This is a genomic window from Delftia sp. WSY_10 (assembly GCF_043104705.1).
GTDB classification, from domain to species: Bacteria; Pseudomonadota; Gammaproteobacteria; order Burkholderiales; family Burkholderiaceae_C; genus Comamonas; species Comamonas tsuruhatensis.
The window spans coordinates 169540-226128 of sequence record NZ_JBICKY010000015.1; the positions used below are offsets into that span (position 1 = coordinate 169540).

At 68.1% G+C, this 56589-nt stretch carries 51 protein-coding genes, 1 tRNA gene and 1 pseudogene (2 of these 53 cut by a window edge); 40 read left to right on the forward strand and 13 right to left on the reverse strand.

The genetic code is table 11. From position 1 onward, the window contains the following. The 9 genes from ACF8ML_RS07135 to ACF8ML_RS07175 all read left to right on the forward strand — a co-directional run. On the forward strand, positions 1-714 hold the 3' portion of the coding sequence (locus ACF8ML_RS07135) for a sugar ABC transporter substrate-binding protein (protein ID WP_016449897.1). 267 nt of this gene lie to the left of the window's left edge; only the last 714 of its 981 coding nucleotides appear in the window; its start codon lies beyond the left edge, outside the window; its stop codon occupies positions 712-714. A 79-nt stretch (positions 715-793) separates the two neighbouring features. After that, positions 794-2344, forward strand: coding sequence for a sugar ABC transporter ATP-binding protein (locus ACF8ML_RS07140; RefSeq protein ID WP_392406781.1), 1551 nt, complete (start codon positions 794-796; stop codon positions 2342-2344). Between the two features lie 29 nt (positions 2345-2373). Then, entirely contained in the window at positions 2374-3411 is a 1038-nt protein-coding gene (locus ACF8ML_RS07145) for an ABC transporter permease (RefSeq protein WP_016449899.1), read from the forward strand. 24 nt (positions 3412-3435) lie between these two features. Beyond that, on the forward strand, positions 3436-4383 hold the full coding sequence (locus ACF8ML_RS07150) for a sugar phosphate isomerase/epimerase family protein (RefSeq protein ID WP_016452425.1): 948 nt from the start codon (positions 3436-3438) through the stop codon (positions 4381-4383). Further along, positions 4380-5201, forward strand: coding sequence for a TIM barrel protein (locus tag ACF8ML_RS07155; protein ID WP_133073971.1), 822 nt, complete (start codon positions 4380-4382; stop codon positions 5199-5201). The genes ACF8ML_RS07150 and ACF8ML_RS07155 overlap by 4 nt, the downstream gene beginning before the upstream one ends. A 14-nt stretch (positions 5202-5215) precedes the next feature. Further along, positions 5216-6229: a Gfo/Idh/MocA family oxidoreductase gene (locus ACF8ML_RS07160; RefSeq protein ID WP_392406783.1), complete on the forward strand. Its 1014-nt coding sequence runs from the start codon at positions 5216-5218 to the stop codon at positions 6227-6229. A gap of 24 nt (positions 6230-6253) precedes the next feature. Beyond that, positions 6254-7186 (forward strand): TIM barrel protein, encoded by a 933-nt coding sequence (locus ACF8ML_RS07165; protein ID WP_392406785.1) that lies wholly within the window; start codon positions 6254-6256, stop codon positions 7184-7186. A 39-nt stretch (positions 7187-7225) separates the two neighbouring features. Next, positions 7226-8398 (forward strand): Gfo/Idh/MocA family protein, encoded by a 1173-nt coding sequence (locus ACF8ML_RS07170; protein ID WP_047327277.1) that lies wholly within the window; start codon positions 7226-7228, stop codon positions 8396-8398. Positions 8399-8518: 120 nt separating this feature from the next. After that, positions 8519-9400 (forward strand): MurR/RpiR family transcriptional regulator, encoded by an 882-nt coding sequence (locus ACF8ML_RS07175; RefSeq protein ID WP_392406787.1) that lies wholly within the window; start codon positions 8519-8521, stop codon positions 9398-9400. A gap of 83 nt (positions 9401-9483) precedes the next feature. Here ACF8ML_RS07175 and ACF8ML_RS07180 read toward each other — a convergent pair whose 3' ends face one another. Then, positions 9484-10812 carry a dicarboxylate/amino acid:cation symporter gene (locus ACF8ML_RS07180; RefSeq protein WP_043791482.1) on the reverse strand — a complete coding sequence of 443 codons (1329 nt, stop codon included), beginning with the start codon at positions 10810-10812 and terminating at the stop codon, positions 9484-9486. A gap of 223 nt (positions 10813-11035) precedes the next feature. On the opposite strand from ACF8ML_RS07180, the gene ACF8ML_RS07185 reads away from it, so the two are divergent. Continuing rightward, positions 11036-13687 carry a hybrid sensor histidine kinase/response regulator gene (locus tag ACF8ML_RS07185; RefSeq protein ID WP_209669611.1) on the forward strand — a complete coding sequence of 884 codons (2652 nt, stop codon included), beginning with the start codon at positions 11036-11038 and terminating at the stop codon, positions 13685-13687. A gap of 26 nt (positions 13688-13713) precedes the next feature. Here the strand turns inward: ACF8ML_RS07185 and ACF8ML_RS07190 are convergent, their stop codons facing one another. After that, a complete protein-coding gene (locus ACF8ML_RS07190) occupies positions 13714-14352 on the reverse strand; it encodes a response regulator transcription factor (RefSeq protein ID WP_016449908.1) in 639 nt (212 codons plus the stop codon). A gap of 528 nt (positions 14353-14880) precedes the next feature. Between ACF8ML_RS07190 and ACF8ML_RS07195 the strand changes: the two genes are divergently transcribed. Together ACF8ML_RS07195 and ACF8ML_RS07200 are read left to right on the forward strand one after the other, a co-directional pair. After that, positions 14881-15909, forward strand: coding sequence for a porin (locus ACF8ML_RS07195; protein WP_209669613.1), 1029 nt, complete (start codon positions 14881-14883; stop codon positions 15907-15909). A 236-nt stretch (positions 15910-16145) separates the two neighbouring features. After that, positions 16146-16310, forward strand: coding sequence for a hypothetical protein (locus tag ACF8ML_RS07200; protein WP_016449910.1), 165 nt, complete (start codon positions 16146-16148; stop codon positions 16308-16310). Between the two features lie 59 nt (positions 16311-16369). Here ACF8ML_RS07200 and ACF8ML_RS07205 read toward each other — a convergent pair whose 3' ends face one another. From ACF8ML_RS07205 to ACF8ML_RS07220, 4 genes are all read right to left on the reverse strand, one after another. Beyond that, positions 16370-17128, reverse strand: a complete 759-nt coding sequence (locus ACF8ML_RS07205; protein ID WP_209669615.1) for a hypothetical protein — start codon at positions 17126-17128, stop codon at positions 16370-16372. Next, positions 17125-18117 carry an MlaD family protein gene (locus tag ACF8ML_RS07210; RefSeq protein ID WP_013803088.1) on the reverse strand — a complete coding sequence of 331 codons (993 nt, stop codon included), beginning with the start codon at positions 18115-18117 and terminating at the stop codon, positions 17125-17127. The genes ACF8ML_RS07205 and ACF8ML_RS07210 overlap by 4 nt, the downstream gene beginning before the upstream one ends. 65 nt (positions 18118-18182) lie before the next feature. Then, on the reverse strand, positions 18183-18986 hold the full coding sequence (locus ACF8ML_RS07215; protein WP_012204765.1) for an ABC transporter permease: 804 nt from the start codon (positions 18984-18986) through the stop codon (positions 18183-18185). Positions 18987-19058: 72 nt separating this feature from the next. After that, positions 19059-19523: a Cd(II)/Pb(II)-responsive transcriptional regulator gene (locus ACF8ML_RS07220; protein ID WP_016449912.1), complete on the reverse strand. Its 465-nt coding sequence runs from the start codon at positions 19521-19523 to the stop codon at positions 19059-19061. A 39-nt stretch (positions 19524-19562) separates the two neighbouring features. On the opposite strand from ACF8ML_RS07220, the gene ACF8ML_RS07225 reads away from it, so the two are divergent. The 10 genes from ACF8ML_RS07225 (at position 19563) to ACF8ML_RS07270 (ending at position 28505) form a co-directional block, all read left to right on the forward strand. Beyond that, entirely contained in the window at positions 19563-21764 is a 2202-nt protein-coding gene (locus tag ACF8ML_RS07225) for a heavy metal translocating P-type ATPase (RefSeq protein ID WP_209669617.1), read from the forward strand. Beyond that, on the forward strand, positions 21761-22147 hold the full coding sequence (locus ACF8ML_RS07230; RefSeq protein ID WP_016449914.1) for a DUF3703 domain-containing protein: 387 nt from the start codon (positions 21761-21763) through the stop codon (positions 22145-22147). Before ACF8ML_RS07225 ends, ACF8ML_RS07230 begins: the two co-directional genes overlap by 4 nt. A 48-nt stretch (positions 22148-22195) precedes the next feature. After that, complete coding sequence (locus ACF8ML_RS07235; protein ID WP_313283331.1) at positions 22196-22654, forward strand: hypothetical protein; 459 nt, start codon at positions 22196-22198, stop codon at positions 22652-22654. A 121-nt stretch (positions 22655-22775) separates the two neighbouring features. Continuing rightward, entirely contained in the window at positions 22776-23135 is a 360-nt protein-coding gene (locus ACF8ML_RS07240) for a hypothetical protein (protein ID WP_013803092.1), read from the forward strand. Beyond that, positions 23132-24580: a TolC family protein gene (locus ACF8ML_RS07245; protein ID WP_016449916.1), complete on the forward strand. Its 1449-nt coding sequence runs from the start codon at positions 23132-23134 to the stop codon at positions 24578-24580. Before ACF8ML_RS07240 ends, ACF8ML_RS07245 begins: the two co-directional genes overlap by 4 nt. 1 nt (position 24581) lies before the next feature. After that, entirely contained in the window at positions 24582-25964 is a 1383-nt protein-coding gene (locus ACF8ML_RS07250) for a copper oxidase (protein ID WP_209669621.1), read from the forward strand. A gap of 20 nt (positions 25965-25984) precedes the next feature. Continuing rightward, entirely contained in the window at positions 25985-26476 is a 492-nt protein-coding gene (locus ACF8ML_RS07255; RefSeq protein ID WP_209669623.1) for a cupredoxin family protein, read from the forward strand. 34 nt (positions 26477-26510) lie between these two features. Further along, on the forward strand, positions 26511-27020 hold the full coding sequence (locus ACF8ML_RS07260) for a DUF411 domain-containing protein (protein WP_017404574.1): 510 nt from the start codon (positions 26511-26513) through the stop codon (positions 27018-27020). Positions 27021-27035: 15 nt separating this feature from the next. Then, the gene (locus tag ACF8ML_RS07265) at positions 27036-27428 is read left to right on the forward strand and encodes a copper-binding protein (protein ID WP_016449920.1); all 393 of its coding nucleotides are present in this window, start codon (positions 27036-27038) and stop codon (positions 27426-27428) included. Positions 27429-27494: 66 nt separating this feature from the next. Next, positions 27495-28505: a P1 family peptidase gene (locus ACF8ML_RS07270; RefSeq protein WP_209669625.1), complete on the forward strand. Its 1011-nt coding sequence runs from the start codon at positions 27495-27497 to the stop codon at positions 28503-28505. 6 nt (positions 28506-28511) lie between these two features. Here ACF8ML_RS07270 and ACF8ML_RS07275 read toward each other — a convergent pair whose 3' ends face one another. The 3 genes from ACF8ML_RS07275 to ettA all read right to left on the reverse strand — a co-directional run bounded on the left by ACF8ML_RS07275 (position 28512) and on the right by ettA (position 34144). Continuing rightward, on the reverse strand, positions 28512-29657 hold the full coding sequence (locus tag ACF8ML_RS07275; RefSeq protein ID WP_209669627.1) for an FAD-dependent monooxygenase: 1146 nt from the start codon (positions 29655-29657) through the stop codon (positions 28512-28514). A 167-nt stretch (positions 29658-29824) separates the two neighbouring features. Then, on the reverse strand, positions 29825-32422 hold the full coding sequence (locus tag ACF8ML_RS07280) for a DUF1631 family protein (protein WP_392406793.1): 2598 nt from the start codon (positions 32420-32422) through the stop codon (positions 29825-29827). A gap of 60 nt (positions 32423-32482) precedes the next feature. After that, positions 32483-34144, reverse strand: a complete 1662-nt coding sequence (gene ettA / locus ACF8ML_RS07285) for an energy-dependent translational throttle protein EttA (RefSeq protein ID WP_016449924.1) — start codon at positions 34142-34144, stop codon at positions 32483-32485. A gap of 267 nt (positions 34145-34411) precedes the next feature. On the opposite strand from ettA, the gene ACF8ML_RS07290 reads away from it, so the two are divergent. The 4 genes from ACF8ML_RS07290 (at position 34412) to ACF8ML_RS07305 (ending at position 39784) form a co-directional block, all read left to right on the forward strand. After that, positions 34412-36208: a DEAD/DEAH box helicase gene (locus tag ACF8ML_RS07290; protein ID WP_016452439.1), complete on the forward strand. Its 1797-nt coding sequence runs from the start codon at positions 34412-34414 to the stop codon at positions 36206-36208. A 238-nt stretch (positions 36209-36446) separates the two neighbouring features. Beyond that, positions 36447-38204, forward strand: a complete 1758-nt coding sequence (locus ACF8ML_RS07295; protein WP_016449926.1) for a M14 family metallocarboxypeptidase — start codon at positions 36447-36449, stop codon at positions 38202-38204. Between the two features lie 85 nt (positions 38205-38289). Continuing rightward, a tRNA-Arg gene (locus ACF8ML_RS07300) sits at positions 38290-38366 on the forward strand. Between the two features lie 974 nt (positions 38367-39340). Further along, positions 39341-39784, forward strand: coding sequence for a hypothetical protein (locus ACF8ML_RS07305; protein WP_128422724.1), 444 nt, complete (start codon positions 39341-39343; stop codon positions 39782-39784). 231 nt (positions 39785-40015) lie between these two features. Here ACF8ML_RS07305 and ACF8ML_RS07310 read toward each other — a convergent pair. Next, a pseudogene (locus tag ACF8ML_RS07310) lies at positions 40016-40339 on the reverse strand (DUF2946 domain-containing protein); the annotation flags it as partial. A 203-nt stretch (positions 40340-40542) separates the two neighbouring features. Between ACF8ML_RS07310 and ACF8ML_RS07315 the strand changes: the two are divergent. The 10 genes from ACF8ML_RS07315 (at position 40543) to ACF8ML_RS07360 (ending at position 50787) form a co-directional block, all read left to right on the forward strand. Beyond that, a complete protein-coding gene (locus ACF8ML_RS07315; RefSeq protein WP_088165237.1) occupies positions 40543-40902 on the forward strand; it encodes a DUF2946 domain-containing protein in 360 nt (119 codons plus the stop codon). A gap of 312 nt (positions 40903-41214) precedes the next feature. After that, on the forward strand, positions 41215-43053 hold the full coding sequence (locus tag ACF8ML_RS07320; RefSeq protein ID WP_392406796.1) for a TonB-dependent receptor: 1839 nt from the start codon (positions 41215-41217) through the stop codon (positions 43051-43053). A gap of 34 nt (positions 43054-43087) precedes the next feature. Beyond that, positions 43088-43579 carry a copper uptake system-associated protein gene (locus tag ACF8ML_RS07325; RefSeq protein ID WP_047327172.1) on the forward strand — a complete coding sequence of 164 codons (492 nt, stop codon included), beginning with the start codon at positions 43088-43090 and terminating at the stop codon, positions 43577-43579. Positions 43580-43621: 42 nt separating this feature from the next. After that, entirely contained in the window at positions 43622-45682 is a 2061-nt protein-coding gene (locus ACF8ML_RS07330) for a TonB-dependent receptor (RefSeq protein ID WP_392406800.1), read from the forward strand. A gap of 99 nt (positions 45683-45781) precedes the next feature. After that, positions 45782-46249 (forward strand): copper chaperone PCu(A)C, encoded by a 468-nt coding sequence (locus ACF8ML_RS07335; RefSeq protein ID WP_013803107.1) that lies wholly within the window; start codon positions 45782-45784, stop codon positions 46247-46249. Positions 46250-46259: 10 nt separating this feature from the next. Continuing rightward, positions 46260-46745: a DUF2946 family protein gene (locus ACF8ML_RS07340; RefSeq protein WP_343739972.1), complete on the forward strand. Its 486-nt coding sequence runs from the start codon at positions 46260-46262 to the stop codon at positions 46743-46745. Between the two features lie 149 nt (positions 46746-46894). Further along, positions 46895-47851, forward strand: coding sequence for an MbnP family copper-binding protein (locus ACF8ML_RS07345; protein WP_392406802.1), 957 nt, complete (start codon positions 46895-46897; stop codon positions 47849-47851). After that, on the forward strand, positions 47851-49050 hold the full coding sequence (locus ACF8ML_RS07350) for an MbnH family di-heme enzyme (RefSeq protein ID WP_392406805.1): 1200 nt from the start codon (positions 47851-47853) through the stop codon (positions 49048-49050). Before ACF8ML_RS07345 ends, ACF8ML_RS07350 begins: the two co-directional genes overlap by 1 nt. A 1-nt stretch (position 49051) precedes the next feature. Further along, complete coding sequence (locus tag ACF8ML_RS07355) at positions 49052-50290, forward strand: hypothetical protein (RefSeq protein ID WP_392406807.1); 1239 nt, start codon at positions 49052-49054, stop codon at positions 50288-50290. Beyond that, complete coding sequence (locus ACF8ML_RS07360) at positions 50287-50787, forward strand: copper chaperone PCu(A)C (RefSeq protein WP_013803112.1); 501 nt, start codon at positions 50287-50289, stop codon at positions 50785-50787. Before ACF8ML_RS07355 ends, ACF8ML_RS07360 begins: the two co-directional genes overlap by 4 nt. Before the next feature lie 85 nt (positions 50788-50872). Here ACF8ML_RS07360 and ACF8ML_RS07365 read toward each other — a convergent pair whose 3' ends face one another. Then, positions 50873-51775 (reverse strand): LysR family transcriptional regulator, encoded by a 903-nt coding sequence (locus ACF8ML_RS07365; protein WP_016445413.1) that lies wholly within the window; start codon positions 51773-51775, stop codon positions 50873-50875. 131 nt (positions 51776-51906) lie between these two features. Between ACF8ML_RS07365 and ACF8ML_RS07370 the strand changes: the two genes are divergently transcribed. The 4 genes from ACF8ML_RS07370 to ACF8ML_RS07385 all read left to right on the forward strand — a co-directional run bounded on the left by ACF8ML_RS07370 (position 51907) and on the right by ACF8ML_RS07385 (position 55061). Next, on the forward strand, positions 51907-52770 hold the full coding sequence (locus ACF8ML_RS07370) for a pirin family protein (protein WP_392406810.1): 864 nt from the start codon (positions 51907-51909) through the stop codon (positions 52768-52770). 139 nt (positions 52771-52909) lie between these two features. Further along, on the forward strand, positions 52910-53536 hold the full coding sequence (ycaC, locus tag ACF8ML_RS07375) for an isochorismate family cysteine hydrolase YcaC (RefSeq protein ID WP_034392043.1): 627 nt from the start codon (positions 52910-52912) through the stop codon (positions 53534-53536). A gap of 10 nt (positions 53537-53546) precedes the next feature. Then, a complete protein-coding gene (locus tag ACF8ML_RS07380; RefSeq protein ID WP_216293569.1) occupies positions 53547-54236 on the forward strand; it encodes a hydrolase in 690 nt (229 codons plus the stop codon). 486 nt (positions 54237-54722) lie between these two features. Then, positions 54723-55061: a hypothetical protein gene (locus ACF8ML_RS07385; RefSeq protein ID WP_392406814.1), complete on the forward strand. Its 339-nt coding sequence runs from the start codon at positions 54723-54725 to the stop codon at positions 55059-55061. A gap of 20 nt (positions 55062-55081) precedes the next feature. On the opposite strand, the gene ACF8ML_RS07390 is transcribed toward ACF8ML_RS07385, so the two are convergent. Then, positions 55082-55495: a type IV pilin protein gene (locus ACF8ML_RS07390; RefSeq protein WP_213757905.1), complete on the reverse strand. Its 414-nt coding sequence runs from the start codon at positions 55493-55495 to the stop codon at positions 55082-55084. A gap of 80 nt (positions 55496-55575) precedes the next feature. Beyond that, positions 55576-56589, reverse strand: partial view of a pilus assembly protein gene (locus ACF8ML_RS07395; protein ID WP_392406817.1) — the final stretch only. 3396 nt of this gene lie beyond the right edge of the window; 1014 of the gene's 4410 nt are visible here — the last part of the coding sequence; the start codon falls outside the window, past its right edge — the gene reads right to left on this strand; the stop codon is at positions 55576-55578.

Genomic DNA, 56589 nt, shown 5'->3' on the forward strand with positions numbered 1-56589 from the left:
AACATGATTGCCCAGCGGGCCGACGCCATCATCGTCAACCCGGTCGATACCGACGCCACGCCCAAGATCACCCGCATGGTGAGCGCCGCCCGGATTCCGCTGGTCTACGTGAACCGCCAGCCCGTGGATTTCGACAAGCTGCCCGCAGGCACTGCCGTGGTCGCGTCCGATGAAAAGCTGTCGGGCACGCTGCAGGCCCGCCAGGTCTGCAAGCTGCTGGGCGGCCGGGGCGACCTGCTGGTGCTGATGGGCGAGCTGTCCAACGATTCGGCGCGCGTGCGCACCCGCGACATCGAGGAAGTGCTGGCGACCCGCGAGTGCGCAGGCATGAAGATCCTGGACAAGCGCGAAGGCAAATGGAGCCGCACGCAGGGCCAGGACATCACCATGAACTGGCTGAGTTCGGGCATGAAGTTCGACGCCATCCTCGCCAACAACGACGAGATGGCGATAGGCGCCATCAACGCGCTGAAGTCGGCCAGGAAATGGACGCCCGACATGATCGTGGCCGGCATAGACGCCACGCCGGACGGGCTGGCGTCCATGAAGAACGGCGACCTCAAGGTCTCCGTCTTCCAGAATCTGGCGGGCCAGGGCGCCAATGCCGTCGATGCCGCCCTGCGCCTGGCCGGCAAGCAGGCCGTGGAGCGCTTCGTGAACGTGCCCTTCGAACTGGTCACGCCCGAGAACATGGACCAGTACGCCAGGCCTTGAGCCGGCCTCGCCTGGTCCGCGTCGCCCCGTCACCCCCGCCCACGCCACCTCTTCACAACCTGTCCTCCAAGGAGTGCCCATGCCCACCGTCTCGCCGGGCAGGCCGCAGGCCGCCCCCTGGCCTGCAGCTTCCCCATCCCCTGCTGGCGACTGGCTTCTGGAAGTGCGTGGCGTGGGCAAGTCGTTTCCCGGCGTCGTGGCACTGGCCGATGTGCAGCTGCGCGTGCGCAGCGCCAGCGTGCATGCGCTGATGGGCGAGAACGGCGCCGGCAAATCCACGCTGATGAAGATCATTGCCGGCATGCATGCGCCCGACCAGGGCGAGATCCGCCTCAGGGGCAGACCCGTCACGCTGCACGGCCCGCTGGATGCGCTGCAGCAGGGCATTGCCATGATCCACCAGGAGCTGAACCTCATGCCCGGCATGAGCGTGGCCGAGAACATCTGGATTGGCCGCGAGCCGCTCAACCGCCTCGGCCTGGTCGACCACCGCCAGCTGCGCCAGCGCACGCAGGCGCTGTTCGACCGGCTGGCCATCGGCATCGATCCCGGGGCCGAGGTGCGCACGCTGACCGTGGCCAGCCGCCAGATGGTGGAGATCGCCAAGGCCGTGTCCTTCGACTCCGAGGTGCTGATCATGGACGAGCCCACCTCCGCGCTCACCGACAGGGAGGTGGAGCACCTGTTTCGCATCATCGGCCACCTGCGCAGCCAGGGCAAAGGCATCGTCTACATCACGCACAAGATGAACGAGCTGTTCGAGATCGCCGACGAGTTCTCGGTGTTCCGTGATGGCCGCTACATAGGCACGCATGCGGCCGCCGACGTCACGCGCGACGACATCATCCGCATGATGGTGGGGCGCGAGATCACACAGATGTTCCCCAAGCAGGACGTGGCCCTGGGCGACGTGGTGCTGTCCGTGGACGGGCTGGGCGTGCAGGGCGTGTTCAGCGGTCTGTGCTTCGAGCTGCGCGCCGGGGAAATCCTGGGCGTGGCCGGCCTCGTGGGCTCCGGGCGCTCCAATCTGGCCGAGGCGCTGTTCGGTGTGGTGCCCGCCACCAGCGGCGAGATCCGCATCGACGGCCGGCCGGTGAAGATCGACTCGCCCGCGCAGGCCATGCGGCACGGCATGGCCTTTCTCACCGAGGACCGCAAGGACACCGGCTGCTTCACGGGCCTGGACCTGCAGGCCAACATGGAGATGGCGGTACTGAGCAGCCGCCATGTGAAGTGCGGCTTCGTCGAGCGGGCTGCGCTGCGCCGCGACTGCGAGCACATGGCGCGCACGCTGCGCATCAAGTCGCCCGGCCTGCATGAACAGATACAGAACCTGTCGGGCGGCAACCAGCAAAAGCTGCTGATCGGCCGCTGGCTGCTGACGCGGCCCCGCATCCTCATCCTCGACGAGCCCACGCGCGGCATCGATGTCGGCGCCAAGGCCGAGATCCACCGCCTTGTCGGCACGCTGGCCGCCGAGGGCGCGGCCGTGCTGATGATTTCCTCGGAGATGCCCGAAGTGCTGGGCGTGAGCGACCGCATCCTGGTCATGCATGAGGGACGCATGACGGGCATCGTCGAGCGCAGGGACGCCGACCAGGTACGGATCATGGAACTGGCTTCCCGCTGAGCCGGGGACCCCAAGCGGAGACAGGCAAGATGAGCAATACCCCATCGATCTCGCAGGCCCCCTCCCCGCCCGGCCCGGGCACCGGCCCGCTGCACCGGGCCAGGCGGCCGCCGGAACTGAGCATCTTTCTGGTGCTGCTGGGCATTGCACTGTTCTTCGAGGCAGCCGGCTGGCTCACCGTGGGCCAGAGCTTTTTGCTCAACGCCGAGCGGCTGCAGATCATCGTGCTGCAGATGGCGGTGATCGGCATCATCGCCGTGGGCGTCAACCTCGTCATCATCACCGGCGGCATCGACCTGTCGTCGGGCTCGGTGGTGGCCGCCACCGCCGTGGTGTCCGCCAGCCTGGCACAGGTGTCCGACTTTCCGCGTGCCGTGTTCCCGCAGCTGACCGACCTGCCCGTGGTCTGGCCGGTGGCGGCCGGCATGTGCGTGGGCCTGATGGTCGGCCTGCTCAACGGCTCGCTGATCGCCTTCACGGGCATTCCGCCCTTCATCGCCACGCTGGGCACCATGGTGGCCGCACGCGGCTTTGCCAAGTGGTTCACCAACGGCACGCCCGTCTCCATGCTGACCGACGACTTCGCAGCGATCGGCTCCGGCGCCCATCCGGTGATCATCTTTCTGGTGCTCGCCGCCGTCTTCCACGTGGTGCTGCGCCATACGCGCTTCGGCAAATTCACCTATGCCATCGGCTCCAACCGCCAGGCAGCCGTGGTTTCGGGCATCAACGTGCAGCGGCATCTGGTCTGGGTCTACATGATTGCCGGCCTGCTCGGCGGCATCGCCGGCACGGTGACGGCGGCGCGGGCCATCTCGGGCCAGTCGGGCATGGGTGTCATGTACGAGCTCGATGCGATTGCCGCCGTGGTGATCGGCGGCACCTCGCTGGCCGGCGGCATGGGCCGCATCACCGGCACGGTGATCGGCGTGCTGATCCTGGGCGTCATGACCTCGGGCTTCACCTTCATCCGCATCGACGCCTACTACCAGGAGATGGTCAAGGGCGCCATCATCGTCGCGGCCGTGGTCGCCGACCAGTACCGCAACAAGAAGGCGCGGCGCTGACGGCGCGCCCTGCAGGCAGACACCATGAAAATCGCCCTCGATCCCTACATGATCCGGCACGAGCCGCTGGACCGGCTGCCGCAGGCCGTGGCCGAACTGGGCTATGCGCACATCGAGCTGTCGCCGCGCAGCGATTTCCTGGACTGGTGGGTGATGCCGCGCGCCACCAAGGAGCGCATGGCCGCATTCCGCCAGGCCATGCGCGCCAGCGGCGTGGCACTGGCATCGCTGCAGCCCATGTACCGCTGGGCCAGCCCGTTCGAGGACGAACGGCAATGGGCGATGCGCTGCTGGAAGAAGGCCATCGAGGTGGCCATCGAGATGGAGTGCGCGCTGATGGTCTCGGAGTTCGGCCGTGGAGCCTCGCCCGAGCGCTCGGTGAACGGTCCTGCCGGCGCGAATCCGAAGGAGATGTGCGAGGCCGCCTGGTTCCGCTCCATGGACGAGCTGCTGCCCATCCTGGAGCGCGAAGGCATCACGCTGTCCGTGGAGCCGCATCCGGAGGACTGGATAGAGCAGCTGCGGCCGGCCATGGACATCGTGAGGAACATGGGCTCGAAGGCGCTGCGGCTGTCCTATATCGCCCCGCACACCTTCCACTACGGCGGCGACATGGCCGCCATGCTGCGCGAAGCCGCGCCGCTGCTGGCCCATGTGCGCGTGGCCGACACCTTCGACCACAGGAAGAGCAGCCAGCTGCGCTACATCGTCAACCCGCCGGGCTCGCACCACATCCGCGTGCACCAGCACCTGGACATGGGACAGGGCGAGATCGACTGGGACCTGTTCTTCGGCACGCTGGGCAGCGCCGGCTTCGACGGCGTTCTGTCGTCCTGCGTGTTCGCCTGGGAAGAGCGTGCGGCCGAATCCAGCCGCTTCATGCGCCAACAGATACAGCAACAGCTGGAAAGGCATTTCCCGGACCGCTTTGCGCCCCTGACCACCGCTTCCCACCCGAGTCCCGGCCCATGACGAATCCCATCCATTTCGCCATCAACCGCATCAGCGCCTCTCGCATGCCGTTTGCCGGCTACCTGGCCATGTGCCGGCGCCTGGGCGTGTCGGCCATCGAGATCCGCAACGACCTGTCCCATGCCGAGACCTGCGACGGCACGGCGCCCGCCGCCATCCAGGCCGCGGCGCGGCAGGCCGGCATCACCATTGTGTCCATCAACGCGCTGTATCCCTTCGACGTTTTCGACGCCGGCCTGGAGCGCAAGGCGCGCGCGCTGGCGGCGTACGCGCGTGACTGCGGCGCCCGGGCCCTGGTCATGTGCCCGTTGAACGACAGGGCCGACCCGCGCACGCCCGGCCAGCGGCGGCGCGACCTGGTGCATGCCCTCAGGCAGCTGCGCCCCCTCCTCGATGGCCATGGCGTGCAGGGACTGGTCGAGCCCCTGGGCTTTGCCGAGTGCGCGCTGCGCCGCAAGTCCGATGCCGTCGAGGCGATCTACGGCGCAGCCGGCGAACGCCACTTCAGGCTGGTGCACGACAGCTTCCACCACTACCTGGCCGGCGAAGACATCTTCTTTCCCGACCTGACCGGGCTGGTGCATGTCTCGGGCGTCGAGGACCACCGGCTCGAAGACGGCCAGATGCGCGACGGCCACCGCGTGCTGGTCGGCGAAGGAGACCGCCTGGGCAACATCGCCCAGTTGCGAGAACTGCTCGATCGCGGCTATGGCGGCCCGGTCTCGTTCGAGCCGTTCGCGGCCCGGATCACGGACGCGGACAGCAACGAAGCCCTGCTGCGCCAGAGCATGGACTTCATCCGCCATTCATTGCTTTGAAAGAAGGGAACCATATGACGCTGCAGATCGGAGCCATAGGCTGCGGAGCCATCGGACAAGACCACATCCGCAGGATCTCCCGGGTGATGTCGGGCGCCCGGGTGGTGGCGGTGACAGACATCGATGCGCAGCAGGCGCGGGACGTGGTGGCCGGACATGATCCGGCCATCGAGATCATGGACAGCGGCCGGGCACTGATCGCTGCGCCACAGGTGCAGGCGGTGCTGGTCACCTCCTGGGGTCCCTCGCACGAGGAACTGGTGCTGGAGGCCATCGCCCACGGCAAGCCCGTGTTCTGTGAAAAGCCGCTGGCGGTGACCGCCGCAGGCTGCATGCGCATCGTGCAAGCGGAGGTGGCGCAGGGCCGGCGCCTGGTGCAGGTCGGCTTCATGCGCCCCTACGACGCGGGCTACCGTGCGCTGCGCCATGTCATCGCCGCCGGCGAGATTGGCGCGCCCCTGATGGTGCACTGCGCGCACCGCAATCCCACGGTGGCCGGGGGCTACACCACCAGCATGGCCATCACCGACACGCTGATCCACGAGCTCGATGTCCTGCGCTGGCTGCTGGACGACGACTACGCCAGCGCCCAGGTGGTGTTCCCCAGGAAGACGCGCCACGCACTGCCGCATCTGAACGATCCGCAGATCATCCTGCTGGAGACCGTGGGCGGTGTGCGCATCGACGTGGAGGTATTCGTCAACTGCCGGTACGGCTACGACATCCAGTGCGAAGTGGTGGGCGAGACGGGCATCGCGCGCCTGCCGGAGCCTGCGGCCGTGCCCATGAAGCGCGCGGCCAGCAGCTGCACGCCCCTGCTGACCGACTGGAAGCAGCGCTTCATCGCCGCCTACGACGCGGAGCTGCAGGCCTTCATCGACGGCGTGCGCGACCGGCAACTGACAGGTCCCTCGGCCTGGGACGGCTACGCCGCCGCAGTGGCCGCCGATGCCTGCCTGCTGGCGCAGTCCTCCGGCGCGATAGAGCGCATGGCGAGCGCAGCGCGCCCGGCGTTCTACCAGCCCTGAGCCCCTGACGCCATGACTGCGACCATGACAGCGACCCTGACCATTGGCTGCGCGCCCTGCTGCTGGGGCGTGGACAACGTGGACAACCCGCACCTGCCGCCCTGGCGCCAGGTGCTGGACGAGGCCTGCGAGGCGGGCTTTCGGGGCATGGAACTCGGCCCCTGCGGCTACATCCCGCTCGAGGCGGCCCTGGTACGCACGGAATTCACGCAGCGGCGCCTGTGCATCACCGCCGGTACGATCTTCGACGATCTCGTCTCGCCGGCCCGGCTGCCGCAGCTGCTGCGCCAGACTCGCGAGATCTGCGGACTCATCAGCCAGCTTCCCAGGCCGGCCGCTGCAGCCGGGCAACGCTACCCGGCGCCCTATCTCGTGGTGATGGACTGGGGCCACCCCGAGCGCGACTTCGAGGCCGGCCACCCGGACCGCGCCCCGCGCCTGTCCGATGCACGCTGGGCCGCCATGGTCGATCACATCCGCCAGATAGCGCACCTTGCCTGGAACGGCTTCGGCGTGCGCGCGGTGATCCATCCGCATGCGGGCGGCTACATCGAATTTGCCGACGAGATCGACCGCATCGCCGCCGACGTGCCGGCGCAGGCCGCCGGACTGTGCCTGGATACCGGCCACCTGCACTACAGCGGCATGGACCCGGCAAGCTGGCTGCGCCGGCATGCGGCACGGCTGGAATACGTGCATTTCAAGGACATAGACGCCCAGGTGTACGGGCAGGTGATGGGCGAGCGCATTGCGTTCTTCGACGCCTGCGCCCGGGGCGTGATGTGCCCCATCGGCCAAGGCGTGCTCGACTATCCGGCCATAGGCGCCACGCTACGGGAGATCGGCTATGCAGGCTGCATCACGGTGGAGCAGGAGCGCGACCCGCGCAATGCGGGTGCCAGCCTGCCCGACGTGGCCGCCAGCCGCGCCTTCCTGGCCCGCACAGGTTTTTGCTGAAGACGCTTTTGCTGAAGACGCAACACAAAGGTGGACACCATGATCGACGGAACCCTTCTGCCCGGCCGCCCGATTGCCTGGGGCATGGTCGGCGGCGGACACAACAGCCAGATCGGCCATGTGCACCGGTCGGCGGCGCTGCGCGACCACAATTTCCGGCTCGTGGCCGGGGCGTTCGACATCGATGCCGCGCGCGGGCGCCGGTTCGGCGAACAACTGGGCGTGGACGTGCAGCGCTGCTACGCCGACTACCGGGCGATGTTCGAGGCCGAGGCCGGCCGCCCGGACGGCATTCGCGCGGTATCCATCGCCACGCCCAACAACACCCATTTCGAGATCTGCAAGGCCGCCCTGCTCTCAGGCCTGCACGTGGTCTGCGAGAAACCGCTGTGCTTCACCACGGCCGAGGCCAAGGAGCTGCTGGAGCTGTCCCTTGCCAGGAACCGCATGGTCGGCGTGGCCTACGGCTATGCCGGCCACCCGCTCATCGCCCAGGCGCGCGAGATGATCGCGCGGGGCGAGCTGGGCGACATCCGCATCGTGCAGATGCAGTTCTCGCACGGCTTTCACAGCGAGGCGGTGGAGCAGTCCAGCCCCGCCGCGCGCTGGCGCATGGACCCGGCCTTTGCCGGCCCCAGCTATGTGCTGGGCGACATTGGCACGCATCCGCTGTACCTTTCCCAGGTGATGCTGCCGGGGCTGAAGATCGAGCGGCTGATGTGCAGCCGGCAGAGCTTCGTCAGCAGCCGCGCCCCGCTGGAGGACAACGCCTTCACCCTCATGCAGTACCAGGGCGGCGCCATGGGCTGCCTGTGGGCCTGCGCGGTCAACAGCGGCTCCATGCATGGGCACAAGCTGCGCGTCATCGGCGCCAGGGCCAGCCTCGAATGGTGGGACGAACACCCCAACCAGCTGCGCCACGAAGTCCAGGGCCAGCCGGCGCAGGTGCTCGATCGCGGCATGGGCTATCTGCACCCCGCCGCGCTGCAGGAAGACCGCATCAGCGCAGGCCATGCGGAAGGCCTGTTCGAGGCATGGTCCAACCTCTACCACCGCTTCGCGCTGGCCATGGAGGCCACGGACAGGCGCGATCGCGAGGCGCTGCAAACCATCCACCATCCGGACATCCACGCTGGCATCGAGGGCGTGCGCTGGGTGGAGAACTGCGTGCGCTCGGCCGATGCCGGTGGGATCTGGGTGGACTACTGCTAGGGAATGCCATGCCCCGCCTGGGCTGCCAGCGGCCCGGGACCCGGGGATCGCCATGGCATCATGGCCCATCCAGAAATCAGTCGATCCCTTGCCCCGGGATCGCCCACCGGCCCGCCTGCGATGAGCCCTTCCCCGCCGCCCCCCGCATCCGTGGAACGACTCCTGCAGCAGATTGCCCAGGAATACGATGGCCTGAGCCGGCAGCTCAAGGCCATTGCCCGCCACATCGAGGTCCACCGCGACCAGCTCGGCCTGCAAGGCATACAGTCCCTGGCCGCGCAATGTGGTGTGCAGCCCTCGGCCGTCGTACGGTTTGCCAAGCATTTCGGGCTCTCGGGTTTTTCCGAAATGCAGCGCCTGTTCCGCGAAGGCCTTGCCGAGCAGATCGCGCCGGGCCGCGCCTATGAGCTGCGCGTGCGCGACATGGTCGAGGCCGGCCCCGCCGCCCTGGAGCCTGTGCAGATTGCCGACGAATTCCTCAAAGGCGGCATGGCCGGCATGCAACAGCTGCGCCAGAACCTGGACGGTCAGGCATTCGACCGGGCGGTGGAGTTGCTGGCCGGCACGCAGGCGATCTGGATCGCCGGCTCGCGCCGCTCGTTTCCCGTGGCCGTGTATCTGGAATATGCGCTGCAACACACCGACAAGCGCATAGGCCTGTTCAGCGCGCTGGGCAGCATGCAGCAGGGGCAGATCCGGTCGGTGCGCAGCGGCGACGTGATGATCGCCATTTCCTTCATGCCCTATGCGGACGAAACCGTGCAGGTGGCGCAGTGGGCCAGGCAGCGCAGCGCCCACCTGATCGCCATGACCGACAGCCGCATGAGCCCCATTGCGCGCGAGGCCGAGGCGGCCCTGATCGTGCAGGACAGCGCCACCTTCGGCTTTCGCGCGCTGACGGCGGCCATGGGGCTGGCGCAAAGCCTTTTCGTGGCCCTGGCCTACCGGCTGGAGCTGTCGCTGCGCTCGTCAGCCGCGCCCGGCAGCTTGGCAGGCGAGTAGACAAAGCAAAGCGCCACCCTGGGGTGGCGCAGCGGTGGGGCAGGCAGGGGCCGTTGCCGGCCCTTGCCCTGGCCAGGGCGTTCTCAGGCCTTGGCCACGGCGGCCTCGGAAGGCAGGGCCTGCACAGGCTCTCCGTCCAGGGCGGCGTTGAGCTTGCTGTAGTCCAGCTCGTTTTCCCAGCGCGAGACCACCACGGTGGCCACGGCGTTGCCCATGAAGTTCGTCAGCGAGCGGCACTCGCTCATGAAGCGGTCCACGCCCAGGATCAGGGCCATGCCCGCCACGGGCACCTCGGGCACCACGGCCAGCGTGGCGGCCAGCGTGATGAAGCCCGCGCCGGTCACGCCGGCAGCGCCCTTGGAGCTGAGCATGGCCACCAGCAGCAGCGCGATCTCGTGGCCCAGGGTCAGGTGGGTGTTGGTGGCCTGGGCGATGAACAGCGCGGCCAGCGTCATGTAGATGTTGGTGCCGTCCAGGTTGAAGGAGTAGCCCGTGGGAACGACCAGGCCCACGACGGACTTGCCGCAGCCGGCGCGCTCCATCTTCTGCATCAGCGAAGGCAGGGCCGATTCCGAGGACGAGGTGCCCAGCACCAGCAGCAGCTCGGCCTTCAGGTAGCGTGCCAGCTTGAGCACCGAGAAGCCGCACAGCCGCGCCACGAAGCCCAGCACCACGACCACGAAGAGCAGCGAGGTGATGTAGAACGAGCCCACCAGCCAGGCCAGGTTGACCAGCGAACCCAGTCCGAACTTGCCGATGGTGAAGGCGATGGCGCCGAAGGCGCCCAGCGGCGCAGCCTTCATCAGGATGCCGACCAGCTTGAACACGGGGGCCGTCAGCGCCTCCAGGAAGTTGAGCACGGGCTTGCCGGCGTCGCCGACCATGGCCAGCGAGATGCCGAACAGCACGGCCACGAACAGCACCTGCAGGATGTTGTCGCCCACGAAGGGGCTGACCAGCGTCTTGGGGATGATGTCCATGGCAAAGCCGGTGAGCGTCAGCTCATGCGACTTGGCCACATAGCCCTTGACGGCGGCCTGGTCCAGGTCGGCCGGGTTGATGTTCATGCCCGCGCCAGGCTGCACCACGTGCGCCACCACCATGCCGACCACCAGGGCCAGCGTGGAGAAGAACAGGAAGTAGGCCATGGCCTTGAGGAACACCCGGCCCACCGTGCGCAGGTGCGTCATGCCCGCAATGCCGGTGACGATGGTCAGGAAGATCACCGGCGCGATGATCATCTTCACCAGCTTGATGAAGGCGTCGCCCAGCGGCTTGAACTGCTCGGCGTACTGGGGCTCGAAGTGGCCGAGCAGCACGCCCGCCACGATGGCGACCACCACCTGGAAATACAGCTGGCGGTAGAAGGGCAGCCGCTCGGGGCTGGCGGCGTGGGTGGGGACGGCATGCATGGTGCGGCTCCGGCAGGATTTCTGTGGGGTTGACGCACCACCGAGGTGCGGCAAGTTGCGGGAAGGTGCAGGTTGTACCGCTGGCATCCTCCGGCGCCGATAACCTATTGGTATTAGGCGCAGGCGCTCTCCCAGGGAGAATGGACGCAGAATCAGGGTAATCCCCAACCCCTTCCCGTCCCTGGAAGGCACCAAGCTGGCGCCCAATCGGGCCCAGACCACCATGCCCCAACCCGTTCGACGCCCTTCACGCCGCTCCTTCTGGACCCTGCTGCTGCTGTTCGGCGGCATGCTCGCCTGCATGCTGCTGGCCGGGGAGCTGGTCTATCACCGCGCCCTGCGCGGCGAGGCCGAAAGCGTGCAGCGCCAGCTCAGCCTCTACGCCCAGGCCCTGGGCCAGCGCATAGACCGCTACCGCACCCTGCCCGAGGTGCTGGCGCTGGATGCGCAGCTGCGCGCCGCCCTCACCCACCCGCTGTCTCCCGCCGAGGTCGATGCCCTCAACCGCAAGCTGGAGCAGGCCAACGGCGCCAGCCAGTCGTCCACGCTGACCCTGATCGACCGCCACGGCACGGCCCTGGCCGCCAGCAACTGGCGCGAGACGCGCAGCAACGTGGGCGTGGACTACAGCTTCAGGCCCTATGTGCAGCAGGCGCTGTCGCGCGGCAGCGGGCGCTTCTACGGCATTGGCCTGACCACGGGCGTGCCGGGTTACTTCCTGTCGCAGGCCATCCTGGACGAGCACAACGCCGTCGCGGGCCTGGTGGTGATCAAGATCGCGCTGCTGGAGCTGGAGCGCGAATGGCTGCAGACGCCTGACGTGGTCATGGCCTCGGACGAGCACGGCGTGGTCTTCCTGGCCAGCCAGTCCGACTGGCGCTACCGCCTGCTGTCACCCCTGAGCCCCGCCGACGAGGCGGACCTGGCCGCCACGCGCCAGTACATCGACCAGGAACTGCACCCCATGCGCTACCGGGTGCGCCAGGGCCTGGAGCAAGGCAGCCGCCTGGTGCAGATGCAGGAACCCGCCCTGCCCGGCACCACGCTGTGGCAGACCCTGCCCCTGCCCGGCAGCGACTGGCAGTTGCACCTGCTGCATGACACGCAGGCCAGTACCGTGGCCAGCCGCTGGGCGGCGGCGGCCGCGGCGGGGGGCTGGCTGGCCCTGGGCATGCTGGTGCTGTTCGTGCGCCAGCGCAGGCGGCTGGCCGCGCTGCGCCTGCGCAGCCGCCTGGAGCTGGAAACCGTGCTGCGCCAGCATGCCCAGGAGCTGCGCACGGCCCAGGACGGCATCGTCCAGGCCGCGCGCCAGGCCGACACGGGACTGAGCCGCAGCCTGGAGCACCTGCCCCAGGGCGTGGTGGTGATCGATGCCGACCTCAACCTGGTGGCCTGGAACTCGCGCTACGTGGAGCTGTTCCGCTTTCCCTCCGAACTGCTGCGCACGGGCCAGCCCATAGAGAACCTGTTTCGGTACAACGCCCGGCGCGGCCTGCTGGGGCCCGGCCCCATCGAGGAGGCCATCCACCGGCGGCTGCAGCATCTGCGCAGCGGCAGCCCGCACCTGCGCGAAAGCACCAAGGACGACGGCACGGTGCTGGAGATCCGCGGCAACCCGCTGCCCGACGGCGGCTTCGTCACCAGCTATGCCGACATCACCAGCTACAAGAACGCCGCGCGCGAGCTGCGCTCGCTGGCCGATGCGCTGGAGCAGCGCATTGCCGAGCGCACGCGCGACCTGGCCGAGGCCAAGCGCGAGGCCGAGCAGGCCAACCGCTACAAGACCCGTTTCGTGGCCGCTGCCGTGCATGACCTGCTGCAGCCTCTGAACGCCGCGCGCATGTTCAGCTCCCTGCTGCGCAGCCATCTGCATGACGAGGCGGGCCGCCACGTGGCCGACAGCATCGACGGCGCCCTGGCCGCGCAGGACGCCATCCTGGGCAGCCTGCTGGACATCTCGCGCATGGAATCGGGCCAGTTGGAGGTGCGCGTGCGCGACTTCGCGCTGGGCCCGCTGCTGCAGGTCATGCGCCACAACTTCGGCATCCTGGCCGAAAGCCGGGGCCTGCGCCTGAGCGCGGTGGACACGCGCTGCGTGGTGCGCAGCGACGAGGCCCTGCTGCGCCGCATCCTGCAGAACTTCCTGTCCAACGCCATACGCTACACGCGCCAGGGCCGCATCGTCATCGGCTGCCGGCGCCAGGGCCAGCAGTTGCGCATCGAGGTGCACGACCAGGGACCGGGCATTCCCGAGAGCCTGCAGCACGAGATCTTCGAGGAATTCCGCCGCCTGGACGAGGGCCATGGCGACGACCGTGGCGCCGGGCTGGGCCTGGCCATCGTCGAGCGCCTGGGCCGGCTGCTGGGCCATGAGATCGGCCTGCGCTCGCAACTGGGCCGGGGCAGCGTGTTCTGGGTCTGCGTGCCGCTGGGCGACCCGGGCGCCGTGCCGCAGATCGCCGCAAGCGCGCAGACCGGCGACCCGGACCAGGATGCACCGCTGCAGGGCATGAACGCCTGGTATGTGGAGGACGATCCCCAGTCCTGCACCGCCATGCGCGCCCTGCTGCAGCGCTGGGGCTGCAGCGTGCCGCTGGCCGGCGGCCCGGCCGAGGCGCTGGCGCTGGCCGCGCCCGGCGAAGCGCCGCAACTGGTGCTGCTCGATGTGCGCCTGGGCCAGTTGCACGGCCCCGATGTCTACGCGCAGCTGTGCCAGCGCTGGGGCCAGTCGCCGCCCGTGATCCTGGTCACGGCCGAGCGCGACAGCATGCTGCGCCGCCAGGCGGCCGAGCGCGGCTGGGGCTTTCTGGCCAAGCCCGTGCGCCCGCCCGCACTGCGTGCGCTCATGAGCCAGATGCTGCTGCGCCACCGGTAGGGACACGGCACGCCGCGGCATGGAGTTCAGGCCGTGCCGTCGTTCTCCAGGCTCTTGACCAGCACGGCAGCCTGCGTGCGGCTGTAGCACTCCAGCTTCTTGAGAATGGCCGTCACATGCACCTTGACGGTGTTCTCGGCCAGCCCCAGTTCATGGGCGATCTGTTTGTTGAGCAGGCCGTCGGCCAGGCACAGCAGCACGCGGAACTGCTGGGGCGTGAGCTGGGCCAGCCGCGCGGCCAGCGCGGCGTCGGCCTCGGAGCGCTCGGCGGCCATGGGCGGGAACCAGCTGCCGCCGTCCAGCACTTCCTGCAGGGCCGTGCCTATGGCCTCGGCCGGCGCCGATTTCGGAATGAAGCCCGCGGCACCGAACTGCTGGGCACGGCGGATCACGCGCGGATGGTCGTTGGATGAGATCACCACCACCGGAATGTCGGGGTACTCGCCGCGCACATGCAGCAGCGCGGAGAAGCCGCGCGCGCCCGGCATGGCCAGGTCCAGCAGCACCAGTTCGATCTCGGGGTGCTGCTGCAGCGCCGCCCCCAGGGTCGCAGCGCTTGCGGCCTCCAGCACGGCGAACTGCGGCAGGGCCTCGCGCAGCACATGGATCACCGCAGCGCGGAACAGCGGGTGGTCATCGGCAACGAGCAAGGTGGATTCGGACATGGGCGCGAGTCTGACACGTCTGCAAACACATGCCCGGCTCATGGACCCCCGTGGAGGCCGGTGGCCGGGTTGCAGGCTGGCACGCCGTTTGCAATCAGTTGCAGCCACCGGCCTGGCAACAGGCGGAAATCTTCCTCCAACCGACGAACAAGGAGCCCTGAATTGACCTTTGAGCCCTCTTGCAAGGACCTGCTGCACAGGCCTGGTGCCCCGGCCCCAACCCAGTGCACGGCAGCGTTCAAGCCGCGAGAGTGCAAAACACAAATTAAGTTTCGTCATAACTGTGTCAAAGACACCACTTTCTGGCCGGTGCAATGGCTGGGATGCGTTGTAATACGCGGCTTAGCCAGTCTGGACTGCCTCGCGCGCGCGCCGCAAAGGCACGCCGACACCGGCCGGACCCTGATGCGAAAACGCCACTGTCCCAGGTTTGCCACATAGCCCGCCCAGGGCGTTTGCCTCATCGTCTGCCCCGGTCACAGCACTGGCCAACCGTTTCCACTATCCAACAATGAAAGACTCCTCAACATGAAACGTTCCTTCATCGCACTGGCCGCTGCACTGGCCTGCGCCGGCGCAGCACACGCCCAAAGCTCGGTCCAGCTGACAGGCCTGGTGGACGCCTATGCCGGCTCCATGCGCATGGCTGGCGACGCCAGCGGCAAGGGCGTCGTGGGTTCGGGCGGCATGACCACCTCCTGGTGGGGCATGAAGGGCCAGGAAGACCTGGGCGGCGGCCTGAAGGTCGATTTCCAGCTGACGGCCTTCATGCGCGTGGACACCGGCAGCCCCGGCCGCTTCGACGGCGACCCGTACTTCTCGCGCGATGCCAACGTCGGCCTGTCCGGCGGCTTCGGCACGGTGCGCCTGGGCCGCGGCATGGCGCCCAACTTCCTGCCCACCATCCTGACCAACCCCTTCGGCGACTCCTTCACCATCTCCCCGCTGGTGCTGCACGCCAACGTGGGCACGGCAGCCTGGGGCTCGGCCAACCTGACCACGCCGTCGGACACCGGCTGGAGCAACCAGATCGTCTACAGCACGCCCAAGTTCGGCGGCCTGCAGGCCAACGTCCACTACCAGTTCGGTGAAAAGGGCGGCGACTCCGGCAAGAAGAACATCGGCGTGAACGCCATGTACTTCGGCGGCCCGCTGAGCCTGGTGGCCTTCTACGAACGCGCCCAGATCAGCAACCCCGTGAGCCTGGCCGTCATGCCCACCAAGACCGACTGGATGCTGGGCGGCACCTACAACTTCGAAGTGGCCAAGCTGTACGCGACCTACGGCCAGGCCAAGGTCAAGGACCTGGACCGCAAGAACAGCACCTACTCGCTGGGCCTGGACGTGCCCGTGAGCAGCGCCGGCACCATCAAGGCAGCCCTGGCCCGCACCAAGGCCGAGATCGGCGCCGTGGACTCCACGCGCACCACGGCCAGCCTGGGCTACGACCACTACATGTCCAAGCGCACCGATGTGTACACCGTGCTGATGCACGACCGCATCACGGACCTGAAGTCGGGCACCAGCCTGATCGCGGGTATCCGCCACCGTTTCTGAGGCGACGCCTGGCCTGCCAGCACGGGCCGGGGACTTACGTCCCGAACTTTCAGCGAGGCCCTGCCTCGCTTTTTTTTCGGCCTTCTGAAGATCGATAGGGAATTTCTCCCACCGCTTTTTTCACGAACGTCAAGAGAGAAAGCGATTGTCCGACAGCCACGCTGCGCAATCCGGTGTGCAATGGAGTCCAGGCCCAGCCCCATGCTCTGCCTGCGCTGCCAGACAGGAGGTGCACCATGCGCAGACCCAGCCCCTTCGGACGTCATCCCTTCATTGCCTTCACCGCCACGGTATTGCTTGCCGTCGCCGCCAGCGTTGCCACCTTGTGGCTGGACAGCGCCGCCCCGGCCGCAGACACCTTGCTGCAAAAAGACCCGGGCGCCCTGCTGTCGTCGATGTAGACCCTGCAAGCGCCTGCAAATGCCTGCCCAGCGCCATCCCTTGCGGACTGGCGCTGTTTTCATTTGCCGGCCGATGTGCCGGTTGATGTACCTGCCGATGCGCCCCCACCGCTGGCCGTCTTCTCCAGCAGCGCCAGCCTGCGCCTGACGGCCTGGGCCTTGTCCACCTCGCCCGCCTGATCATGGGCCCTGGCCTGCAGCTGCAGCCAGGCCATCACCGCACGGCGCCAGCCCTGGGCCGAGGCGGTCTCGGCACCCAGCTCCAGCAACTGCGGCTGTGCCGCCCCCGCCCGCAAGGCCGCGCCGGCCGCCACCAGCCGGGGCAGCGGCTCCTTGATGGCGCCCACGGCAGCCAGCGCCGAGGCAGGCGCACCCAGCAACGCCTGCGCCACGGGGCGCTGTAGTTCCGGCAATAGCGCAATGTCTTCGGGCCGGGGCCTGCCTTGCAAATAGCGCGCATAGGCGGCCTCGGCTGGCGCCGCGTCAAGCGCCAGCGCCTGGTAGCCGGGGCAGTCGTCCCAATCGAGACTGGCCACCTGGGCCGCGCAGCGCATCAGCTCCAGACGCGCGGCCAGGTCGGTGCGGCCCGTGGCGGCCACTTCGGCGCGGGCCTTGTCCCATTCCAGGGCCTGCACGCGCTGGCGGCCTTCCAGGTAGGCGGTGGAGGCGCGCTGGGACGCAGATTCGGCATTCAGCGCCCAGTCCGGTGCGGGCGGGCGGCTGCTGCAGCCGGCCAGCACCACGGTCAGCACGGCGCCGGCGGCGGCATGGCGCGCCAGGAGGGTTGCGGCAGAAAGTTTCTTGGCGGCAGCACTCATGGCAGCTTCAACTCCGGTTGATGGGCAAACGGCCACTTGCGCTGCAGGTCGGCCAGCACGCCTTCGAGGCGGCGCAGGTTGCCCTCCACCTCGGCGCGCAGGGCGCCCAGGTCGGCCGTGGCCTCGCGCGCATTGGAGCCCACGGCCTGGGCCTCGGCCAGCACGGCGTCCACCTTGCCCAGCGTGCGGCGCGTGTCGGCCAGCAGGCCGTTGAGCTGCACCACGGTGGAACGCACCTCGGGCATGACGCCGCCGGCGTCGAACACCTGGCTGTCGGCCCGCGCCACCATGCGCTCCATGCGGGCCAGCGTGGCATTGGCGCGGTCCAGCAGGGCCGTGACCTTGCGCGCCTCCTGCTCGCTGCCCATGACCACGCCCAGCACGCCGCCCGGCCCCTGGGCCCGGCCGGCCAGGCCCCGCAGCTCGGTCAGCGACCCGCCCAGGGCCGAGTCCGGTGCGGTGAGCTGGGCGATGTTGCCCAGCACTTCCTTGGCCGTGGACATGATCTGCGGCAGCTCGGCCGTGGCATCGCCGCGCAGCACGGGGCGCACGGCCTCGTCGGGCAGCGGCGGATCGCTGAGGATGCCGCTGTAGGCCTTGATGGTGGTGCCGCCCACCAACCCCTTGACCAGGGTGAAGACGCTGGACTCGCGCAGCCAGTGCGCATCCTTGCGCGGCACGTCGATGAGGATGCGCACATTGCCGTCCTCGGCCAGCTCGATGCGGCGCACGCGCCCGATCGGAAAGCCCGAGAAAGTCATGTCCATGCCCACGCTCACGCCCTCAGAGTCGTCGGCCGTGAGCACCAGGCGCTGCGTGGCGTCGAACACGCCGCGCGAGTACAGCAGGTACAGGGCCGATCCAAGAATCAGCACCAGCGTGAACAGCAGCAGGCCCGCCGCCTTGGCGCGCAGGTGCGCCACGGGCTTGAGGGCCTCGATTTCCTCGCCGTCCCAGGGGTCTGGCGGCGTGCGCCGCGTATCGGTCATGGCATTCCTTGTTCTGGCACGGGCCTTGCCGTGCATGTGGGGTTCGTGGAGTTCAGCGGGCGTGCTCAGTAGTAGTTGCCCATGAGCGAGATCACCTCGATCACCAGCAGCACGGCAAACATGCGCGCAAAGCCGCCCAACGCCGCGCCGCCGAGCCGGTGGCGCCGCAGCGGCGCATACAGGCCGGAAGCCATGGGCATGATGGCCACGGTGAGGCTGAAGAACCAGGTCTTGAGCACGAAGACCAGGGTCACGGCCGGCGTGAAGATCTGGCCGAAGATGCGCGTGTAGCCGGGCAGGCCCGCCAGCGTGAAGCCATAGACGCTCAGGTAGACGGTGACCAGGGCCACCACGCAGCTGAGCACGGCCAGCGTGACCGAGGCAAACACGCCACCGGCGGCGCGCGGCACCAGGGCCATGCGCAGCGGGTCGGAGCCGCGCTCCTGCCAGGCCTGGAGCTGGCCCCGTGCGCGCAGCTGCGCAATCAGCGTGCCGTTGGGAATGGTGCAGCGCATGGCCACGAACAGCGCGGCCGTCAGCGGGATCAGCTCGATCACCAGCACGCGCACCACCATCTCCAGCGCATAGCGCGACAGCCCATAGCTCAGCGCCGTGACGATGACGATGCGCGTGATGACCGCGCACAGCAGGGCCGCAAGCGCCGTGAAACCCAGCAGGATGGGGCCGGTCTGCACATAGATCTGGTGCGCCATGGCACGCCGCGCGCCGCGCCGGTAGCTGGAAGGGGACATGGCCAGCACCAGCAGCACGGCGCCCAGGTAGACGCTGCGCCACCAGGCCAGCGCATGGTCGCGCAGCGCCGCCCAGATGCGGTCGGGAAGGGACAGGGCTGCGTGGCTGAGGCTCATCGGGCGATGATAGCGAGCCGTACCGGGACGGTCCGTCGGACGCCGGCGCAAGACAGGCAGCCGCGGACGGCGCTACACATGGCGCTTGGCGCCGGTGCTGCCCAGGGCGGGTGCCAGCGGTTCGTCGGCCTGGGCGTGCAAGGCCTCGATCAGATGGCAGTAGCTGGCCGACCCGTCGCACTGGCTGCGCAGCTGCATCAGCTCATGCTCCAGCGCGCGCAGCTCGGCCAGGCGCTCGCGCACATGGCCCAGGTGGGCATCCAGGGTTTCGTTGGCGGCCACGCAGTCGGCCTTGCTGGCACCGTCCAGCGCCAGCAGGGTGCGCACCTCGTCCAGCGACATGTCCATGGCGCGGCACAGGCGGATGAAGCGCAGCCGGTGCACATCGCTGTCGCTGTACAGCCGGTACTGGTTGTCCTCGCGCACGCCCGCGCTCAGCAGCCTTTCCTTCTCGTAGTAGCGGATGTTGGCGGCGGCCACGCCGGAACGCTTGGCCGCCTCGCCGATGCGCCAGCGCGCAGATTCATGCTGTGACATGCTTGACCTTGAAGTGACTTCACCGTTTCCAATGCTCGCATGAACTCCAATCGCCTGCCAAGCCCTCAGGGCAACGAGGCCCTGAAAGCCTTCCCAGCCCATTCCACGCCCGCCTCGACTTCGCCGTCTTCCGCCTGCGGCACCGATTGCTGCGCGCCCTTCACCATCACCCAGCCCACGCCGGCCCGCAAGAAGGCCCATGGCCACTCGCATGCGCATGGCGAGGGCCACGATCACGCCCACGCCCGTGACCACGACCATGACCACGGTCACGACGAGAGCGATCCCCATGCCGGCCATGACCACAGCGTGCTGCCCGGCTGGCCGCGCATCACGGCCGCGCTGATTGCAGCCGTGCTGGCCGAAGCCGCCCACTGGTTCAGCGGTTCCCAGGGCGGCGTGCCGGCCCTGCAATACGGCGGCATGGCCGTGGCCGTGCTGGCCATTGCCCTGTCGGGCCTGGGCGTCTACAAGGCCGGCATCCGCGACGTGCTGCGCCTGAAGCTGGGCATCCATGCGCTGATGGCCATTGCCGTCACGGGTGCCTTCGCCATCGGCCAGTGGCCCGAGGCCGCCATGGTCATGGCCCTGTACGCCGCGGCAGAGCGCATCGAGGACCAGGCCATGGACCGCGCGCGCAATGCCATCCGCAGCCTGCTGCAGATGGCGCCCGAGACGGCCGACGTGCTCCAGCCCGATGGCAGCGTGCAGCGCGTGGCGGCCGCCGACGTGGCACTGGACGCCACCGTGCGCGTGGCCCCCGGCGCGCGCGTGCCGCTGGACGGCGTGGTCCTGCGCGGCCAAAGCTCGGTCAACCAGGCGCCCATCACCGGAGAAAGCGCCCTGGCCGACAAGGCCCCGGGCGACGAGCTCTACGCCGGCAGCATCAACCAGGATGGCGAGCTGCAGATGCGCGTCACCTCGGCGGCCAATGACAGCCTGATTGCGCGCATCGTCCATGCCGTGGAGCAGGCCCAGGCCTCCAAGGCACCCACCCAGCGCTTTGTCGATCGCTTTGCCGCCGTCTACACGCCCATCGTGCTGGTGCTGGCCATTGCGCTGGCGGTGCTGGCGCCGCTGGTCATGGACTGGAGCTGGCATGACGCGGCCTACCAGGCCCTGGCCCTGCTGGTCATCTCCTGCCCCTGCGCCCTGGTGCTGTCCACCCCCGTCACGGTGGTCAGCGCGCTGACGGCGGCTGCACGCCGCGGCCTGCTGATCAAGGGAGGCCAGGCGCTGGAATCGGCGCGCAAGCTGCGCGCCATTGCCCTGGACAAGACCGGCACGCTGACCACGGGCAGCCCGAAGCTGGTCGAATGGAAGTCCTGGGGCGAAGAGGATGCAGCCCGGGACGCCGCCCCTGGCCCCGCCCTGCCCGCCGCGCGCGCCCTGGCCCTGGCCGGCCGCTCGGACCACCCGGTCTCGCGCGCCATTGCTTCCGGCCTCCAGGCCGATGCCGCCGTGGCCGCGCGGGCCTCGGTCAGCAAGCTGCTGGCCCTGCCCGGCCGTGGCGTGCAGGCCGAGATCGACGGCCAGCTCTGGACCCTGGCCAACCTGCGCTGGGTGCAGGAGCAAGGCTGGGACAGCGCCGCGCTGCGCGCCAGCCTGGCGATGCACGAAGCCCAGGGCCGCACCGTGACCCTGCTGGCCGACAGCAGCGGCGTGCGGGCCCTGTTCGCCGTGGCCGACCCGCTGCGGCCCCAGGCCCGCGAGGCCATGGCACGCCTGCAGGCCCTGGGCGTGCAGCCCGTGGTGCTCAGCGGCGACAACACGGCCACCGTGCGCTCCATCGCTGCCGAAGCCGGCATCCAGGATGCGCGCGGCGGCCTGCTGCCCCAGGACAAGCTCGACGCACTGGCCGAGCTGCAACGCACACGAGGCCCCACCGCCATGACGGGCGACGGCATCAACGACGCACCGGCGCTGGCCCAGGCCGATATCGGCTTTGCCATGGGCGGCATGCACAGCACGGGCATGGCCATGGAAACCGCCGATGTGGTGCTGATGAACGACGACCTGCGCCGCCTGCCCGAGGTGGTGGAGCTGTCGCGCAGCGCCCACGCCGTGCTCTGGCAGAACATCGCCCTGTCGCTGGGCGTCAAGCTGGTGTTCTTCGCGCTGGCCCTGGCCGGCAACGCCAGCATGTGGCTGGCTGTGCTCGCCGACATGGGCGTGAGCCTGCTGGTGGTCGGCAACGGCCTGCGGCTGCGCCGCTGGGGCAGCGACAGGGAGGCGGCATGACCGACGCCCAGCGCCGCGCCGCCTTCACCCACCTGCTGCACAGCTTCCGTTCAAGCCAGGACCAGGCGCCCGCACAGCGCTGGCTGCTGCTGGAGGCCAGCCATGTGCTGGGCCAGCAGCTGCTGGGCCTGCACTGGCGATCCCACTGCTGGATGCTGCGCCACGCGCTGCAGCTGCGCGACGGCAGGGAGGTCGCCGGCCAGCTGCTGCGCCTGGCCCTGGTGCCCGCAGGCCATCTGCTGGACCGGCTGCCGCGCGGCAACACCGGCCGCACCACGGTGCCGGCCACCCTGCCCATGGACATGCCACCCGCCATATCGGCGCTGATCGCCGAGGCACTGCGCACCACGCGCCGCCCGCCCGGGCAGAGGGCCCGCACCTGAGGAACTTCGTGGCACCGTCCGGTATCATCCATGCCTATGCGTCGCCCCTTGTCCATTGTCCTGGTCTTGCTGCTGGTCCTGCGTGGCCTGCTGGGCGATGCCATGGCCATGGGGGCGGCTCCGGTGATGGGCGTCCCGGCTCCGGCCGTCGCATTGGCGTCGGACTCCGCACTCCACCACCATGCGCCGGAGATAGCGCAGACGCCGGACAGCCATGAACGGCATCCGGCACACGCCACGGAGCAGCCCTCTCACCCCTCGCATACGTCGCACGCCGAGCACAGTGCAGACTGCTCCCCCCAGGCCGGCAGCCCTGCGGGCGGCGGCTGCGGCGAGCATGAACACGGCCCCGCCTGCACCCTGTGCGGCATCTGCCATTCGGCCCTTTTCACCCCTGGCCAGATCGGCTCGGACGGCGCTGCGCCGTCCGCCGCACTGCGCCCCCAAGGCAGCACGCGCTTTGCCAGCGCGGCCAAGCTGCAGGCCATCAAGCCACCCATTTCCTGAAGCCTGACGCCCGAAGTGCGTCCGCGCCATCCCTGCCGCCCCTCCATGGGCAGCCCGCTTGCGGGCATGGCGGGGCGTCTGGCGGCGGATGCGCTGTCCGTTTCGCATTCAGGAGAACACCATGCGCCGTGCGCATTTTCTCGTCCCCCTTATCCAATTCGGGCTGGCGGCCCTTGCCGCATCCAGTCCCGCTGCCTGGGCCCAAGCCCATGACGGCAGCCACCCCCCGGCCTCTTCCTCCGCAGGCCTGACAGGCGCCATCGATCCGGCTGCGGCCAGCCTGCCGCTGCGCCATGCCGCGCTGCCGGCCAGTGGCGCCGTGGAAACCGAGCTGACCGACTGGCGCCAGGCCAATGCGGCCGTGGCCGAGTTTCCCAACGGCCATATGGACATCCTGCGCTGGGAAGCCGCCCAGGGCGGCCGATCCACGCCTGCGCCGTCCCCGCACGGCTCTCACATGCAGCACGGAGGCCGGCCATGAAGCGCACCCTCTTCGCCCCCACCCGGCTGGTCGGCGCCATGGCTGCCGTGCTGGTCCTGGCCGGCTGCGCCAGCATCTCGCCTGACGGCCTGCGCGGCGCGGTCCAGTCCCATACCGCCAGCCGCCTGCCGGACGGCGCCCAGCTGCCGCCAACCGATCTGCAGGCCCGCGACGCGGCGCAGCATCGCATCGACGAGTGGCTGCGCCAGCCGCTGGACATGGACCAGTCCGTGCGCATCGCACTGTTCAACAACCCCGGCCTGCAGGCACGCCTGGCACAACTGGGCGTGCAGGATGCAGACCGCGTGCAGGCCCTGACGCTGCCCAACCCCACGCTGACCCTGGGCCGCATGGTCAACAGCGACGAGCGCGAGATCGAGCGCCAGCTGAGCTTTGGCCTGGTCAGCCTGATCACCCTGCCCTGGCGCAGCCGCTGGCAGGGCATGCAGATGGAACAGGCCACGCTGACTGCCGCGCAGGACGTGCTGCGGCTGGCCGCCGACACGCGCCGCGCTTGGCTGCGCGCCGTGGCCGCACGCCAGCAGCTGGCGTCCAGCGAGCGCATGCACGAGGCGGCCGAGGCCGGTGCCGAGCTGGCGCGGCGCATGGCCCGCGTGGGCAACTTCAGCCGGCTGCAGCAGGCGCGCGAGCTCAGCATCCAGCAGGACACCGCAGCGCAGCTGGCGCGTGCGCGCCTGGCCGCCACGGCCGAGCATGAGCAACTGGCCCGACTGATGGGCCTGTGGGGACGGCGCATCGATTTCAAGCTGCCCGACCAGTTGCCCGCCATCCCGCAGGCCGCCACGCAGTTGCGCGCCGGGGACGATGCCGAGGCCACCGCGCTGCGCGAGCGCCTGGACCTGCGCGCCCTGCGCCGCGACCTGGACCATCTGGGCGAGCGCCGGGGCTGGGCGCGCGCCGGCGCCATCTTCGGCGACATCGGCCTGGGCTACAGCCGCAACACCGCCACGGACCGGGCCACTGGCCACAGTGATGTGACACGCGGCTGGGAGATCGACCTGCCCCTGCCGCTGTTCGACTGGGGCGGCGCTGCCAGCGGCCGCGCGCGCGCCGAGCTGCAGCGCAGCGCGGCCCAGCTGCAGCAAGGCGCCATCCAGGCGCGCGCCGAGGCGCGCAGCAGCTGGATGCGCTACCGCACGGCCTGGGACCTGGCCCACCAGCAGCAGGCCGAGGTGCTGCCGCTGCGCCGCTTCATCCAGGACGAAACCATGCTTCGCTACAACGGCATGTTCGTCAGCGTCTGGCAATTGCTGGCCGAGGCCCGCAGCAGCGCCCAGGCCGTGGCCACCGCCACCGATGCACAGCGCGACTTCTGGCTGGCAGAGACCGACCTGCAGCTGGCACTGACCGGCACGTCGCCGGGAGCCATCCAGGCTGCCGCCAGCGCTGCCGCGCCCACCCCCACCAACGAAGCGAGCCACTGACATGAACCGCCGCAATTTCTTCACCGGCGCCGCCGTGGCCGCCGTCTCCAGTGCCGCCGTCAGCCGCGTGGCCCTGGCCGCCCTGCCCGAGGCAGCGACCCAGTCCTCGGCCGAAACCGCCGCCCCGCTGGCCCCGCCCAACGGCCGCCCCTACCGCCCCGTGGTCACGCTCAACGGCTGGACCACCCCCTGGCGCATGAACGCAGGCGTCAAGGAATTCCACCTGGTGGCCGAGCCCGTGGTGCGCGAGGTGGCACCGGGCTTCTTCGTCAACATGTGGGGCTACAACGGCCAGAGCCCGGGACCGACCATCGAGGTGGTGGAAGGCGACCAGGTCCGCATCTTCGTGACCAACCGCCTGCCCGAGCACACCACCGTGCACTGGCACGGCCAGCGCCTGCCCAACGGCATGGACGGCGTGGGCGGCCTGACCCAGCCGCACATCCCGCCCGGCAAGACCTTTGTCTACGAGTTCACGGCGCGCCGTCCCGGCACCTTCATGTACCACCCGCATGCCGACGAGATGGTGCAGATGGCCATGGGAATGATGGGCCTGTGGATCACGCACCCGAAGGCGGCGCACCCGCAGATCGCCGAGGTCCAGCGCGACTACGCCTTCCTGCTGTCGGCCTACGACGTGGAGCCCGGCTCCATGACCCCACGCGTGGCCGAGATGACGGACTTCAACATCTGGACCTTCAACAGCCGGGTGTTCCCCGCCATCAGCCCCGTCGTCGCCCGGCGCGGCGACCGCGTGCGCCTGCGCGTGGGCAACCTGACCATGACCAACCACCCCATCCACGTGCATGGCCACGAATTCGAGGTCACGGGCACCGACGGCGGCCCCGTGCCCCGGTCCGCACGCTGGCCCGAGGTGACCACGGACGTGGCCGTGGGCCAGATGCGGCAGGTGGAGTTCATCGCCGACGAGCTGGGCGACTGGGCCCTGCACTGCCACAAGAGCCACCACACCATGGGCGCCATGGGCCACGACACGCCGACCATGATCGGCGTGGACCACCGGGGCCTGGTCGGCAAGATCCAGAAGATCGTGCCCGACTACATGGTCATGGGCGAGCGCGGCATGGGCGACATGGCCGCCATGGAGATGCCGCTGCCCGACAACACCTTCCCGATGATGACGGGCACGGGCCCCTTCGGCCCCCTCGAGATGGGCGGCATGTTCACCACCCTCAAGGTGCGCGAGCAGCTGGGCGCCAACGACTACGGCGACCCGGGCTGGTTCAACCACCCCAAGGGCAGCGTGGCCTATGAATGGAAGGGGCCGGCGGCCGAAGCCTCCGCACCGCGCCAGACCACGCCCGGCCAGTCCCCCGGCGCGCCCAGCGTGCGCAAGCCCGGTGCGGGCCATGAGCACCACTGATGCTATCCAAGGAGTCCCTCATGAACACCTTTGCCCTCCTCCTCGCCACCGCACTGCTCGCCGGCCCCGCTGCCGTCTTCGCCCATGGCAGCGAAACCCACGATGAAGCTCCCAAGGCCGCCGCGGTCAAGGAGCAAAAGCCCTGGGGCATTGCCGGCGATGCCTCGGCCGCCCGGCGCACCATCACCCTGGACATGAGCGACAACATGCGCTTCACACCAGAGCGCATCAGCGTCAGGCGCGGCGAGACGGTGCGCCTGCGCGTGGCCAACAAGGGCCAGGTCATGCACGAGATCGTGCTGGGCACGCCGGCCTCGCTGGACGAGCACGCGCAGATGATGCTCAAGTTCCCCACCATGGAGCACGGCGAGCCCTACATGGCCCATGTCTCGCCCGGCCAATCCGGCGACCTGGTCTGGAATTTCAACCGCGAAGGCAGCTTCGACTTTGCCTGCCTCATCCCCGGCCACTACCAGGCCGGCATGCGCGGAACCATCACGGTGACGCAATGAGCGCGCCACTTCTTCCCCCCTTCAGGAGCACCCCATGAAACATGAACGCATGGCATCCGCCCACCCGCGCCGCAGTGCGCTGCGCCGCATGGCCCTGGCCTGCACGGCATTCGCCGCCCCTTCGCTGTGGGCGGCCGCACCCACGGCCCGCATCCCGGTGGAGGTCTGGAAGGACCCCAACTGCGGCTGCTGCCAGGACTGGGTGGTGCACATGGAGCACAACGGCTTTGCCGTCACCGTGCACGACACCGGCAACAGCGCCGTGCGCGCCAGGCTGGGCATTCCGGCGCGCCTGGGGTCCTGCCACACGGCCCTGGTCGAAGGCTATGCGCTCGAAGGCCATGTGCCTGCGGCCGACGTGCACAAGCTGCTCAAGCAAAAGCCCAAGGCGGTAGGCATTGCCGTGCCCGGCATGCCCGTGGGCAGCCCTGGCATGGACGGCCCCGAGTACGGCGGCCGCAAGGACCCCTACGAGGTGCTGCTCATCACCAAGAACCTCATGAACAGCGACGTTTCCACCCGCACCTTCACCAGCTACCGCTGAACCCCGGAGCACACCATGCACAACACAGCCCTCCTTGTTTCCCGTACGTCCCGTACCGCCCTTGCCGTGCGCCTGGCCCTTGCCGCCGCGCTGATCCCGGCCTGGGCCTGTGCCCAGGCCACGGCCCACGACCATGCGGCGCATGGCGCGCAATCTGCCGAAACCGCACCCGCCGCCGCCAGCCAGGACCTCAGCGAAGGCGAGGTCACGCGCTGGGATGCACGCACCAGCAAGGTCACGCTGCGCCACGGCGAACTCAAGAACCTGGGCATGCCGCCCATGACCATGGTCTTCCAGCTGCGCGTGGCAGCACCCGAGCCCGCCCTCAAGGCGGGCGACAAGGTGCGCTTTCGCGCCGAGCAGGACCAGGGCGCCTTCGTGGTCACTCAGCTGGAAGTGCTGCGCTGAAGACCGGGTGCAGGGCTGCCGTTTCGGCTAAGGTGAAGGCCTGTCCATCACAGAGCAGAGCAGCGCATGCCAAGCACCGACTCAGACCCCGGCTCCATCACCCGCGTACAGGGCATCGAGGTAGGCCACCACACCGATGCCCGCCGGCCCACGGGCTGCACCGTCGTGCTGGCGCGCGGCGGCGCCGTGGGGGGCTGCGATGTGCGTGGCGCCGCCCCCGGCACGCGCGAGACCGACCTGCTGCATCCCTCCAACCTGGTGCAGCAGGTGCATGCCGTCATGCTGTCGGGCGGCAGCGCATGGGGGCTGGACGCGGCCAGCGGCGCCATGCGCTGGCTCGATGAGCAGGGCATAGGGCTGGATGTGGGCGTGGGCCGCGTGCCCATCGTGCCGGCCGCCGTGCTGTTCGACCTGGCGGTGGGCGACAGCCGCATCCGCCCGGGTGCCGATGCCGGCCATGCGGCCTGCCAGGCCGCCAGCGCCGCGCGGCCTGCCGAGGGCAATGTGGGCGCCGGCATGGGCGCCTGCGTGGGCAAGGTCTTCGGCATGGATCGCGCCATGAAGGGTGGCATCGGCACGGCCTCGCTCACCGTGCACGGAGTCACCGTGGGCGCGCTCATCGCCTGCAATGCCGTGGGCGATGTGGTCGATCCCCACAGCGGCGTGCTGCTGGCCGGCGCGCGCAGCCCCGATGGCCGCCAGCTGCACGACACCTGCCGTGCCTTGCTGCGCGGCGAAGAGCCCCGGCCGCTGCTGGCAGGCACCAACACCACCATCGGCGTGGTTGCCACCGATGCACGCATCACCAAGGCCCAGGCCCAGCGCCTGGCCGTGGTGGCCCATGACGGCCTGGCACGCGCCATACGACCCGTGCACACCATGAGCGATGGCGACACCCTGTTCGCCCTGGGCACGGGCCTGGCCGAGCACTCACTGGGCATGCTGACCCTGTCCGCCATGGCCACCGAGGCCGTGGCCCTGGCCACGGTGCGCGCCGTGCTGGCCGCGCAGTCGCTGACCACGGCCGAAGGGCTGGAGCTGCCCTGTGCCAGGGAACTGGCCGCCTGCCGGCCCTGACCGGGTTCAGGCCTGCAGTGCCACCGCCCAGGCGTCGTAGCCGTAGACGCCATCGGCATTGCCACCGGCGCGCAGCCAGTTGTTGCCGCGCGAGCCGATCTGGATCTCGCTGGTGCGGTGCATGCGCATGGCCTGGTAGCGCGCCAGGGCAGCGGGCACCTGCTGCGATCCCTGGGCGGCGTCCAGGTTGCGCGCCAGCACCACGGCATCCTCGATGGCCATGCCCGCACCCTGGGCCATGAAGGGCATCATAGGGTGGCAGGCATCGCCCAGCAGCGTGATGCGGTCCTGCGACCAGGCCGGCAGGGGATCGCGCTCGTACAGCGCGGTCTTGAGCACGCCATCGCAGGCGTCGAGCAGCGCCCGGGCGTCGGGATGGAAATCGGCGTAGAAGCCGCGCAACTCCTCGACGCTGCCGGGCGTGGTCCACGATTCCTCGTGCCAGGAATCCTGGGCCGTGGTGGCGAAGATGAAGGTGTCGCGCCCCTGGTTCAGCGGAAAGGTCACGATCTGGCTTTGCGGCGTGGCGCCCCACCATTTGGTGAAGGCCTGGATGTCGGGCACATGGCGCACGCGCTCGGTGGGCACCACCGCGCGGAAGGCCACCACACCCGTGAAGCGCGGGCTCTCGGCACCGAACAGGGCCGCGCGCACCACGGAGTGGATGCCGTCTGCGCCAATGAGTGCGTCCAGCCCGGCCACTTCGCTGCCATCTGTGAACGCGATGTCCACGCCTTGCCCCGTCTGCGTGATCTGGCTGGCACGCTTGCCCAACTGCACCTGGTCCAGCGGAAAGGCATCGGCCAGCGCGGCCAGCAGATCGGCGCGGTGGATGGTCAACTGCGGGGCGCCGTACTTGCGCTCGGCCTCGTCACCCATGGTCAGGCGCGAGGTTTCCTCGCCCGTGTCCCAGTTGCGGCTGATGCGGTGCGTGGGCCGTGCGGCGCTGGCGCGCACGGCGGCGGCAATGTCGGCGCCCAGGCCATCGAGGGCGCGCACGGCATTGGGCGTGAGGTTGATGTCCGCGCCCACGCGCAGGAACTGCCGGCTTTGCTCGAACACCAATACTTCATGCCCTGCCTGGTGCAGCGCATTGGCTGCCGCCAGTCCGCCAATGCCTGCTCCGACGATGCCTATCCTCAAACGCGCCATGGTTCCTGTCTCCTGCTGGTGGGGTCTATTCGGTGATGCGCCCCGTGATCCGGAGCGCACCGATGCAGGACATTGTCTTTTTGACAGGCCTCAGGCCTCAACCTCCGCAAGGCCCGAATTGGGCACGATTCGTACCCATCGGCACCGGCGCATGTCCGGCAGGCGCCTCAGTCCACGCGCCGCAGCTGCCCTTGCGCCAGCAGCTTGTCGCGCATGCGGCGCGTCATGGACTGGGTGCTGCCATCCGTGGCCGTGAACAGGAACAGCGTCTGCTGCGGGCTGACCCAGGTCAGCTGGGTGCGGATGCTCTGCCGGGCATTGGACAGCTCCACCCAGGTGCCCAGCGCCCAGTCCTCGGAGACCACGGGCGCCACAGGTTCAGGTGCAGGTGCCACGGATGTCGCATGCGGCGTCACCTGGGGCCCGGCAGGCTCGCCAGGCATCCTGGTCGGCGACGCCGCAACGGCCGGGGGGGCAGGCAGCTCGTCCTGCAGCGCCTCGGGCAGCTCCAGATCCTGCTCGGTCAGGGTGGCCATCTCGTGCGCCATATCGCTCGCCATGGGCTGCGGCACATCCAGCGGCACCGGCATGGAGGCCGCCACGCCGAACAACGACTGTGGCAGGCGCGCTGCCGAGGAGCCGGGCCTTGCCTGGACGGGCCTGGCCTGGCCTGGCCCGGCAGCATCGAACCGGGAAGGCAGGGACGCCAGCACCGAGTCCGACCCATAGACGGTGGGCGGCACGGAGTCCAGATAAATATCCACGCTCTCTATGGGCTGGCGGACCACACCGGCATCCAGCGCATCCTGGTGCAGGCCGGCCAGGCGCGCGGCAAAGGCCTGGATCTCCTCCTCCGTGCGCCCCACGCTGCGCAGGCCGGCGCGCAGCCGGGCCTGCAGGCGCGGCGCCAGCGCCACCAGCCGGTCGGTATCGCGGCCGGCGTGTGCGGACACGCTCCACAGCAGGCTGGGCACCAGGGCGAGGTAGCCGCCGGGGTCGCGGGCCTCGCTGCCGTCCACAGGCTCCTGGACGCTGGCAATCACCTGGGCCCACGGCCCCGTGGCGAATTCCAGGATGTCATCGGGTACGCCCTGGGCACTGGGCAGGCGCCGGATGGCGGCTGCGATCTGCTCGGCCCGGGGCATGGCGGTTTCCGGCCAGCGCGGGTCCGCACGCCGCCCTTCCACGCGCCGGAGCGCGGCCGAGACGGGGCCGGTCACCGTGCCATCTTCAGGTGCTTCGCTCGGGCCCACGGGCTGCATGCCGCTGCCGCCCCAACCGTCACGCAGCTGCTGCAGCACCGTGGCAAAGGCCGATGCATCGGCGCGCTGCAGGGCCGCCAGCCGCATGGCAGCGGAATCGGCCACCTGCAGGAACTGGCCATAGCCCGGTGCGGATTCACTGTCGAACCACAGGCTGCGCGCCGTCAGCTCGTCGAGCAACTGGCGCGCAGGGTGATTGCGGTCCTCGAAAAAGCGCGTGTCCTGGACCACCAGCTGCTGCAGCAGCGGCTCCAGCCGGCCCACCGTGCGCTGCACGGAAGGCAGCAGGCGCGTGTCGGCGGCCATGAAGCGCATCATGCGCTGCAGCGTATGCAGCGCCGCGCCGTCGTCGGCGCGCGCGCCCGGGAGAGGCTCCTGCGGCTCCTGCGGCTGCAGGGCCTGCATCAGCTGCTCCAGCTGGGCCGAGTGGTGCTGCACGGACTCCAGCGCCATGCAGCTCAGCGAGGTCCAGCCTTCGGGCAGCGCCGCCAGCACGGTGGGTGCCGTCTCGCTGCACTGCCAGGCGGTGGTCTGCAGCCGGCTTGCGCCGTCCATGGCCGGCGCAAACTGCCCGGGCACGGAATAGGCGGATGGTTGGGCCAGCGCCAGCATGGAAGAAGGCGCCGCAGCGGGCGCCTCGCGGTGTGAATCCATCCAGCGGGGGTCGGACAGCAGGGCGGCCACCAGGCGCCGCGTCAGCTCATCTTCCTGCGCCTGCTGGCCGAAGGCGCCGTAGGCGCGGCTCTGTGCCACGGCATCGCCATAGTGTGAAGGCGCACGCCAGCGGTTCGGCCCCGGCATGTCGGTCTGGCGCCGGCCCGGCTCGGGCGGCGGTGCCACGCCATAGGCGGCAGGCTGCACGCCCTGGTCGCGCAGGGACTGGGCCACATGGCCGTACTCGGATACCAGCAATGCGCCCAGATGCTCGCGCATGAAGCCCAGCCAGCAGGCGGCGCATTCGGGCTCGACCCCGGTGTCGTCGATCACGCGCTGCAGCGCCTGCACATAGTTGTGGGGCCTGAGCGGGTTGCGTTCGGGCTGGACACGGTCCAGGCCCTGGATGGCGCTGACCAGGGCATCGAGCTCGGCCAGTGCAATCTCCACCTGCGGCGCCACATGCTGCAGCAGGCGCTGGTGGGCCAGCTGCGACTGCAGCACGGAGTCATCCAGCAGGGAGAGGGAGGCGAAATCAGTGGTGCCGGGCACACCGGACGCCCCGGAGATGCCCGGCACCGGCGGCCAGGCGGCAGCGCCACCGGATTGGCCAAAGCATTCCAGCAGCGCCAGCCCATAGCCCTTGAGCATGGCGGCCCGGTGGCGCGCCAGCAATTCCAGCGCCTCGGGGATTTCAGCGCGGCGCGGCAGGCCGGAGCCAGGCAGCTCGGCCTGCTCCATGGCATGAGCCGTGCGCTGCAGCAGCCGCAGGATCAGCGCCTCCGAGCCGCGGACAGCCTGCACCAGGCAGGCCTGCAACGCGGCAACAGAAACGGGTGGAGGATTCATGGCCCGAAGAATACAGGCTCCAGCCCGTGCCGGAGGCGCTTTGAGGCTTGCCTTTGATGCTTACTTCAGTGCCTTGTAGCGCATGCGCTTGGGCTTGGCGCCTTCTTCGCCCAGACGCTTTTTCTTATCGGCTTCGTACTCCTGGTAGTTGCCGTCGAAATACACCCACTGCGAATCGCCTTCGGCGGCCAGGATGTGCGTGGCGATGCGGTCGAGGAACCAGCGATCGTGGGAGATCACCAGCACCGTGCCCGCGTACTCCAGCAGCGCATCTTCCAGCGCGCGCAGGGTTTCCACGTCCAGGTCGTTGGAGGGTTCGTCCAGCAGCAGCACGTTGCCGCCCTGGATCAGCGTCTTGGCCAGGTGCAGGCGGCCGCGCTCGCCGCCGGAGAGGTTGCCGACCTTCTTTTGCTGGTCCTGTCCGTTGAAGTTGAAGCGGCCTGCGTAGGCGCGCGAGGCCATCTGGAACTTGCCGACGTTGATGATGTCCAGCCCGCCCGAGATGTCTTCCCACACCGTCTTGTCATTGGCCAGCGCGTCACGCGTCTGCTCCACATAGGCCATCTTGACCGTCTGGCCCACGATGACTTCGCCGGAATCGGCCTGCTCGCGCCCCGCGATCAGCTTGAACAGCGTGGACTTGCCGGCGCCGTTGGGGCCGATGATGCCGACGATGGCGCCAGCGGGGATGTTCATGGTCAGGTTGTCGATGAGCACGCGGTCGCCAAAGCTCTTGGTGACGTTGTTGAACTCGATGACCTGGGTGCCCAGGCGCTCGGCCACAGGAATGAAGATTTCCTGGGTTTCATTGCGCTTTTGGTATTCGAAATCGCTCAGTTCCTCGAAGCGCGCGATACGGGCCTTGGACTTGGCCTGGCGGCCCTTGGCGTTCTGGCGAACCCACTCCAGTTCCTTCTTCAGGGCCTTGGCACGGGCTTCCTCGCCCTTTTGCTCGGACTCCAGGCGGTTTTGCTTCTGGATCAGCCACTCGGAGTAGTTGCCCTTGTAGGGAATGCCGTGGCCACGGTCCAGTTCCAGGATCCACTCGGCAGCGTTGTCCAGGAAGTAGCGATCGTGGGTGATGGCCACCACGGTGCCGGTGAAGCGGTGCAGGAACTGCTCCAGCCATTCCACGGACTCGGCGTCCAAGTGGTTGGTGGGCTCGTCCAGCAGCAGCATGTCGGGCTTGGACAGCAGCAGCTTGCACAGCGCCACGCGGCGCTTCTCGCCGCCGGACAGCTTGCCGATCACGGCGTCCCAGGCCGGCAGGCGCAGGGCGTCGGCGGCGATCTCCAGCTGGTGCTCGGAGTCGGTGCCGGCAGCGGCGATCTTGGCTTCCAGCTCGCCTTGCTCGGCAGCCAGCGCGTCGAAGTCGGCGTCGGGCTCGGCGTAGGCGGCGTAGATTTCATCGAGGCGCGCGCGGGCCGCGTTGACTTCGGCCATGGCCTCTTCCACGGCCTGGCGCACCGTGTGCTCTGGATTGAGCTGAGGCTCCTGCGGCAGATAGCCGATGGACAGGCCCTGCATGGGCAGCGCCTCGCCTTCGAATTCCTTGTCCACCCCGGCCATGATCTTGAGCAGCGAGGACTTGCCAGAGCCGTTCAGACCCAGCACGCCGATCTTGGCGCCCGGGAAAAAGCTGAGAGAGATATCCTTCAAGATCTGCCGCTTGGGCGGCACGGTCTTGGTGAGGTGGTTCATCGAAAAAACGTATTGAGCCATTCTGGTCCGAGTACTTGAATCGTTGATTTCTGCAAAAACCGGGCAACAAATCGGTTGCACGCCAGCCGTGATTATCGGCGCATGCGACAATACCCTGCGTTGCGGGTTCCAGTTGCCCGTGACATCAGCATTCCAGCTGGGGACGATGGACGCTGTTTTCCAGGCTCCCGACATTGAACCTCATCCGCCTACGACTGGTCCGGCAACCGCCCTGGTTGCCTCGGCAGGCTGATACCCAGCGCCCCGGACGGGCGCATCTTTGATCACATGACATTTGAAGAACTGAATCTGGCTCCCGCCATTCTGAAGGCCGTGCTTGAGGAGGGTTACGAGAACCCGACTCCCATCCAGGCACAGGCCATTCCGGCGGTGCTCGCCGGCCACGACCTGCTGGCAGGCGCCCAGACCGGCACCGGCAAGACCGCGGCCTTCACCCTGCCCATGCTGCACCGCCTCTCGCAAGGCCAGGTGCCGCGCAACAAGTTCGGCGGCAAGGGCATCCGCGCCCTGGTGCTGACGCCCACGCGTGAACTCGCAGCGCAGGTCGAGGAATCGGTGCGCAGCTACGCGAAGTACCTGGACATCAACTCCACCGTCATCTTCGGCGGCGTGGGCATGAAGCCCCAGATCGACCGCATCAAGAAGGGCGTGGACATCCTGGTCGCCACGCCGGGCCGCCTGCTGGATCTGCAGCAGCAAGGCTTCATGGACCTGTCCACCGTCGAAGTCCTGGTGCTCGACGAAGCCGACCGCATGCTGGACATGGGCTTCATCCACGACGTCAAGAAGGTGCTGGCCCTGGTGCCCAAGGAAAAGCAAAGCCTGCTGTTCTCGGCCACCTTCAGCGACGAGATCCGCGACCTGGCCAACGGCCTGCTGCGCAATCCGCAGTCCATCCAGGTCACGCCCAGCAACACCACCGTGCAGCGCATCACCCAGGTGATCCACCCCGTGGGCCGCGGCAAGAAAAAGCAGGTGCTGCTGCACATCATCAACGAGAACAACTGGAGCCAGGTTCTGGTGTTCACGCGCACCAAGTTCGGCGCCAACAACGTTGCCGAATTCCTGACCAAGAACAACATCAGCGCCATGGCGCTGCACGGCAACAAGAGCCAGAGCGCACGCACCCAGGCACTGGCCGGCTTCAAGACCGGCGAGCTGCGCGCCCTGGTCGCCACCGACATCGCTGCACGCGGCATCGACATCGATGAGCTGCCGCACGTCGTGAACTACGAAATCCCCAACGTCTCCGAAGACTACGTGCACCGCATCGGCCGCACGGGCCGTGCCGGGCGCGAAGGCCATGCCGTCAGCCTCGTGTGCATGGACGAAGAAGGCTTCATGATGGACATCGAGCGCTTCACCAAGCAGGAAATCCCCGTGCAGGTGCTCGAAGGCTTCGGCCCGGAAGAAGGCGAAGTGGCCGAACCCATCGCCATGGGCCGCCAGACCATCTGGGGCGGCGCGGGCAAGCCGCCCAGCCGTGACGTCATGCAGGCCGCCGCCAAGGCTGCGCGCCAGGAAATGATGGACCGCATCCGCACCAACAAGGCTGCCCAACCCGACCGCGGCGGTCGTGCAGGCGGCCGTGGCCAGGCAGCACCCAAGGCAGGCTCGGACGAAGGCCGCTCCGAAGGCAGCGCAGGCGGCCAGGGCCGTGGCCGCAACCACGCCGGCGCAGGCGCCAACAACAAGCCGCGCCGCGACCGCTTCGACGGTCCGGGCAACGGCTCCGGCGCTGCTCACCGCCCCAAGGCAGGTCCCCAGAACGCCCCCCGTCGCGGCCCGCGTCCTGACGGCGAAGGCGGCGGTGGCCGTCGCTTCGACGACCAGCCCCCGCGCGCTGATGCCCACCTGGGCACGCAGCTCGGCCATGCACGCAGCAGCGGACCGCGCGGCGGTGCCGGTGGCGGTCAACCCGACCCGATGCGCACCAGCGTGGACACCATGGCCGAACGCGGCCGCCGCGGCGGCGGTGGCTTCAACCGCGGTGGCGGCGGCGGCGGTGGTGGCTTCGGCGGCGGTGGCCGTGGCGGCTCCTCGCGCGGCGGCTACGGTCGCTGACCTGCACTGAATACCCGGCGTGCCAGGCGGCATGCCGGGCATTGCACCAGCCCAAAGGGCTGCATCTCCCCGGGGCTGCAGCCCTTTTGCATTGCACAGATTGCGCCTTCAGCCGACAGCGCGCCGCAAGCCTGCATGGCTATCATCCCGATAGCATTGCGGCCTGCGGCGACTGAAGGCCGCACCCCTTTTCCCGGATTCCCCAAGATTCCCACGACTGGTTCCTCAAGGCCACGCCATGACACTGCTGACTCCACCCGCCATACCCTCCAGCCAGCGCCCCGATCCGGAGCTGCCACAGGGCCGGCTGCGGTGGTCGGCCCTGGCATGCACCGCCCTGCTGGCCGCCTGCTCCAGCACGCCGCTGCCGCCCTGGCCCACGTCCTCCAAGCCCCAGGTGGCCACGCCCACCCGCCCGGCCCCGGAAATACCCGTGGTGCCCCAGGCGACCACGCAGCCGATCGCACCGGCCAACAACCTCGTCCCCCTGCCCTACAACGCGGCCGTGGCGGCGCGCTTCCCCGACCCGGCCACGCGCTATGACACGCCCGGCCTGGCGCCGCAGCGCAACCAGTTCACCACGGCCAGCGAACTGTCTTCCTGGCTGAACAGCCAGGCCAGCAAATCCCTGGGCCGCGACACGCGCCTGGGAATCGTGCAGCCCGGCAGCTCGCAGCGCGGCAGCCCCATCCAGGCCCTGGTGGCCACGCGCGCTCCCGGCATCCAGCCGTCGGCGCTGTATGACAGCCGCCGCCCCACGGTCATGCTCGTGGCCGGCCAGCATGGCGACGAGCCTGCAGGGACCGAGGCATTGCTCATCATTGCCCGCGAACTCGCTCCCGGCGGCCTGCTGGAGCCGCTGCTGCAGCAGATCAACGTGATCCTGGTCCCGCGCGCCAACCCCGATGCCGTGGAAGCCGGCACGCGCAATGCAGCCGATGGCACCGACATCGCCCATGACCACCTGCTCCTGAACACGCCGGAGGCCAAGGCCCTGGCCACGCTGGCACGCGACTACCGCCCCGTCGCCGTGGTGGACCTGCAGGAATTCCCGGCCGCCAGCATCTTCCTGCAGAAGTACCAGGCCATACAGCGCTACGACGCCCTGCTGCAGTATTCGGCCACGGCCAACCAGAATGAATTCGTGACCAAGGCTGCGCGCGAGTGGTACACGGCACCGCTGCGCACCGCGCTGTCGCAGGCCGGCCTGAGCAGCGACTGGTACTACACCACCAGCCAGGACCTGCAGGACAAGTCCATCTCCATGGGCAGCCTGGCGCCCGATTCGCTGCGCAACATCAGCGGACTCAAGAACTCGGTGGGCTATCTGGTCAGCAGCCGTGGCTCGGACCTGGGCCGCGCCCACATCCAGCGGCGCGTGCACACCCTGGTCACCGCCGCCACACGCATGCTGCATTCGAGCGCCGAGCGCGCCAAGGACCTCACCCAGGTGCAGGCCTTCGTGGCGCGTGAGACCGCCTCTCTCGCCTGCCACCAGCAACTGGCCGTCCAGGCCGAGCAGACGCCCGAGCAGCGCACGCTCACCATGATCCAGCCCGACACGGGTGCCGACCAGCAGGTGCGCGTGGACTGGAACGCCTCCCTGCAGGCCCGCACCACGCTGTCGCGCCCGCGCTCCTGCGGCTACTGGCTGTCCGCCAGCGCCCAGACCGCCGTGGACAGGCTGCGCCTGCTGGGCCTGCAAGTGCTCAAGGTGGCCGAGCCCGGCCAGCTGCTGGCCGACTCGTACAACGAGGCCCGCTCGGCCACGCCCGCCAGCGGCGCCTATGCGCTCACGCGCGGCGCCGTCGAAGCACCCGTGGGCAGCTACTACCTGTCGATGAACCAGCCCATGGCCAATATTGCCGCTGCGGCGCTGGAGCCCGACACGCCCTACAGCTACCTCGCACGCGGCCTGGTGCCCACGCTGAGCGACATGGCGCGCGTGATGGCCCCCCCTTCGGTGGTGTTCGAGGAAGAAGAAGACGCCGAATGACGGCAAGGGCGCCAGGGCACGCCGCCAAGCCCTGAGCGCCCGCCCATTGCGGGTATGATCCGCGCTGGCCCGTCAGCGGCCATACCTGCCCGTAGCTCAACCGGATAGAGCAATTGCCTTCTAAGCAATAGGTCGGGGGTTCGAGTCCCTCCGGGCAGGCCAGTCTTTCCCCTCTGAAAGCAGTGCACCAGCCAAATCCTGGGGAACATCCAGGGAACATTTCTCGTTTTTCGTCTTTGCCGCCGTGTCACGACCTGCTGACACGACGCCCTCGTCATGGGACGCCGCCGGCCAACATCCCAAGATTTCTCGCCTGTCCTTCTGCCCCGGCACATCGAGGCACCAAAATCCAAGCCCTTCGGCACTGTCATTGGCGCCGAGGGACTTTTTGCGTTTGCGCTGCAGGCGACCGGGCCGGCCAACCCGCCACATGCGTTCGATCTCGTCTTGCCGGGGCATCCTCTGGAATGACGAGCGCGGCGTCAGGGCCTGCGACGGCCCGCAGGACTGCGCTGAACTGGGCCATTGAGCGCTGCCCGGAAGACTGACGGCTCAATGCCGCCCATGCCAATCGATCCGACACATCCCGAGCACACAGTCCGACAGCGCGTCGTTGCTGGCTTCATGAGTCACTGGAAAGCACACGGCAGCGACAAGTACCCATAACGCTTCCGGCTGCCGCCCGAAGAGCTCTACCACCTCGCTCACGTCATGCACAAAGGCGAGCACCCCGGAACGATGTAGGGCGTGCCGCTCGAAGCTGACCCCGCGACGAAAGGCGAAATGGTCGCAATCGACGGCACGGTCGTGTCGATAGCGTTGGCTGACCCAACGCCTGCGGCTTAGGCGCCAGCCGCCAACTTGTCGCGCAGTCGGAAGCCAGCCAGCACCAAATCCAAACGAGACCAAATACGCAGGCGTTTTGCGAAATCATTTGTCCATTTGCGCAACAACAATCCGGCAGGGCAATAACTATTGTTGACGTAACGTGCTCAACAAGTGTAAATTATTGTTTCCAACTGACGCAAATGGAGAGCCAATTACTCAAATACATAGCAAGCCACTCTTCTCGTCACACTAGATCGCATCATTAGTCAATGCCATATAAATCAAAACTACGTTAGTTTTTATTCAATATGAAAAATTTCCGAAAAATTCTTTCTGCCGCAGCACTCGCTCTGATTACAAGTAACTCTCATGCATGGACGTTGGTCTATGCAAATGATGCCAGCGGAAACGTGACGGCAGGAACACTTCAATCTTTACGAAATGCGGTGAGCACCGGCTCATCTGTGAAAGTCATCATTAATTCACCAAATATTCAAGTTTGGTCGATCCTATGCAACACCGCTGCACATGAGGCCGATGCTTCAAAAGGTGTGGTTTGCTATGGACCCGCGCCACTTTACGCGGGGTGGACAATAGGCAGAGACGCGGGACAAATACTCAATCCCCCGCAGGCAATGCATATTATTGTAAATACTCTTGGGCAGTACTCCCAATATGGAATCAGCTACTCTACAGGCCAAGTCACTCACAGTCTGAAGCAGAACTATCCAATGCAGTGGTACGTGGATTGAGATCTGCGTGCGGCACTCGGGCAGCAAACCCAGGTGCCGGACCTTGCTGGCTCAGAAAGCGGCGATGCGCTCGCCCAGGATCGCGGACAGCTCGTGCATCACGTCCAGTTGGCGGCGCAGGCGGCTGATGTCCTGGTCGCAGTCCATCTTCTGGTCCAGCACGTCCTTCTGCGCCAGCGTGCTGGCCAGCGGCTCGGGCATATCCAGCGCCACGCGGACAAAGCAGTCCTTGGCCCCCACCAGCGCGGCAATGCGCGCCGACTCCACGGGCTGCACCGCCAATCCCAACGGCTGCGGCTGTTCAAACTCCGGCGAAGGGTGAAACAAGGGAGGCGTGACCACCAGGCACAAAGGGCAGTCGAGCGAGTGGTGCGTGCCGGCACTCGCCTGTCCTTCGTCATCCAGCACGACGACCTGCATGCTGCCATTGCCCGTGCAAACCACTTCCAGGGAGCGCGGGTGCACGATGGGCGACGCCACGGCCATCGCCAATGCCAGCATGAACCACGCCAAAGCAAGGCGGGGCAGCATCAGGCAGTTGCGCAAGGTTTGCATGCGTACGCATTATGGGGGGCCATCGCCTGTTGAGCGAGGCAGCTGCCTGGCAAGCTGTTGTGAGTTCCCTGCAAAACTGCCTTGCCATCCGCCGCCTTCAAGCGGCGGCAGCGCCTTGACCAAGATCAACCGGGCCGGATCTGCATCCGCCATTGCGCAAGAAGGTTGCTGTCGGTCCGATATCGCCGCCATAATCGCGGGCTATGCACACCCTTCGCACATCGTCATTCTGGAAGCGCCTCGCCCTGGCGTGGTTCCTGCTGACGCTGGGTGTTGCGGGCGCTTCGCCCTTCGTGAACCCCAAGACCATGGAGCTCATCTGCTCCAGCGGCGGAGCCATCACCATGGTGGTTCTTGACGACGAGGGCCAGGCCCAGGCGCCAGGTCAGCACACGCTCGATTGCTCGATGTGCCTGGCCCCTGCATTGCCTCTGCCTCCCGTCAGCCTGGCGGTGGCACAACCCCATCCTCTGGCGGCAGCCCTGCATCCGTTTGCAGCGGCCCATATCGCAGCCCTGGTCGGCGCGCCGCTTCCACCCCGCGGGCCTCCCGCACAGGCCTGATTCCCTCGCATCGATAGCGCGGCTGCCTTGGCCGCGACACCATGGCAAGGCATTGCGCCACGCCAGTTGCGAGGTCATTTCCTGGCCTGCCCCAAGCCCCCAATGCGCCCGCCTGTGACCAGGCCGGCGGTGCGGCGCACGGGCAACGGCCTGCCCTGGATCGTCCAACAATGATTTGCGCAGTTCAGACGGACTGCGTGCACACCCATGCTTGCCCAACGCTTCACCTGCATTCCGGCCGTTTTCCACAGGTCCTCCATCGCCTCGGCGCTTCTCACACTGGCTGCCGGCGCGCATGCCCAGGAGCCTCAGATGGCCCCCGTCACCGTCAATGCCCGCCCCGTGGTGGAAGAGATGGAGCTGGATGCGTTTTCCTCCAACTCGGCCGTGATCACCCAGGACCAATTGCGCGACCAGAACGCGGTGGACCTGGCCTCGGCCCTGCGCCGCACGCCCGGTGTCCAGATCTCGCGCTACAACCCCGTGGGTGCCTTTGGCGGCGATCAGGGCGGCGCCGTCTATATCCGCGGCATGGGTGTGAGCCGACCCGGCAGCGAGATCAAGACCTATGTGGACGGCGTGCCGTTCTACATGGGACTGTGGAGCCATCCCCTGCTGGACCTGCTGCCCGTCAACGGCATACAGTCCATCACGGTCTACAAGAGCCCGCAGCCCCAGGTCAATGGCAACAACTTCGCCTCCATCGACTTGCTCACGCGCCGCGCCACCGAGGACGGCGTGCACGGGGATGCCAGGATCTCGGCGGGCTCCTACGGCACCCTCACCGAACAGGCCAGTCTGCTGGGCAGAAGCGGCAACCTGGATTGGAGCCTGGCCCAGGGCTTTGCACGCTCCGACGGCCACCGCGCCAATGCGGATGGCCGGCTCAGCAACCTCATGGGGCGCATTGGCTACAGGCTGGATGCGAACTGGTCGGTGGCGGCCAGCTTCCTGCAGGTGGACAACAAGGCCAGGGACCCTGGCGACGCACGGCTTGCCGCTGCGGCGCTGGCCCCCCAGTACAACACCAAGGCGAGCATGTTCAGCAGCTCCGTGTCCCACGTGCATGGTGACTGGCGGGGCGAGCTCAAGCTGTACAGCAACCATGGCCGGGGCGACTGGCTGGACCAGCCCGCGCCGGACGGCGACAGCATCAACAAGTTCCGCATGAGCGGCCTGCGCTGGAAGGAACAGTTCTCGCCCTGGAAGGGGGCCACCGTCACTGCCGGCCTGGACCATGACCGCATTTCGGGCGATGCCGCTTTCAACCGCGTCGCACCAGCGCCCCAGGGATTTTTCCAGGCGCCCACCTTCAGGATCACCTCCCCCTATGCGGGACTCAGCCAGGAGATCCCGCTGTCGGCGACATGGAGCCTGGTGCCCTCCGCCGGCCTGCGCATGTACGACCACAGCCAGTTCAGCTCCAAGGCGGCCCCCCATGCGGGTCTGTCGCTGGCCTCGGAGCAGTTCACCGTCTACGCCAACCTGTCGCGCGGCATCAACTACCCCGGGCTGGAGACGCCGCTGCTGGCATCGCTGATTCCGGCCCTGGGCTCCACGTGGCAGCAGCTGTCCGCCGAGGAGATGGACCATGCCGAACTGGGCTTCAAGTGGACGCTGTCGCAGGCCACACAGCTTGACGCCAGCATCTTCCACGACAAGGTCAAGAACCGCTATGTCTTCGGCTTTCCGCCCAATGTCCCGCCCCCGCCGCAGTTCATCAACCTGGGCGGCTACACCATGCGCGGCATGGAGCTGTCGCTGCGCCAGGCGCTGGGCGGCGGCTGGTCGGGCTTTGCCGGCCTGACGCTGCTGGACCCCAGCATGGACAACCTGCCCTACAGCCCGCGCCGCGCGCTGACGCTGGGCGTCAATGGCAAGGCCGGCCCGGTGCGGGTCGCCTTCGATGCGCAGTACCAGTCGGCAGTCTGGGCGCTGAGCCGCGCGCGGGGCGCCGATGCCGCCAACACCGAGCGCGTGGCCGGCTTTGCCGTGGCCAACCTGCGAGTGGCCTATCCGGTGCCTGCCCTGGGCAGCAAGGGAGAGGTTTTCCTGGCCGTGGAGAACCTGTTCGACCGCAACTACGCCTATCGCCCCGGCTACCCCATGCCCGGCCGCTCGGCACAGATCGGCGTGGCGGCCAGCTTCTGATCCCCCGCCCGCACAGCCCGCACAAGGAGCACGCATGAGACATCTTTCTTTGAGCAGCATCGCCCTGTCGATGGCCCTGGTCCTGGGCCTGCCCGCCATGGCGGCGGCCTCGGGCGCGACGCCCCCCGCCACGGCCGGATCGGCTGATGCGGCGGCCATCCGCAGCGTCATGATGGCCACCTGGGACAAGCCCGAGGCCAGGCTGGAGGTAGCGCCCATTTCCATCGAAGGCGGCCATGCGGTCGCCGGATGGATACAAGGCGATCGCGGTGGCCGGGCCCTGCTGCGGCGCGACGCGCAGGGCCAATGGCTGGTGGCCGTCTGTGGCGGCGATGGACTCAAGGACCCCAAGATGCTGGCAATGGCTGGCCTGTCTGCATCGGCCGCGCGCAGCCTGGCCAGCAAGGTCGTGCAGGCCGAGTCCGCCATGCCCGCCCCGCGCCGCGCCCTGCTGTCCCTGTTCGACGGCATGGTCCATATGGACGCGCAGGGCCAGCATCCCCCATCCGCACATCCGGCCCATTGAGCCGATCGCCTCCTCCACACCATCCACCGTCCGCCTCACGCGATGTCTGTCTCCCTCTCCTTCTCGCGCAGCCCCCTGGCCCTGTCCATCACCCTGGCACTGGCCTCGGCGGCACATGCCCAGGGCCTGGCCGCCCCCCAACCGTTGAGCCAGGACGACTCCGCCCTGACGCTGGGCACCATCAGCATCACCTCCAAGGCCTCCGGCCCGCTGTCCACGCGCAGCGTGTTCAGCTCCGTGGACATCGTGGGCGCGGACATCCTCGAGAACGAGCATGTGGACTACAGCTGGGAGCTGCTGTCCAAGGCGCCCGGCGTGCAGGTCACGCAGTTCAAGCAGGGCACAGATGCCGGGCGCTTCTCCTTCCGGGGCTTCAACGGCGAAGGCCGCATCAATGCTGTCAAGCTGCTGATCGATGGCATCCCCAGCAATGACAACGCCGGGGGCATGCCCTTTCTGGACGCAGTCTTCCCGCTGGACATCGAGGCCATCGAGATCGTGCGCGGCACCAACGACGCGCGCTACGGCCTCAACAACATCGCCGGCAATGCCAACGTGGTCACCCGCACGGGCGGCAACGAGGGCCGTGCCAGCGTGACCGTGGGCAGCTTCGGGACCCAGGAGTTGCAGGTGTCCAAGGGCATCGAGAGCGGCAACTGGAGCCAGAACTATTTCCTGGCCTGGCGCGATTCGGACGGCTACCGGGACCATGCCGATGCCCGCAAGCTGTCCCTGTCCGGCAAATGGTTCTACACCTCGGACGATGGCCGCTGGCGCACCGGCGTGATCGCGCGCTACTACCGCAACAAGGCGCTGGAGTCGGGCTACCTCAGCTACGAAGAAGCCATCAAGGCGCCGCGCAGCTCCCCGGCCTACGCGGCGGCCGACCGTGGCGAGCGGGAAACCGGCCAGCTCAGCGCCCACCTGGATGGCGAACTGACGCCCGAGCTGTCGCTGTCCGCCAAGGTCTACGCCAACCAGTACGAGAACCAGCGCTGGGTACGCTTCTCGGCAGCGGGATCGCAGCAGGAACGCTACAACGACGAGCAGCAGCAAGGCGCCATCACCACCCTGACCTGGCGCCCCAAGGTGGCCTGGGCGCATGAATTCACGCTCGAAGGCGGTCTGGACGCCCAGCGGCAAAGCAACCTGGGCCAGCGCTACCGCACCACGGAGCGCGTGCGGACCTCGCAGTTCCGCGACTGGGACTTCGACCTCCATACGCAGGGCGCCTATGTGCAGGCCGTGATCCGCCCCATCGAAGCCCTGCGGATCATCCCGGCGCTGCGCATTGACGACGTGGATGGCCACTTCATCGACCGCCTGGCCGGCACGCGCGCGCCCGTGCATGACTACGGCCTGATCAAGCAGCCCAAGATCAGCATCGCCTACACCCTGAGCCAGCAGGCCAGCGTCTACGCGAACTGGGGCCGGACCTTCCAGATCGGCTCGGGCATCGACGCCTACCGCACGCAGGATCGCAACCTCAGGCCCTCCATCAATGATGGCTGGGAAGCGGGCGTCAAGTTCTCTCCCCTGCCCTGGCTCAACGGCCGCGTGGCCTACTGGGAGCAGCGCGCCTCGGGCGAGGTGGCCCGGGTGCTGGGCGTGGACGGCCTGCCCGACCCGGGCGGCCTGGGCAACGTGGGCAAGACGCTGCGCAAGGGCTACGACATACAGCTCAACATGAAGCCCCATGCCCGTACCACCGCCTGGATCGCCTACTCCCACCAGTTGGCGCGCATCACCGCGCCCGACCCCAGCGCACCCGCCACCCTGGGCAAGGAAATCGAGAACGTGCCGCACTACCTGGTCTCGGCCGGCGTGGACTGGCAGGCCACGGACCGGCTGAAGCTGTCGGCCTGGGGCAATGCCCAGGGCGACTACTACCTGGAGCGCACCAATACCCAGGGCCGCGCAGGCAAGTTCGCCGTGCTGAACCTGGGTGCCAGCTACCGGCTCTCGGACACCATGGACCTGGGCCTGCAGGTCAAGAACGTCACCAACCGCAAGTACGTCTACGCCTGGTATGACAGCGGCTCCTCGGGCTACTCGCCCGCCGACGGGCGCGGCGTCTATGCCAGCATGAACCTGCGCTTCTGATGGACACCTTCCAGCCGTCCACCGCACCAGTCGCGTACCAGTCACGCACCAGGCACGCACCCGACACACACGACATTTTTGCCAACGAAGGAGAAACCCATGAAACGCCACGTCCGTTTGCTTGCCCTCGCCGCCGCCATGATCAGCGGATTCGCCAATGCCCAGGTCAGCGTCAGTGATGCCTGGGTGCGCGCCACCGTGCCGCAGCAAAAGGCCACCGGCGCGTTCCTGAAACTGCAGGCCGCCCAGGACAGCAAGCTCGTCGCAGCGACTTCGCCCCTGACGCCGGTCGTCGAAGTCCATGAGATGGCCATGCAGGACAACGTGATGAAGATGCGCCAGGTGCCGTCCATCGCGCTGCCGGCAGGCAAGACCGTGGAACTCAAGCCCGGGGGCTACCACGTGATGCTGCTGGACCTCAAGCAGCAGGTGCAGGAAGGCCAGACCGTGCCGCTGACCCTCATCATCGAAGGCAAGGACGGCAAGCGTGAATCCGTGCAGGTGCAGGCGCCCGTACGCCCGCTGGCCACCAAGGCGGCGCCCTCGGGCCACGATCACAAGCACTGACACAGGGCCCATGCGCTGCAGCAGCTTCCGCATCAAGCGCTGGGTGGCCTTCGGGCCACCCGCCTGGCCGTGGGCGTTGCCGGGCGCACGACAGCGGCGCGACCAGGGACGGCGCTTTGCCGCCTGGATGGCTGCGGCGCTGCTGTTCGCCTTTGTGCACCCTGCCCTGGCGATGGTGCTGGCATCGGGCCAAGTCAGTGGCGACCCGCTGGCGCGGCTGGCCATGGAAGTCTGCACACCCCTGGGCCTGCAGCAGGCGCAACCGGTGTCTGCTGCGGGGGAGCCTGAAGCCAAGGAGCAGACCACGGCAGCCGGCCAGGCGCATTGCCCGCTGTGCCGGGTCGTGGGCGATGCCCCTCCTGATGTGTCCCGCGCGGACCTGCGCTTTGCCGCGCCGCCGCCTCCCACCCCGCTGCCGCCCCAGGCCCTGCGCCCGCGGGATACCGTGCTGCGCGTGGTGCTGAGCACTCCCCCCAGGGCGCCTCCCCTTCCCTGAAGCCCGAAAGGGCCGCACGGGCGGCATGCCGTCGCCCATTCCCGAATTCCTCTCCCATGCCAAGCCGCGACCCGTGTCGCAGCCTGCAGGGTTACCCACGCCTGCGCGCCGCCATGGCCCCAGCGCAGGCACCAAGAAACCGTTTCCCCATGCGTAACACTTACTTTGACAACTCCCGCTTTCCCCTCGCCCTGATCGCCACCGCGCTGCCGCTGCTGCTGGCCGCCTGCGGTGGCGGCGGAGGCGGTGACAACGGCCAGCCCACCACGCCCACCACGCCCACAACGCCCACGGGCCCCCAGGCCGTGGCCATCGAGTTCGCCGCCAAGGCCGGCAACCTGCCCGCCAAATGCGGCACGCCCATCGCCGGCGTGGGAACCAGCCAGGCCACGGTGGACCTGCATGACCTGCGCTTTTACGTCAGCGGCGTCTCGCTGATCAATGACAAGGGCGAGGCCGTGGCCGTCACCCTGGACGTCAACGACTGGCAGACCAAGGAAGTGACGCTGATCGACCTGGAGGACGGCACCGGCGCATGCGCCGACGCAGGCACGCAGGCGCAGAACACGCAGGTCCGGGGCACGGTGCCCGCAGGCACGTACAAGGGCATCAGGATGACCGTGGGCGTGCCCTCCTCGGTCAACCACACCGACTATGCCGTCGCACCCAAGCCGCTCGATGTGCAGGCCCTGGCCTGGTCGTGGCAGGCCGGCCGCAAGTTCGCCCAGATCGAGGTCAACCCCGTGGGCGGCGTGGCCCGCCCCGCGCCGGCCGCCCCCGGCAAGACCTTCTACGTCCACCTGGGCTCCACCGGCTGCACGGGCAACCCCGTGACCGGCGAGACGGTCAGCTGCGCGCGTGCGGACCGCATGGATTTCGGGTTCGGCGATTTCAATGCCGGCACCCAGAAGGTGGTGCTGGACATTGCGCAGCTGCTGCAGGGCTCGAACGTCAAGGAAGACCTGGGCGGCGCCGCCGGCTGCATGTCCGGGGCCACCGATCCGGAATGCGTGCCCATCTTCAGCGCGCTCAAGATCGATCTGACCACGGGCCGCTCCATCAATGAAGGCAGCGGCCAGACCGTGTTCCGTACCGAGGCCAAGTAATGCACAAGCCCCATTCGCTTCGGCGGGTGGCGGCATGGACCGCCGCCCTGTGCGGCCTTGCCGGGGCCATCGCCCTGGCGGGCTGCGGGGGCGGCGACACCGCCGTCCACGATGACTCCGGCAGCAGCACGGGCTGGTCCTGGGCGCTGCCCTCCTTTTTCCCCACCCCCAAGGTGCCCGACACCAATCCCATGACGACAGAGAAGGCCGAGCTCGGCCGCTTTCTGTTCTATGACAGGCGCCTTTCGGGCAACGGCACGCAGGCCTGCGCGAGCTGCCACATACAGTCCAAGGCCTTCACCGATGGCCTGACGACCTCACTGGGCTCCACAGGGCACGCACATCCGCGCAACGCCCAGAGCCTGGCCAACGTGGTCTACAACGCCACGCTGACCTGGGCCAACCCCTCGCTGGTCACGCTTGAAAAGCAGATGGAGACGCCGCTGTTCGGCACGGACCCGGTGGAGATGGGCGTCAACGACAACAACAAGGAGGAAATCCTCGCGCGGCTGGCTGCCGACACCGGCTACGGCCCGCGCTTCGCCAGGGCCTACCCGGGCCAGGCAGCGCCCATCACCTGGGGCAATGTGATCCACGCCATCTCGGCATTCCAGCGCACCATTCTTTCGGGCAACAGCAAATATGACCAGTACCTCAAGGGCAGCACGGCACTGAACCCGGCCGAGCAGCGCGGCATGAACCTGTTCTTCGGCGAAAAGGCCGAATGCTTCCACTGCCACAGCAGCTTCAACTTCAACGACCAGATCGTGCACGCGGGCAGCCGCATCGTCGAGACCCCGTTCCACAACACGGGCCTCTACAACATCGGCGGCACCGGCGCCTTCCCCGAGCCCAACCGGGGCGTCTACGAACTGACCCAGCTCTTCAAGGACATGGGCAAGTTCCGCGCGCCCAGCCTGCGCAATGTGGAAGTCACCGGCCCCTACATGCATGACGGCAGCATCGCGACGCTGGAGGAAGTGCTGCAGTTCTATGCAGCCGGGGGCCGCAACATCACCTCCGGCCCGCATGCCGGCGACGGGCGCGCCAACCCCAACAAGAACGACTTCATCAACCAGATCGCCCTGACGGCCGACGACCGCGCCGACCTGCTGGCCTTTCTCAAAACCCTCACGGACCATGAGCTGCTCACCAACCCCAGGCTCGCCGATCCCTTTGCACAGCAGACAGGCCAATAGCATGCAACGCAGCTTCCTCGCGCAACGCACACCGCTGGCGGCAGCCATCGCCATCGCCATCGCCTTGTCGGCAGGCAGCGCCGCCGCGCACACCCTGGATGACGGCATACCGCAGACCAACGGCCTGCGCATCGACATGGCGGCGGTGGCCGCCTATCTCCATGGCGACTCCACCTTGCCGGCACCCAAGCTGGCCGGCACGCTGGGCCTGGGCGACACGCCTGACGACCAGCGCGGCTGGCGGCTGGAGCATGGCACCCTGGGCGCCGGCCTGCGCGTATCTCCCCAACTGGGGGCCAACATCGTGATGGGCTGGCACGACAGCGACCCAGCCCATGTGGAGGCCGCCTGGATGGAGGCGCGCAGCGGCTCAGACGCCGAGCTGACCCTGGGCGCAGGCCGCAACCGCGTGCCCATGGGGCAGGTGCTCACGCGTGCCGGGCACTTCGACCGCTACGGCCAGATGCCGCTGGCCAAGCGGGCGGCCTTCAACGGCGACTGGATCGAGGATGGCGTCAACGCCGCCTGGCGTCCCCACCTGCAAGGCGCCATGTCCTGGCTGCAGGGCATTGACCTGGGGCTTTGGCGCGCCCGGCGCTTTCCCGGCAGCGACAACGCCGCCTGGGCGCCCGTCGTGCATGCCAGCGCCGCCTGGACATCGGTGCAGGCTGACGCCTTCTACAGCCGGATGCAGCCCAAGGGGCGCGGCGCCTATGTACAGCGCTCCAACAGCGGCCACATCCACACGGCGCCACAGTGCAATGCCAGCCTGCGCGACATCACCTGCTTCGACGGCACCGTGGACCTGGCCGGGGCCAGCGCTACCTGGACCACGCCGTTGCCCGGCGTCCAGCTCACCGCAGCAGGCATCTGGCGGCGCGAAAGCGGAAACCTCTATTCCCAGAACGGCGACACCCGCTACCAGGGCCGCACGCTGGGCGGCTGGCTGGAAGTGCTCTGGCAGCCGCGCGCGCGCTGGGAATTCGGCGCCCGCCAGGAATGGCTCAGAAGCACCAATCGCGTCAGCGGGCCGGGCGCCCTGCTGGTGGCCACGGACGCCAACCTGCTGCCCAACAACCCATCACGCCGCTTCACGGCCATGGCCGGCTGGCGCCCCGTCAAAAGCGTTCTGATCGCGCTTGAAGCCGGGCGCGAGCACATTGCCGGCAAAGGCCATACGGTGGCAGGCCTGCGGCTGATCTGGACCCCCGATGCCCTGTTGGAAAGGAACTGGAAATGACCACAATGCTTCGCCGCCAGGCGCTTGGAATGCTGCTGGGCACGGGCTGTGCCCTGACACTGCCGCTGACGGCACGGGCCCATGACTTCCGGGCGGGAGACCTGGTCATAGACCACCCCTACGCCACGCCCTCCATCGCCGGCTCCAGCAACGGGGCGGCGTATTTGCGGGGGATCAGGAACAAGGGAAAGAACGCCGACCGGCTCATCGGGGCCAGCACGCCAGCGGCCGCACGCGTGGAACTGCATGAGATGAAGATGGAGGGCGACATCATGCGCATGCGCGAAGTGCCCTTCATCGAACTGCCCGCAGGCCAGGAGGTGCAGTTGCGCCATGGCCAGTCACACCACCTCATGCTGATCGGACTCACGCAGCCCCTGCGCGAGGGTGATCGCTTCGATCTGACGCTGCAGTTCGAAAAGGCTGGCGAGTACAAGGTCAAGGTCTGGGTGCAGCAACCCAAGCGCATGCCATCCGGACACCAACACCCGCATTGAACGGACATGCGGCAGGAGCCGCGCCCCACAAGGCGAGATGCAGCCATGAGCTGCTGCAACCGCCACCACGGGGCTTGCCGGCAGCTCAGTCTTCGTCCAGCGCCTCAAACCGCTCTGCCAGGAAATCCAGCAGCGCCCGCACGGCCGGCAGCAGCCCGCGCCGCGAGGCGAACACCGCATGGATGATCTCGCGCCGTGGCGCCCAGCCCGGGATGACGTGGACCAGTTCACCGCGCGCGATCTGCTCGCGCACCATCATCGAGGGCAGTTGCACCACGCCCACCCCCGCCAAGGCCGCCGCGCGCAGCGCCAGCATGCCGCGCGTGACCAGGCGCGGCCGGTGGCGGATGGCCGCCTGCGTGCCGTCCGGGCCGATCAGGTGCCACACATGCTCGTGCTGCGGCAAGCCCAGGTCCATGCTCGGCAGGCCTGCCAGATCGGCGGGCACCTGGGGGATGCCGCCTGTCAGCAGCTGCGGGCAGGCCACCAGGCATTGCCCGCGCTCGGCGAGCATGCGCATCACCAGGTCGCTGTCCTCCAGCGGCGGCGGGCGCACGCGGATGGCAACGTCGATTCCCTCGCCCACCACGTCGACGCGGCGGTTGGTTTCCTCGAGGTGGATCTCCACGCGCGGATACGCGGCCATGAAGGCCGCCAGCATGTCGGCGATGCGCGCATCGAGCAGCGCCACCGGGCAGGTCATGCGCACGATGCCGCGCGGCTCGGCGTGGGTCAGCGCGATGGCCTCGTCGGCGGCGTCGGCCTCCACCAGCATCGCCTTGCAGTGGCCGTAGTAGGTCTGGCCGGTCTCGGTGACGGCAAATCGCCGCGTGGAGCGCTGGATCAGGCGCGTGCCGAGACGCTCCTCAAGCTGCGCGATGCGCCGGCTCAGCTTGGATTTGGGCATCCCCAGCGCGCGGCCCGCGGGCGCAAAGCCGCCGTGGTCCACCACCTGCACGTAGTAGTAGAGGTCGTTCAGGTCTTTCATTGCACACCGCCTTCATCGTTCCTCAGATAGGACTCTGATGGCAAATATTAACGACTACCGCGTTCATCGTTCAAATCCTATTCTCTATCCGTCAGCCAAGACCTTTGTCTCGGCGACACAAGGAGATCAGCATGAAGAAAATCCTCGGTGTCTACAGCGCCCCCCGCATGCACTGGGTAGGCGACGGTTTTCCGGTGCGCTCGCTGTTCGGCTACGACGGGCTGGGCAAGCACCTGAGCCCGTTCCTGCTGCTTGACCACGCGGCGCCGACGCCCTTTGGGCCGACCGACCGGCCGCGCGGCGTCGGCCAGCACCCGCACCGTGGTTTCGAGACCGTGACCATCGTCTACCAGGGCGAGCTGGAGCACCGCGACTCCACCGGCGCCGGCGGCCTGATCGGCCCCGGCGACGTGCAGTGGATGACCGCTGGCGGCGGCATCCTGCACGAGGAATTCCACTCGCGCGCCTTCACCGAACGCGGCGGAACCATCGAGATGGTGCAGCTTTGGGTCAACTTGCCCGCCAAGGACAAAATGACCGCGCCGGGCTACCAGACGCTGCTGGATGCGCAGATTCCCTGGGCGGACCTGGCGGAAGGCGCGGGCCGTGTGCGGGTGATTGCCGGCGAGTTCGGCGGCCACCTCGGCCCGGCGCAGACCTTCACGGCGATGGACGTGTGGGACATCCGCATCCGCCATGGCGGCGTGGGCCGGTTCGACGCGAAGGACGGTCACACGCTGGCCCTGGTGGTGCTCCACGGCTCGGTGCTGGTCAACGGCGCCATCGCGCGGGAAGGACAACTGGTGCACCTGGAGCGCGCCGGCAGCGGCGTGGAGATCGAGGGCAGCAGCGACGCCACCGTGCTGTGGCTGTCCGGCGAGCCCATCGATGAGCCGGTGGTGGGCTATGGCCCGTTCGTGATGAACAGCGAGGCCGAGATCCGTCAGGCCATGACCGACTTCAACAGCGGACGCTTCGGCCAGATGGCGCACTGAGCGCCGCAGGGCTCCCGCCGGGAGTCCTGCATGTTTCCCCCGACGCGGCTTTGTTCAGCCGGGGCCTGCTGCCCCGGTCGTGCACGGCTGCGCCTGAACCGCCCATCCCGGGCACTTTGCAACCCCAAGGAGATTCACCATGACCAAGCCCTACGTCCGCCTGGACAAGGACAACGCCGCCGTGCTGCTGGTAGACCACCAGACCGGCCTGCTATCCCTTGTACGCGACATCGACCCGGACAAGTTCAAGAACAACGTGCTGGCGCTGGCCGACATCGCCAGCTATTTCAAGCTGCCCACCATCCTGACGACCAGCTTCGAGAACGGCCCCAACGGCCCGCTGGTGCCGGAGCTCAAGAGCCAGTTTCCCCAGGCGCCCTACATCGCCCGGCCCGGCAACATCAACGCCTGGGACAACGAGGATTTCGTCAAGGCCGTGAAGGCCACAGGCAAGAAGCAACTCATCATCGCCGGCGTGGTGACCGAGGTGTGCGTGGCCTTTCCCGCACTGTCGGCCATCGAGGAAGGCTTCGACGTCTTCGTGATCACTGACGCCTCCGGCACCTTCAACCCCATCACACGCGATGCGGCGTGGAATCGCATGTCGCAGGCCGGCGTGCAACTGATGAGCTGGTTCGGCGCTGCCTGCGAACTGCACCGCGACTGGCGCAACGACGTGCAGGGGCTGGGCACTCTGTTTTCCAACCACATCCCCGACTACCGCAACCTGATCACGAGCCACACCATGCTCACCCAGGGCAATTGAGGAGAAGACCGTGAGCACACCCCAAACCATCGCCAACTTCAACGGCACCCGCCCGGTCATCGATCCCGACAATGTGGCGATGCTGCTGATCGACCATCAAAGCGGCCTGTTCCAGACCATCAAGGACATGCCCTTCACCGAGGTGCGTGCCAATGCCACCACACTCGCCAAGGTAGCGACACTGGCGAAGATCCCGGTCATCACCACCGCATCGGTGCCGCAGGGTCCGAACGGCCCCTTGATCCCCGAGATCCACCAGTACGCCCCGCATGCCCGGTACGTTGCGCGCAAGGGCGAGATCAACGCCTGGGACAACCCGGAGTTCGTCGCTGCCGTCAAGGCCACTGGGCGCAGGCAGCTCATCATCGCGGGGACAATCACCAGCGTCTGCATGGCCTTTCCCAGCATCGCCGCGGTGCACGAGGGCTACCAGGTCTTCGCGGTGATCGACGCCTCGGGGACCTACTCGAAAATGGCGCAGGAAATCACGCTGGCGCGCATCGTGCAGGCTGGTGTCGTGCCGATGGACACGGCGGCGGTGTGCTCGGAGGTGCAAAAGACCTGGAACCGTGAGGACGCGCTGCAGTGGGCGCAGGCCTACAGCGCAGTCTTCCCGCCTTACCAGTTGCTGATCGAAAGCTACTCCAAGGCGCAGGAAGTGGCCAGGAACGGTGAGCAGCTGGATTCGCAACGCACCTGACTGCGGTAGCACGGCACGGGTACGAGGCCGCTTGCCCAGGGCAGGATGGCGCGCCGGCACCCCGCAAGTTTGTCAGCCGGACTGCAGGCTTGCGGCGTCTCCCAGGCCAGGGGCAGAAGTCATTACACTTGTCGCCAAGCCGAAAGGCCCGGTGTGTCGTAACACCTATCTGGAGAGGTTGCAGCCCCCACCTTCAAGCGGGGTTTTGTCATGCCCAAATTTAAGAGGCTGGTGCGCCCGTGCGCGCCAGCCTGCATGGTTTCGGGCGAGATGGGCCTACCCGCGAGGATGGCCGCACGGCTCCGGACGTGTTACGAACATCTCGTCCACCCGTCGCCCTTCGTAAGGCAGCGTGTGGTGCTCAATGAGCCCGGAGCAAGAACCATGACCGCATCTTCACCCTCCTCCCGTCCGCCCCCTTCCCTCACCACTCGCCAAGCGGGAAGCGCCAAGGCTTGCCGCAGGCATCGCAGGACCCACTGCACCATGCGGACCGCGCTGGCCTTCATGCAGCGATCCCTGGAATTCCTGGTGCGCGTGGCAGGCGAACACGACAACGCCAACTACGACGACGACGGCACCGATGCCGATGTGGAGCTGGCCGTGGAACTGGCGCTGGAGCACATCAGGCGCCTGCGCGCAGGGGGGCCCATGGAGCGCGAGGCCTTCGCCCAGCACTGGAACATGGCGGCGGCCGCCATCCGGCTGGGGGCGCTTGCCTACGGCCGCACCGACAGCAACTACTACCGCATGCTGGGCTTTGTGCAGCAGCAGTTCGAGGTGTCGGCGGCCATGGTGGAATTTGTGGATGAGGCGCAGGACTGAGGCCCCGGCCCCGGTGGCGCTCAGCGCCAGCAGTCCTCCACCGTTCCCAGGGGCGAGATGCCCTTCACGCCCAGGGCGTTCAGGGTGTAGTCGCCGCAGCGCCTGTCCGATGCCTGGCGGCCGGTGCGCGTGGCCTTGAGCGTGTAGCCGCCGTCATTGGCGGTCGTGGCCATCGTCAGGGTGTAGTGGCCGTTCTCGGACTTGTCCCCCCAGGGCAGTCTGAGGTTGGCGACGGAGCTTGTGTAGCCGCCGTTCTGCGCCCGCCAGCGCTCCTGCCGGGCGGCGGCCTCCCCCAGCAGGCTCTGCGCTTCCACGCGCCGCGATCGCAGCACGTATTCCTGGTAGGAGGGGTAGGCGATCGCCGAAAGAATGGCGACCACCGCCACCGTGATCATCAGCTCGATCAGCGTGAATCCATGTAGCTTGCTGCGCACGCATTTCTCCTCGGGGGCCCGCAGGGCCAGCCAGACGGCCGGGGCCGGCAGGCCCCTTTGTGTAGTGGATGGGATGGCGGTCACGGGTTCGCGGGCTGGCGGCGCCAGCTCTGTCGCCCCCGGTCCACTCCGCTGTTGATATCGTCGCCCCCGGTCTTGACCGGGTCTCCCGCCCCGCTTGGCTTTCCGCTGGAGTCGAAGATCTTCGCGCCGCTGATGGTGGGCCTGCCCGGCCCCACCTCGCGGCCGTTGACCTGCTGGCCTGCCAGGTTGTCGGAGGCGTTGAAGATGCCGTCGCCGTTCACATCGAAGGCGACATAGTCGGTCTTGCCCCCGGTGTCGGGATCGATGGCGTAGATCGTGCTGGCCAGACCCGCGGAGCAGGGGTCGCCCAGCGGCGGCCGGATGGAGGTGAACACCAGTCCCCGCCCGTACAGGCTCATGTCGTAGACCAGTCTTTCGCCGTCGCGCGGCAGATCGACGTACCAGCCCCAGCTGTGCACATTGGAGTCGGCGGTGCTGGTGGCGTCCTTGTACCAGGTGACCGGGTTGGCCGACAGGGCGAACTTGCCCGGGAAGCCGCTCACCTGGGTGAACTGCTGGGCCTGCAGATCCCCGCGCCCCTTGCCGGCGGTAGGCAGCGGCTGCGGCGCAGTCGTGGCGGGTGTGCCGTAGCGATCCCAGACACCGAACACCGATTGCCGGCGCATGTCCAGCTTGTCGTCATCCGTCATGAAGCGGCCCGTGCCGAAGGCCACCACATCGCCCTTGCCGCTGGAGTGCCGCACCACGTAGGGTGCGGTGGTGATGGACAGCCGCTTGCCGCCGCTGCGTTCGGACTCGCGTGCCACAAAGAACAGTTGCGCATTCCATGAGCCGCTGGCACCGCTGGCCAGGTCCACGCGCCATACATTGCCCGCAAGATCACCGGCATAGGCCACGTCCACCTTGCCATCGCCGTTGTTGTCCACCACGGCGGCGCGCGACAGGCCGTTCTTCGGCGCAGGCAGCGCGCTCAGCTCTGCGGCCGTCATGCCTGCCGCGAAATCAAAGCGCCGGATGACCTCGCCACTGGAGACATCCAGCACAAACAG

Excerpts from the sequence above, each read along its gene's own strand:
- ACF8ML_RS07140 (WP_392406781.1), top strand. The coding sequence starts at position 794 with ATGCCCACCGTCTCGCCGGGCAGGCCGCAGGCCGCCCCCTGGCCTGCA.
- ACF8ML_RS07145 (WP_016449899.1), top strand. The coding sequence starts at position 2,374 with ATGAGCAATACCCCATCGATCTCGCAGGCCCCCTCCCCGCCCGGCCCG.
- ACF8ML_RS07150 (WP_016452425.1), top strand. The coding sequence starts at position 3,436 with ATGAAAATCGCCCTCGATCCCTACATGATCCGGCACGAGCCGCTGGAC.
- ACF8ML_RS07155 (WP_133073971.1), top strand. The coding sequence starts at position 4,380 with ATGACGAATCCCATCCATTTCGCCATCAACCGCATCAGCGCCTCTCGC.
- ACF8ML_RS07160 (WP_392406783.1), top strand. The coding sequence starts at position 5,216 with ATGACGCTGCAGATCGGAGCCATAGGCTGCGGAGCCATCGGACAAGAC.
- ACF8ML_RS07165 (WP_392406785.1), top strand. The coding sequence starts at position 6,254 with ATGACAGCGACCCTGACCATTGGCTGCGCGCCCTGCTGCTGGGGCGTG.
- ACF8ML_RS07170 (WP_047327277.1), top strand. The coding sequence starts at position 7,226 with ATGATCGACGGAACCCTTCTGCCCGGCCGCCCGATTGCCTGGGGCATG.
- ACF8ML_RS07175 (WP_392406787.1), top strand. The coding sequence starts at position 8,519 with ATGAGCCCTTCCCCGCCGCCCCCCGCATCCGTGGAACGACTCCTGCAG.
- ACF8ML_RS07180 (WP_043791482.1), bottom strand. The coding sequence starts at position 10,812 with ATGCATGCCGTCCCCACCCACGCCGCCAGCCCCGAGCGGCTGCCCTTC.
- ACF8ML_RS07185 (WP_209669611.1), top strand. The coding sequence starts at position 11,036 with ATGCCCCAACCCGTTCGACGCCCTTCACGCCGCTCCTTCTGGACCCTG.
- ACF8ML_RS07190 (WP_016449908.1), bottom strand. The coding sequence starts at position 14,352 with ATGTCCGAATCCACCTTGCTCGTTGCCGATGACCACCCGCTGTTCCGC.
- ACF8ML_RS07195 (WP_209669613.1), top strand. The coding sequence starts at position 14,881 with ATGAAACGTTCCTTCATCGCACTGGCCGCTGCACTGGCCTGCGCCGGC.
- ACF8ML_RS07200 (WP_016449910.1), top strand. The coding sequence starts at position 16,146 with ATGCGCAGACCCAGCCCCTTCGGACGTCATCCCTTCATTGCCTTCACC.
- ACF8ML_RS07205 (WP_209669615.1), bottom strand. The coding sequence starts at position 17,128 with ATGAGTGCTGCCGCCAAGAAACTTTCTGCCGCAACCCTCCTGGCGCGC.
- ACF8ML_RS07210 (WP_013803088.1), bottom strand. The coding sequence starts at position 18,117 with ATGACCGATACGCGGCGCACGCCGCCAGACCCCTGGGACGGCGAGGAA.
- ACF8ML_RS07215 (WP_012204765.1), bottom strand. The coding sequence starts at position 18,986 with ATGAGCCTCAGCCACGCAGCCCTGTCCCTTCCCGACCGCATCTGGGCG.
- ACF8ML_RS07220 (WP_016449912.1), bottom strand. The coding sequence starts at position 19,523 with ATGTCACAGCATGAATCTGCGCGCTGGCGCATCGGCGAGGCGGCCAAG.
- ACF8ML_RS07225 (WP_209669617.1), top strand. The coding sequence starts at position 19,563 with ATGAACTCCAATCGCCTGCCAAGCCCTCAGGGCAACGAGGCCCTGAAA.
- ACF8ML_RS07230 (WP_016449914.1), top strand. The coding sequence starts at position 21,761 with ATGACCGACGCCCAGCGCCGCGCCGCCTTCACCCACCTGCTGCACAGC.
- ACF8ML_RS07240 (WP_013803092.1), top strand. The coding sequence starts at position 22,776 with ATGCGCCGTGCGCATTTTCTCGTCCCCCTTATCCAATTCGGGCTGGCG.
- ACF8ML_RS07245 (WP_016449916.1), top strand. The coding sequence starts at position 23,132 with ATGAAGCGCACCCTCTTCGCCCCCACCCGGCTGGTCGGCGCCATGGCT.
- ACF8ML_RS07250 (WP_209669621.1), top strand. The coding sequence starts at position 24,582 with ATGAACCGCCGCAATTTCTTCACCGGCGCCGCCGTGGCCGCCGTCTCC.
- ACF8ML_RS07255 (WP_209669623.1), top strand. The coding sequence starts at position 25,985 with ATGAACACCTTTGCCCTCCTCCTCGCCACCGCACTGCTCGCCGGCCCC.
- ACF8ML_RS07260 (WP_017404574.1), top strand. The coding sequence starts at position 26,511 with ATGAAACATGAACGCATGGCATCCGCCCACCCGCGCCGCAGTGCGCTG.
- ACF8ML_RS07265 (WP_016449920.1), top strand. The coding sequence starts at position 27,036 with ATGCACAACACAGCCCTCCTTGTTTCCCGTACGTCCCGTACCGCCCTT.
- ACF8ML_RS07270 (WP_209669625.1), top strand. The coding sequence starts at position 27,495 with ATGCCAAGCACCGACTCAGACCCCGGCTCCATCACCCGCGTACAGGGC.
- ACF8ML_RS07275 (WP_209669627.1), bottom strand. The coding sequence starts at position 29,657 with ATGGCGCGTTTGAGGATAGGCATCGTCGGAGCAGGCATTGGCGGACTG.
- ACF8ML_RS07280 (WP_392406793.1), bottom strand. The coding sequence starts at position 32,422 with ATGAATCCTCCACCCGTTTCTGTTGCCGCGTTGCAGGCCTGCCTGGTG.
- ettA (WP_016449924.1), bottom strand. The coding sequence starts at position 34,144 with ATGGCTCAATACGTTTTTTCGATGAACCACCTCACCAAGACCGTGCCG.
- ACF8ML_RS07290 (WP_016452439.1), top strand. The coding sequence starts at position 34,412 with ATGACATTTGAAGAACTGAATCTGGCTCCCGCCATTCTGAAGGCCGTG.
- ACF8ML_RS07295 (WP_016449926.1), top strand. The coding sequence starts at position 36,447 with ATGACACTGCTGACTCCACCCGCCATACCCTCCAGCCAGCGCCCCGAT.
- ACF8ML_RS07305 (WP_128422724.1), top strand. The coding sequence starts at position 39,341 with ATGAAAAATTTCCGAAAAATTCTTTCTGCCGCAGCACTCGCTCTGATT.
- ACF8ML_RS07315 (WP_088165237.1), top strand. The coding sequence starts at position 40,543 with ATGCACACCCTTCGCACATCGTCATTCTGGAAGCGCCTCGCCCTGGCG.
- ACF8ML_RS07320 (WP_392406796.1), top strand. The coding sequence starts at position 41,215 with ATGGCCCCCGTCACCGTCAATGCCCGCCCCGTGGTGGAAGAGATGGAG.
- ACF8ML_RS07325 (WP_047327172.1), top strand. The coding sequence starts at position 43,088 with ATGAGACATCTTTCTTTGAGCAGCATCGCCCTGTCGATGGCCCTGGTC.
- ACF8ML_RS07330 (WP_392406800.1), top strand. The coding sequence starts at position 43,622 with ATGTCTGTCTCCCTCTCCTTCTCGCGCAGCCCCCTGGCCCTGTCCATC.
- ACF8ML_RS07335 (WP_013803107.1), top strand. The coding sequence starts at position 45,782 with ATGAAACGCCACGTCCGTTTGCTTGCCCTCGCCGCCGCCATGATCAGC.
- ACF8ML_RS07340 (WP_343739972.1), top strand. The coding sequence starts at position 46,260 with ATGCGCTGCAGCAGCTTCCGCATCAAGCGCTGGGTGGCCTTCGGGCCA.
- ACF8ML_RS07345 (WP_392406802.1), top strand. The coding sequence starts at position 46,895 with ATGCGTAACACTTACTTTGACAACTCCCGCTTTCCCCTCGCCCTGATC.
- ACF8ML_RS07350 (WP_392406805.1), top strand. The coding sequence starts at position 47,851 with ATGCACAAGCCCCATTCGCTTCGGCGGGTGGCGGCATGGACCGCCGCC.
- ACF8ML_RS07355 (WP_392406807.1), top strand. The coding sequence starts at position 49,052 with ATGCAACGCAGCTTCCTCGCGCAACGCACACCGCTGGCGGCAGCCATC.
- ACF8ML_RS07360 (WP_013803112.1), top strand. The coding sequence starts at position 50,287 with ATGACCACAATGCTTCGCCGCCAGGCGCTTGGAATGCTGCTGGGCACG.
- ACF8ML_RS07365 (WP_016445413.1), bottom strand. The coding sequence starts at position 51,775 with ATGAAAGACCTGAACGACCTCTACTACTACGTGCAGGTGGTGGACCAC.
- ACF8ML_RS07370 (WP_392406810.1), top strand. The coding sequence starts at position 51,907 with ATGAAGAAAATCCTCGGTGTCTACAGCGCCCCCCGCATGCACTGGGTA.
- ycaC (WP_034392043.1), top strand. The coding sequence starts at position 52,910 with ATGACCAAGCCCTACGTCCGCCTGGACAAGGACAACGCCGCCGTGCTG.
- ACF8ML_RS07385 (WP_392406814.1), top strand. The coding sequence starts at position 54,723 with ATGCGGACCGCGCTGGCCTTCATGCAGCGATCCCTGGAATTCCTGGTG.